Source organism: Saccharopolyspora sp. NFXS83 (assembly GCF_026241095.1).
GTDB lineage: Bacteria > Actinomycetota > Actinomycetes > Mycobacteriales > Pseudonocardiaceae > Saccharopolyspora_C.
Map to the genome: position 1 here is coordinate 57,141 of NZ_JAPFGB010000011.1, position 57,671 is coordinate 114,811.

49 protein-coding genes and 1 pseudogene (2 of these 50 cut by a window edge) are annotated in these 57,671 nt (G+C 70.6%); 27 read left to right on the forward strand and 23 right to left on the reverse strand.

Annotated elements, in window-relative coordinates; all coding sequences use genetic code 11:
• A protein-coding gene (locus tag OOZ19_RS14445) for a thymidylate synthase (RefSeq protein WP_266090612.1) crosses the window boundary here: on the reverse strand, positions 1 to 8 show its start. Its footprint begins 985 nt before the window's first position; the window shows 8 of its 993 coding nt (coding positions 1–8); the start codon lies at positions 6 to 8; its stop codon lies off the left edge, out of view.
• Between the two features lie 112 nt (positions 9 to 120).
• On the reverse strand, positions 121 to 543 hold the full coding sequence (locus OOZ19_RS14450) for a hypothetical protein (protein ID WP_266090613.1): 423 nt from the start codon (positions 541 to 543) through the stop codon (positions 121 to 123).
• 135 nt (positions 544 to 678) lie between these two features.
• Between OOZ19_RS14450 and OOZ19_RS14455 the strand changes: the two genes are divergently transcribed.
• The 6 genes from OOZ19_RS14455 (at position 679) to OOZ19_RS14480 (ending at position 6,375) form a co-directional block, all read left to right on the forward strand.
• A complete protein-coding gene (locus tag OOZ19_RS14455; protein WP_266090614.1) occupies positions 679 to 1,596 on the forward strand; it encodes a phytanoyl-CoA dioxygenase family protein in 918 nt (305 codons plus the stop codon).
• Positions 1,593 to 2,411, forward strand: coding sequence for a hypothetical protein (locus OOZ19_RS14460; RefSeq protein WP_266090615.1), 819 nt, complete (start codon positions 1,593 to 1,595; stop codon positions 2,409 to 2,411). The genes OOZ19_RS14455 and OOZ19_RS14460 overlap by 4 nt, the downstream gene beginning before the upstream one ends.
• Positions 2,408 to 3,187 carry an energy-coupling factor transporter transmembrane component T family protein gene (locus OOZ19_RS14465; RefSeq protein WP_266090616.1) on the forward strand — a complete coding sequence of 260 codons (780 nt, stop codon included), beginning with the start codon at positions 2,408 to 2,410 and terminating at the stop codon, positions 3,185 to 3,187. Before OOZ19_RS14460 ends, OOZ19_RS14465 begins: the two co-directional genes overlap by 4 nt.
• On the forward strand, positions 3,184 to 4,038 hold the full coding sequence (locus OOZ19_RS14470; protein WP_266090617.1) for an energy-coupling factor ABC transporter ATP-binding protein: 855 nt from the start codon (positions 3,184 to 3,186) through the stop codon (positions 4,036 to 4,038). Before OOZ19_RS14465 ends, OOZ19_RS14470 begins: the two co-directional genes overlap by 4 nt.
• Positions 4,039 to 4,252: 214 nt before the next feature.
• Positions 4,253 to 5,086: an energy-coupling factor ABC transporter ATP-binding protein gene (locus tag OOZ19_RS14475; protein ID WP_266090618.1), complete on the forward strand. Its 834-nt coding sequence runs from the start codon at positions 4,253 to 4,255 to the stop codon at positions 5,084 to 5,086.
• Positions 5,087 to 5,160: 74 nt separating this feature from the next.
• On the forward strand, positions 5,161 to 6,375 hold the full coding sequence (locus OOZ19_RS14480; protein ID WP_266090619.1) for an MFS transporter: 1,215 nt from the start codon (positions 5,161 to 5,163) through the stop codon (positions 6,373 to 6,375).
• A 114-nt stretch (positions 6,376 to 6,489) separates the two neighbouring features.
• Here the strand turns inward: OOZ19_RS14480 and OOZ19_RS14485 are convergent, their stop codons facing one another.
• A complete protein-coding gene (locus OOZ19_RS14485) occupies positions 6,490 to 7,155 on the reverse strand; it encodes a DUF3159 domain-containing protein (RefSeq protein ID WP_266090620.1) in 666 nt (221 codons plus the stop codon).
• A gap of 254 nt (positions 7,156 to 7,409) precedes the next feature.
• On the opposite strand from OOZ19_RS14485, the gene OOZ19_RS14490 reads away from it, so the two are divergent.
• From OOZ19_RS14490 to OOZ19_RS14500, 3 genes are all read left to right on the forward strand, one after another.
• Positions 7,410 to 8,159, forward strand: a complete 750-nt coding sequence (locus OOZ19_RS14490) for a helix-turn-helix domain-containing protein (protein ID WP_266090621.1) — start codon at positions 7,410 to 7,412, stop codon at positions 8,157 to 8,159.
• A 73-nt stretch (positions 8,160 to 8,232) separates the two neighbouring features.
• A complete protein-coding gene (locus tag OOZ19_RS14495) occupies positions 8,233 to 8,490 on the forward strand; it encodes a hypothetical protein (RefSeq protein ID WP_266090622.1) in 258 nt (85 codons plus the stop codon).
• A gap of 43 nt (positions 8,491 to 8,533) precedes the next feature.
• The gene (locus OOZ19_RS14500; RefSeq protein ID WP_266090623.1) at positions 8,534 to 8,875 is read left to right on the forward strand and encodes a DUF8129 domain-containing protein; all 342 of its coding nucleotides are present in this window, start codon (positions 8,534 to 8,536) and stop codon (positions 8,873 to 8,875) included.
• A 43-nt stretch (positions 8,876 to 8,918) separates the two neighbouring features.
• Here OOZ19_RS14500 and OOZ19_RS14505 read toward each other — a convergent pair whose 3' ends face one another.
• Positions 8,919 to 10,007 carry a winged helix DNA-binding domain-containing protein gene (locus OOZ19_RS14505; protein ID WP_266090696.1) on the reverse strand — a complete coding sequence of 363 codons (1,089 nt, stop codon included), beginning with the start codon at positions 10,005 to 10,007 and terminating at the stop codon, positions 8,919 to 8,921.
• Between the two features lie 31 nt (positions 10,008 to 10,038).
• A complete protein-coding gene (locus OOZ19_RS14510) occupies positions 10,039 to 10,614 on the reverse strand; it encodes a DinB family protein (RefSeq protein ID WP_266090624.1) in 576 nt (191 codons plus the stop codon).
• 91 nt (positions 10,615 to 10,705) lie between these two features.
• Between OOZ19_RS14510 and OOZ19_RS14515 the strand changes: the two genes are divergently transcribed.
• Both OOZ19_RS14515 and OOZ19_RS14520 read left to right on the forward strand, forming a co-directional pair.
• Positions 10,706 to 11,674 carry a helix-turn-helix transcriptional regulator gene (locus OOZ19_RS14515; RefSeq protein ID WP_266090625.1) on the forward strand — a complete coding sequence of 323 codons (969 nt, stop codon included), beginning with the start codon at positions 10,706 to 10,708 and terminating at the stop codon, positions 11,672 to 11,674.
• 146 nt (positions 11,675 to 11,820) lie between these two features.
• Positions 11,821 to 12,789, forward strand: coding sequence for a quinone oxidoreductase family protein (locus tag OOZ19_RS14520; protein WP_266090626.1), 969 nt, complete (start codon positions 11,821 to 11,823; stop codon positions 12,787 to 12,789).
• Positions 12,790 to 12,977: 188 nt separating this feature from the next.
• Here OOZ19_RS14520 and acnA read toward each other — a convergent pair whose 3' ends face one another.
• From acnA to OOZ19_RS14545, 5 genes are all read right to left on the reverse strand, one after another.
• A complete protein-coding gene (gene acnA / locus OOZ19_RS14525) occupies positions 12,978 to 15,602 on the reverse strand; it encodes an aconitate hydratase AcnA (RefSeq protein WP_266090627.1) in 2,625 nt (874 codons plus the stop codon).
• Positions 15,603 to 15,751: 149 nt separating this feature from the next.
• A complete protein-coding gene (locus OOZ19_RS14530) occupies positions 15,752 to 16,624 on the reverse strand; it encodes an FCD domain-containing protein (protein WP_266090628.1) in 873 nt (290 codons plus the stop codon).
• A 209-nt stretch (positions 16,625 to 16,833) separates the two neighbouring features.
• Entirely contained in the window at positions 16,834 to 18,339 is a 1,506-nt protein-coding gene (locus OOZ19_RS14535) for a tripartite tricarboxylate transporter permease (protein WP_266090629.1), read from the reverse strand.
• A complete protein-coding gene (locus OOZ19_RS14540; RefSeq protein WP_266090630.1) occupies positions 18,339 to 18,842 on the reverse strand; it encodes a tripartite tricarboxylate transporter TctB family protein in 504 nt (167 codons plus the stop codon). The genes OOZ19_RS14535 and OOZ19_RS14540 overlap by 1 nt, the downstream gene beginning before the upstream one ends.
• Positions 18,839 to 19,834, reverse strand: coding sequence for a Bug family tripartite tricarboxylate transporter substrate binding protein (locus OOZ19_RS14545; protein ID WP_266090631.1), 996 nt, complete (start codon positions 19,832 to 19,834; stop codon positions 18,839 to 18,841). The genes OOZ19_RS14540 and OOZ19_RS14545 overlap by 4 nt, the downstream gene beginning before the upstream one ends.
• A 413-nt stretch (positions 19,835 to 20,247) precedes the next feature.
• On the opposite strand from OOZ19_RS14545, the gene OOZ19_RS14550 reads away from it, so the two are divergent.
• From OOZ19_RS14550 to OOZ19_RS14575, 6 genes and pseudogenes are all read left to right on the forward strand, one after another.
• Positions 20,248 to 20,937, forward strand: coding sequence for a TetR/AcrR family transcriptional regulator (locus tag OOZ19_RS14550; protein WP_266090632.1), 690 nt, complete (start codon positions 20,248 to 20,250; stop codon positions 20,935 to 20,937).
• Between the two features lie 99 nt (positions 20,938 to 21,036).
• Positions 21,037 to 21,396, forward strand: a pseudogene (locus OOZ19_RS30025) (DUF6010 family protein); the annotation flags it as partial.
• A gap of 461 nt (positions 21,397 to 21,857) precedes the next feature.
• A complete protein-coding gene (locus OOZ19_RS14560; RefSeq protein ID WP_266090633.1) occupies positions 21,858 to 23,237 on the forward strand; it encodes an MFS transporter in 1,380 nt (459 codons plus the stop codon).
• A 66-nt stretch (positions 23,238 to 23,303) separates the two neighbouring features.
• Positions 23,304 to 24,437 carry an L-talarate/galactarate dehydratase gene (locus OOZ19_RS14565; protein ID WP_266090634.1) on the forward strand — a complete coding sequence of 378 codons (1,134 nt, stop codon included), beginning with the start codon at positions 23,304 to 23,306 and terminating at the stop codon, positions 24,435 to 24,437.
• Between the two features lie 343 nt (positions 24,438 to 24,780).
• Complete coding sequence (locus tag OOZ19_RS14570; RefSeq protein WP_266090635.1) at positions 24,781 to 25,050, forward strand: PLD nuclease N-terminal domain-containing protein; 270 nt, start codon at positions 24,781 to 24,783, stop codon at positions 25,048 to 25,050.
• Positions 25,051 to 25,198: 148 nt separating this feature from the next.
• Entirely contained in the window at positions 25,199 to 25,474 is a 276-nt protein-coding gene (locus tag OOZ19_RS14575) for a hypothetical protein (protein WP_266090636.1), read from the forward strand.
• Here OOZ19_RS14575 and OOZ19_RS14580 read toward each other — a convergent pair.
• The 4 genes from OOZ19_RS14580 to OOZ19_RS14595 are packed head-to-tail and all read right to left on the reverse strand — an operon-like array spanning position 25,464 to position 29,439.
• Entirely contained in the window at positions 25,464 to 26,135 is a 672-nt protein-coding gene (locus OOZ19_RS14580) for an N-acetylmannosamine-6-phosphate 2-epimerase (protein ID WP_266090637.1), read from the reverse strand. The two genes, OOZ19_RS14575 and OOZ19_RS14580, sit on opposite strands and share 11 nt — an antisense overlap.
• The gene (locus OOZ19_RS14585; protein ID WP_266090638.1) at positions 26,132 to 27,031 is read right to left on the reverse strand and encodes an ROK family protein; all 900 of its coding nucleotides are present in this window, start codon (positions 27,029 to 27,031) and stop codon (positions 26,132 to 26,134) included. Before OOZ19_RS14585 ends, OOZ19_RS14580 begins: the two co-directional genes overlap by 4 nt.
• Complete coding sequence (locus OOZ19_RS14590) at positions 27,028 to 27,951, reverse strand: dihydrodipicolinate synthase family protein (protein WP_266090639.1); 924 nt, start codon at positions 27,949 to 27,951, stop codon at positions 27,028 to 27,030. Before OOZ19_RS14590 ends, OOZ19_RS14585 begins: the two co-directional genes overlap by 4 nt.
• A 27-nt stretch (positions 27,952 to 27,978) precedes the next feature.
• Positions 27,979 to 29,439: an MFS transporter gene (locus OOZ19_RS14595; RefSeq protein ID WP_266090640.1), complete on the reverse strand. Its 1,461-nt coding sequence runs from the start codon at positions 29,437 to 29,439 to the stop codon at positions 27,979 to 27,981.
• Positions 29,440 to 29,582: 143 nt separating this feature from the next.
• Between OOZ19_RS14595 and OOZ19_RS14600 the strand changes: the two genes are divergently transcribed.
• Positions 29,583 to 30,293 (forward strand): FadR/GntR family transcriptional regulator, encoded by a 711-nt coding sequence (locus OOZ19_RS14600; RefSeq protein ID WP_266090641.1) that lies wholly within the window; start codon positions 29,583 to 29,585, stop codon positions 30,291 to 30,293.
• Between the two features lie 168 nt (positions 30,294 to 30,461).
• On the opposite strand, the gene OOZ19_RS14605 is transcribed toward OOZ19_RS14600, so the two are convergent.
• Entirely contained in the window at positions 30,462 to 31,040 is a 579-nt protein-coding gene (locus OOZ19_RS14605) for a DUF4232 domain-containing protein (RefSeq protein WP_266090642.1), read from the reverse strand.
• 412 nt (positions 31,041 to 31,452) lie between these two features.
• On the opposite strand from OOZ19_RS14605, the gene OOZ19_RS14610 reads away from it, so the two are divergent.
• Together OOZ19_RS14610 and OOZ19_RS14615 are read left to right on the forward strand one after the other, a co-directional pair.
• Complete coding sequence (locus OOZ19_RS14610) at positions 31,453 to 31,776, forward strand: hypothetical protein (RefSeq protein WP_266090643.1); 324 nt, start codon at positions 31,453 to 31,455, stop codon at positions 31,774 to 31,776.
• A gap of 225 nt (positions 31,777 to 32,001) precedes the next feature.
• The gene (locus OOZ19_RS14615; protein WP_266090644.1) at positions 32,002 to 32,208 is read left to right on the forward strand and encodes a hypothetical protein; all 207 of its coding nucleotides are present in this window, start codon (positions 32,002 to 32,004) and stop codon (positions 32,206 to 32,208) included.
• A gap of 461 nt (positions 32,209 to 32,669) precedes the next feature.
• Here the strand turns inward: OOZ19_RS14615 and OOZ19_RS14620 are convergent, their stop codons facing one another.
• Complete coding sequence (locus OOZ19_RS14620; protein WP_266090645.1) at positions 32,670 to 35,570, reverse strand: AfsR/SARP family transcriptional regulator; 2,901 nt, start codon at positions 35,568 to 35,570, stop codon at positions 32,670 to 32,672.
• Positions 35,571 to 36,019: 449 nt separating this feature from the next.
• On the opposite strand from OOZ19_RS14620, the gene OOZ19_RS14625 reads away from it, so the two are divergent.
• Positions 36,020 to 37,156: a hypothetical protein gene (locus tag OOZ19_RS14625; RefSeq protein ID WP_266090646.1), complete on the forward strand. Its 1,137-nt coding sequence runs from the start codon at positions 36,020 to 36,022 to the stop codon at positions 37,154 to 37,156.
• Between the two features lie 482 nt (positions 37,157 to 37,638).
• On the opposite strand, the gene OOZ19_RS14630 is transcribed toward OOZ19_RS14625, so the two are convergent.
• The 4 genes from OOZ19_RS14630 to OOZ19_RS14645 form a co-directional block, all read right to left on the reverse strand.
• Positions 37,639 to 39,819, reverse strand: coding sequence for a tetratricopeptide repeat protein (locus OOZ19_RS14630; protein ID WP_266090647.1), 2,181 nt, complete (start codon positions 39,817 to 39,819; stop codon positions 37,639 to 37,641).
• A gap of 319 nt (positions 39,820 to 40,138) precedes the next feature.
• A complete protein-coding gene (locus OOZ19_RS14635; protein WP_266090648.1) occupies positions 40,139 to 40,471 on the reverse strand; it encodes a DUF3040 domain-containing protein in 333 nt (110 codons plus the stop codon).
• 63 nt (positions 40,472 to 40,534) lie between these two features.
• Positions 40,535 to 41,605 carry a hypothetical protein gene (locus OOZ19_RS14640; RefSeq protein WP_266090649.1) on the reverse strand — a complete coding sequence of 357 codons (1,071 nt, stop codon included), beginning with the start codon at positions 41,603 to 41,605 and terminating at the stop codon, positions 40,535 to 40,537.
• 89 nt (positions 41,606 to 41,694) lie between these two features.
• Entirely contained in the window at positions 41,695 to 42,897 is a 1,203-nt protein-coding gene (locus tag OOZ19_RS14645; protein ID WP_266090650.1) for a cytochrome P450 family protein, read from the reverse strand.
• Positions 42,898 to 43,070: 173 nt separating this feature from the next.
• Between OOZ19_RS14645 and pabB the strand changes: the two genes are divergently transcribed.
• A complete protein-coding gene (gene pabB, locus OOZ19_RS14650) occupies positions 43,071 to 45,173 on the forward strand; it encodes an aminodeoxychorismate synthase component I (RefSeq protein WP_266090651.1) in 2,103 nt (700 codons plus the stop codon).
• A gap of 55 nt (positions 45,174 to 45,228) precedes the next feature.
• Here the strand turns inward: pabB and OOZ19_RS14655 are convergent, their stop codons facing one another.
• Both OOZ19_RS14655 and OOZ19_RS14660 read right to left on the reverse strand, forming a co-directional pair.
• On the reverse strand, positions 45,229 to 45,714 hold the full coding sequence (locus tag OOZ19_RS14655) for a nuclear transport factor 2 family protein (protein WP_266090652.1): 486 nt from the start codon (positions 45,712 to 45,714) through the stop codon (positions 45,229 to 45,231).
• Positions 45,715 to 45,768: 54 nt separating this feature from the next.
• Positions 45,769 to 46,515 carry a thioesterase II family protein gene (locus OOZ19_RS14660; RefSeq protein WP_266090653.1) on the reverse strand — a complete coding sequence of 249 codons (747 nt, stop codon included), beginning with the start codon at positions 46,513 to 46,515 and terminating at the stop codon, positions 45,769 to 45,771.
• 558 nt (positions 46,516 to 47,073) lie between these two features.
• Between OOZ19_RS14660 and OOZ19_RS14665 the strand changes: the two genes are divergently transcribed.
• From OOZ19_RS14665 to idi, 3 genes are all read left to right on the forward strand, one after another.
• Positions 47,074 to 49,077: an N-acetylmuramoyl-L-alanine amidase gene (locus OOZ19_RS14665; protein ID WP_266090654.1), complete on the forward strand. Its 2,004-nt coding sequence runs from the start codon at positions 47,074 to 47,076 to the stop codon at positions 49,075 to 49,077.
• A gap of 244 nt (positions 49,078 to 49,321) precedes the next feature.
• Positions 49,322 to 49,657, forward strand: coding sequence for a hypothetical protein (locus tag OOZ19_RS14670; protein WP_266090655.1), 336 nt, complete (start codon positions 49,322 to 49,324; stop codon positions 49,655 to 49,657).
• Positions 49,658 to 49,944: 287 nt separating this feature from the next.
• Positions 49,945 to 50,535, forward strand: a complete 591-nt coding sequence (idi, locus tag OOZ19_RS14675) for an isopentenyl-diphosphate Delta-isomerase (protein WP_266090656.1) — start codon at positions 49,945 to 49,947, stop codon at positions 50,533 to 50,535.
• Between the two features lie 361 nt (positions 50,536 to 50,896).
• On the opposite strand, the gene OOZ19_RS14680 is transcribed toward idi, so the two are convergent.
• The gene (locus OOZ19_RS14680) at positions 50,897 to 53,719 is read right to left on the reverse strand and encodes a helix-turn-helix transcriptional regulator (RefSeq protein WP_266090657.1); all 2,823 of its coding nucleotides are present in this window, start codon (positions 53,717 to 53,719) and stop codon (positions 50,897 to 50,899) included.
• A 225-nt stretch (positions 53,720 to 53,944) separates the two neighbouring features.
• Between OOZ19_RS14680 and OOZ19_RS14685 the strand changes: the two genes are divergently transcribed.
• Positions 53,945 to 56,731, forward strand: a complete 2,787-nt coding sequence (locus OOZ19_RS14685; RefSeq protein ID WP_266090658.1) for an AAA family ATPase — start codon at positions 53,945 to 53,947, stop codon at positions 56,729 to 56,731.
• A gap of 296 nt (positions 56,732 to 57,027) precedes the next feature.
• A protein-coding gene (locus tag OOZ19_RS14690; RefSeq protein WP_266090659.1) for a hypothetical protein crosses the window boundary here: on the forward strand, positions 57,028 to 57,671 show its 5' end (the start). Its footprint extends 2,539 nt past the window's final position; 644 of the gene's 3,183 nt are visible here — the first part of the coding sequence; it begins with the start codon at positions 57,028 to 57,030; its stop codon lies beyond the right edge, outside the window.

A 57,671-nucleotide genomic window follows, 5' to 3' on the forward strand; every position in this document is an offset into this window, starting at 1 on the left:
TCAGGCACGGTGCTCCGCTCGGTGCTGTGGTTGTGCCCTCCGCGACTATGTCCGCGCTCGTCGGACGGGTGGCGAATACCGCCGGTCGAGGGCGCGGGCATAGCGGCTGGAATAGTGCATTCACCATTTCGCCGCAATGAGGAGGGGATAGGTGCTGACGTGCACGATCTGATGTGGTCGAACTGTCGGTATGAACCCGTCTGGTCTCGATTTCAGCATCAGAACTTTGGTGATATTACTAGGGATATTCGGCCGTTCGTGTGCTTGCTTTTCGGGTTGAGAACCATGTCGACCAGGCAAAACGGGCGTTCCTGCGCATTCGGTCAGGGTGGAGGCGTAGTCGGAAGCAGCGCGAAAAGACCTCGTTCTGGTCCTGTCGGTCAATTCGTCCTGGTTCTCGCAGGATCGCGTGATGGTGTCGATATCAGTACTGCTGATCCATGCGGGTGAGATCGGGGAAATGTTGTTGCCTTGGCAATTGCAGGGTGTCTGGCGCTCTTGCGGCGCATATTTGTGCGTGCTAACTTCCTCGTTCGTGATCATCTTCGCAGATCAGGGGAATCTTCCCGGTGAGCAATTCCGTGCCGGGCGGCTCGCCGCCCGATGAGTCGGTCCGGGTTCGTCGGCGACGAGACCGCCCCGCCCGGCCCGCCCGCGCGACCCCCTGAGAGGAGAACCGTGCCCGACACCACCTCGCTCGACCCGGACCCGGCGCTGCTGCCCTCCGCCGACGACGTCCGGTTCTACGCCGAACACGGCTGGTACCTGTCCCCGAAGCTGCTCACCGACGACGAGGTCGACGCCCTCGTAGACGCGAGCGAGCGCTACTACTCCGGGGAACGCGACCGCGAACTGCCGCACCACCCGGCGAAGCTGTCCTACTGGACCGCCGCCGACGGGGACGTCCAGCGCAACAACGACTACGTCCACTACGAGAGCGACGCCATCGCCGCGATCCTGCGCAAACCCGCCATCGCGGCGACCGCGGCGCGGCTCGCGCAGGTCGACCTGATCCGGATGTTCCAGGCGACCCTGCTCTACAAGCCGCCGCAGCCCGGCGAGAAGTCGAACATCGTGCCCTGGCACTTCGACAAGTACTACTGGGCGTCCTGCAGCTCCGAGAACCTGATCACCGCGTTCATCCCGTTCCACCACTGCGACGAGTCGCTCGGCACCATCACCATGGTCGACGGCAGCCACCGGTGGTCGGAGTTCCGCGGTTGGGACAGCCGCAATGGCCACGCCGCCGTCGAAGGCGACCAGCAGCGCGAGCACCTGCTCGCCGAAGCGTCCCGGCGCAACGACGCCGACGTGGTCAAGGTGCCCATGACGATCCCCAAGGGCCACATGACCTTCCACCACTGCAGGCTCTACCACGGCAGCGGCGCCAACATCAGCGACCGGCCGCGCCGGGCCATCTCCATGCACATGCAGGACGGCTCGAACACCTACCGGGACCCCCGGCTGGCCACCGACAGCAGGCAGACCACCTACAAGCACGACGAGCTGGTGCGCCGCACCGCCGACGGCGTGCCCGACTACGCCGATCCCGAGTACTGCCCCGTGCTCTGGCAGGAAGGCCGCCCGAGCGCATGACCGCAACTCGCCTCGTGCCGCCGATCCGGTTGTCGTCGGGGGCGCGCATCGCCCTCGGCGCCGCCGTGGTCGTGCTCACCTACGCGTCCCTGATCGCGACCCGCCCGACGTCCCCGCACGGGGTCGGCGGCTCGGCGGCGCTGCTCGCCCTCGTCGGCTACCTGCTGGGGTCGGTGCTCATCGTCAGCGGTGCCATGGCCCGGCTCTCCACTTCCACCGTGACGCTGTTCCCGGTGGCCATCACGCTCAACATCGTGATCGGCCAGGTGGTGCGGATCAGCGGCCTGCCGGTGCACCTGGACTCCATCGGCACGGTGCTCGTCGGCGCGCTGGCCGGGCCTGCGGCGGGCGCGGCCTGCGGGGCGCTGTCCAGCATCACCGTCGGCATGACGATCAACCCCGGTTCGCTGCCCTACGCGGTCACCGCGGCCTCGGTCGGCATGCTGGTGGGCCTGTTCGCCCGGTTCGGCCTGTTCCGGCGGGTCCCGACGGTGGTCGCCGCCGGAGCGCTGATCGGCGTGGTCGCCGGGATGGTCTCCGCGCCGACCACCGCGTTCGTCTTCGGCAACGCGAGCGGCCAGCTGGGGCAGTCGGTGGTCATCGGGACGCTGCAGGCCTACGGCAACAGCATGTTGGAGGCCGCCTCCATCAACGGGCTCATCGCCGACCCGCTGGACAAGGTGGTGGTCTGCCTGCTGGCCTACGCGGTCCTGTCCGCGCTGCCCGGCCGGCTGCGCCAGCGGTTCCCGTTCGCGCGGGAGCACGGCGTCTTCGGCCGCGATCGGCGCACCGCCCCGGTGGAGGTGGGCGCATGAGCGCGGTGATGTTCTTCCAGGACGGCGGTTCCCCGGTGCACCGGCTCAACCCGGTGACCAAGCTGGCGCTCGCCCTGGCCGTGACCACCACGGCTTTCGCGATCCCGGTGTTCTGGGCGCCGCTGCTGCTGGTGCTGCTCGTGCTGGCGCCCGCCGTCGTGGTCGCCGGAGTGGGGCGCACCTACGCCCGGTTGCTGCCGCTGTTCGCGGCGCCGCTGGTGATCTCGGTGTTCCTGCTGCAAGGCCTGTTCTTCCCCGAAGGCACCACGGTGCTGGCCGCGTGGGGACCGGTGGCGGTCACCGCCGAGGGCCTCTCCTTCGCGGCGCTCACCTCGCTGCGGTTGGTGGCGATGCTCGGGGCGTTCCTGTTCCTGCTGCTCACCACGCATCCGGGAGCGCTGATGAGCGCGATGGTCGAACGCGGCCTCTCACCGAAGACCAGCTACGTGGTGTCGGCGACGCTGCAGATCGTGCCCGCGTTCCGGACCCGCGCCCGCAACGTGCTGCGCGCCCAACAGGCACGGGGCCTCGACACCACCGGCCTGCGCCGCCGGGTGCGGACGCTGCTGCCGCTGATCGGCCCGCTGCTGCTGGGTTCGCTGGCCGACCTGGAAGCCCGCGCGGTGGCGATGGAGGCGCGTGCGTTCGGCGCCCCGCACCGCCGCACCGCGCTGCTCGCCCTCGCCGACTCCCCCGCGCAGCGGGTGGCGCGGCTGCTCATGGCGGCGGTCGCGGTGGCCGCCGTCGTCGCCAACGTCGTCGGAGTCGCCCGGTGATCGAGTTCGAGAACGTCGGCTTCGCCTACCCGGAGACCGCCGAGCCCGCGCTGCGCGGCATCGCGCTGTCGGTGCCGCAGGGCCAGGTGTGCGGGGTCGTGGGCGCGGGCGGAGCGGGCAAGTCCACCTTCGCTGCGGCGATCGCGGGCATGGTCCCGCACGTCACCGGCGGGACGCTGACCGGAGCGGTGCGGGTGGCGGGCCGCTCGATGGCCACCACCCCGCTCGCCGAAGCGGTCACCGATGTGGGCCTGGTCGTGCAGGACCCGTTCAACCAGATGTCCGGCGCCAAGTTCACCGTCCGCGAGGAGCTCGCGTTCGGGCTGGAGAACCTCGGCGTGCCGCGGGCGGAGATGGTCGAGCGGATCGACGCCGTGCTCGCCGAACTGGGCATCGCGCACCTGGCCGACCGGTCGCCGTTCGGCCTCTCCGGCGGCCAGCAGCAGCTGGTGGCGATCGGTGCGGTGCTGGTCATGCGGCCGAGGGTGGTGGTGCTCGACGAACCGACCTCGCAGCTCGACCCGGCCAGCACCGCGCTCGTGTTCGGGGCCCTGGCGGCGCTGCGCGCGGGCGGGATCACCGTGGTGCTGGTCGAGCACAAGGTGGCGGGCCTCGTCGAGCTGGCCGACCGGGTCGTCGTGCTCGCCGACGGCGCGATCGTCCTGGACGGCACGCCGCACGAGGTGTTCACCGACGAGCGGCTGCCCGGTTTCGGCGTCTCGCCCACCCGGTACACCCGCGCGGCCCGGCAGGCCGCCGAGCACGGCCTGTGGCCCGCGGACCGGCCGCTCCCGGTCCTGTTCCCGGAAGCCGCCGCCGGCTTCGCCGCGCTCTCCGAACGATCCGCGTAGTGGGGCGGGTGGCGGGACCTAGGTTGCTTCCTCGCTGCGGGATCTTCTTCCCGAGCGGGTCCGCCACCAGGGAAGAAGCCGTCCTCGCGAGGGAACAACCGAGAACCCGCCGGTGGTCGGCTTGCCGGTGGCCGCCGCTCAGCGGCTCCGCCGCCGACAAGGCACGGATGAGAACCCCATCCAACCTGCAAGGACTCGTTAGGGAGGCCGCACAGTGCGGGCAGATATCCGGGTCGAGTCGCTGACCCACGACTACGACGCGCAGGTGACCGCGCTGCGCGGGATCACCACGACCGTGCGCCAAGGGGAGCGGGTCGCGGTCATCGGCCCCAACGGGGCGGGCAAGACGACGCTGGTGCAGCACTTCAACGGCCTCGCCCGGCCCACCTCCGGCCGGGTCCTGGTCGGTGGCATGGACACCGCCGAGCACTCGATCTCGGCGCTCGCGGCCGAGGTGGGCTTCGTGTTCCAGAACCCCGCCGATCAGCTGCACGCGCGCACGGTCGCCGCCGAGGTCCGCTTCGGCCCGCGCAACCTGGGCCACGCCGACGACGTGGTCGCCGCCCAGGTCGCGGCGGCGCTGGCGGCCACCGGCCTGACCGGCCTGGCGGACGCGCACCCGTACCACCTCGCGCCCGCCCAGCGGAAGCTGGTGGCCATCGCGTCGGTGCTGGCCATGGACACCCCGGTGGTGGTGCTGGACGAGCCCACCACCGGCCAGGACGCGTTCGCGCTCGACGTGCTGAGCGCGGTCGTCGAGGACCTCGCCGGCCGGGGCCGCACCGTCATCGCCACCACGCACGACATGGACTTCTGCGTCGAGAACTTCGACCGCGTGCTGCTGCTCACCGACGGCGAGCTGATCGCGGACGGCACTCCCGCCGAGGTCTTCACCGACACCGACCCGCAGCGCCTGCCGCAGCTGTTCCGGTTGAGCGGCGAGCTGGGCTGGGGAAGTCGTCCCACCACAGTGGACGAATTCGTGGCGGGCCTGGCCGCCGGACGCGCCGCGGCGCCGCCCGGGTGCCCGGTCTCGCTGGAGAGCTGACAGCATTCAGCTCCGCCCCGCGGGGCGGAGCCCGCCCCTCTGGGGCGGGGATCGCGGTGTTGAGAGGTCTTGTCGTGCAGTTCACGCATGTAGCCCGGGGAAGCCGCCGGGGTCTGGTCCTGGCGGGCGGCGGGCTGGTGGACGCGCTGGGCACCGGCCTGTTCCTGGTGCTCATCCCGGTGTACGTCGTGGTGCGCCTGGGGATCGACCCGGTCCAGGTGGGTGTCGTGGTGGGCGCCGCGAACCTGATCGCGCTCGCCTCACCGGGACCGGCCGGGTGGTTGTCGGACCGGATCGGCGCGGGCGGGGTGTGGACGTTCCTGCTGCTGGTCCGGACGATCGGGTACGCGGCCTTCCCGTTCGTGTCCTCGTTCTGGGCCTACGCGGTCCTGCTCTGCGTGCTGGGTCTGGCGGACCGGGCCAGCGCGCCCGTGCAGCAGCTGTTCCTGCTGCAGGCCGAGCGTCCCGAGAACCGCAGCCGCGCCATGGCCGTGCTGCGCACCGCCCGCAACATCGGCATGAGCGTCGGCCTGCTGCTCGGCGGCGTCGTGGTCTCCATCGGCACCGACGCCGCGTACTTCACGGGGTTCGCGATCAACGCGCTGTCCTTCCTGGTGCTGCTGGCCGTCGTGCGGGTGCTCATCCGGCGCGGACGCGGACGGGTGCCCGAACCGGTCGAGGTCGCGGTGGAGTCCGCGGAGCGGCGCAAGGCGGTGCTCAAGGACCCCCGCTACCTCACGCTGGTGGCGGGCAACGCGATCCTGCTCCTGCACGACTCGGTGCTGTTCACGCTGCTGCCGCTGTGGATCATCACCCGGACGCCGCTGGCCGACGGCTGGGTGGGGCCGCTGCTGGCGATCAACACGGTGCTGACCGTGGGCTTGCAGGTGCCGCTGACCAGGTGGACCCGCACCATCCCCGCCGCGCGCCGCACCGCGATCCGCGCGCTGGTCCCGCTGCTGGCCGCGGCGGCGCTGTTCCTGACCGCGGAGAACGCGTCCGCGGACGTCGTGCTGCTGGTGGTGGTGCTGGCCGTCGTGCTGATCACGGTGGGCGAGAACATGCACTCGGTGTCGGCGTTCGAGCTGTCCTACCGGCTCGCGCCGGAGCGTTCGATGGGCGCCTACCTCGGCGCCTTCGACTTCGGGCAGGCCGTGCAGTTCGCGGTGGGCCCGCCCTTCATGACCGTCGTCGTCCTGCGCGGCGCGCTGACGGGCTGGGGCGCACTGGGCGCGGCCTTCGCCGTCGGCACCGTGATGATGGCGGCGGCGGCCCGAGCCCGGCGCTGACCGGCGCCGCCCGTTTCCGGGCTACGGCGTCCGGAAGGCGTTGGCGACAGCTCATTTCCGGCTCGATGGTTTCCGCGCACCGCCGGGCAGTGCTGCCCGCGTCGTCCGCGAGCCTCAGGCGTGGGACGGGAGGAGGCGCTTGGTGGTGCGGCGGAAGGCCCAGACGACGACCACGGCGGCGAGCGCGGTCAGCGGTGTGCCCATGGCGACCTTCGCGAACGCGAGCCAACCGGTGGAATCGGCGAGGTAGAGCCATTCCTTGACGATGAACCTGGCGGTGAACACGGTGGTCGCGGCGAGCGTGGCGATGTAGTGCGCGCGCAGCGACGGCCGGTCCTCGCGCCAGCGGTGCGTGCCGCCGTGCAGGGCGTTCCAGGCAGCCCCGGTGATCGGCCTGCGGGCGAGCAGCGAGGCGAGGGTGACGACGGCGCCCGCGAGGCTGGCCCAGATCCCGATCAGGAAGAAGTCGTTGGCCGATCCGGTCCACGCGGCGACGCCGCCCGCCGCCGCGACGCCGAACACGCCGCCGAACGCCGCCGTGAACTTCTCCCCGCGCAGGAGCCGCACTGCGGCGAGCACCAGGGCGACGGCGACCGCGATCCCGATGGTGATCGGCAATGGTGCGAAGGGGACGGTCGCGGCGAAGACGACGACCGGCAGCGTCGTGTACACCATCCCCGAAGGGCCGCCCAGGTGGTCGAGCATCGTCTGCTTCTGCTCGAAGGCCGGTTCGGCCGTCGTCCGATCGGTGCGGTCGTCGATGCGGTCCATCGTGGTCATCGCTGTTCTCCCGGAATGCCGTGACGTTGGTGAGCTGCGAACCAGGAGACGCTGTGCCGCAACGGCATGCTCAAGACCTGGGTGAAGTGGCGTGGGGCACACTTCGGGCGCGGTGTCGCTCGGCTCCGAGTGATGCGCGGTACTTCCCGAGGCTCCGGCGCCCGCGCGCTTGACCGTGCCGCGACGGCACGGTTTTCACTGGAACCCGTCGGCGCGACCGCGCCGGCGCAACGCTCTACGAACGAGGTGATGGCGTGGGATGGAGCACGCGTGAGATCGCTGAACTGGCCGGGACGAGCCTGCGCGCGGTGCGGCACTACCACGAGGTCGGCCTGCTGGCGGAGCCCGAGCGGCGAGCCAACGGGTACAAGCAGTACGGCGTGGCCCACCTGGTGCGGGTGCTGCGGATCAAGCGGCTGACCGACCTCGGATTCTCGCTGTCCCAGATCGCCGCCATGGGCGACGACGACGACCACCCGGAGCAGGCTTTGCGCACCCTCGACGCCGAACTCGCGGCCACCATCGAACGCCTCCAGCGCGCCCGCATCGAGCTCGGCCTCATCCTGAGCAAGTCCGCGCCCACCGACCTGCCCGCGGACTTCGCCCCGGTCGCCGCGGAGGCGGAGCTCTCGGACGCGGACCGCTCGCTGGTCGTGGTCATGACCCGAGTCCTCGGCCCGCAGGGCTTGCAGACCTACGGCGACCTGCTGCGCAACGCCCCCGGCGATGTCGCGGACAAGGACTTCGAGAAGCTGGCCGCCGACGCCGACGACGACACCCGCCAGCAGCTGGCCGAACGCCTCGCCCCCTACGTTCGCGACGTCGGAGCGGCGAACCCCGGATTGCGCGACATCCACGCCGACGCCCCCGGCGGGATGCGCCACGCCCAGCGGACCTTCGGCAAGGCACTGCGCGACCTCTACAACCCCGCCCAGATCGACGTCCTCATCCGAGTCGAAGCCCTCCTCGCCGAAGGCGGGAAGTCCCAGAACGACCACGACTGACCCGTCGCGCGATCCGCTTCTGACGGAGGCTGATGTTGGGAATAAGCGCCCGGCCGGGTGGGTAGGCGGGGAGGTGGAAGTACTCGCCGAGCACGGAAGGGACGCGGACAGCATGGCGAACAACGCGCACTTCATCACCGCGAACGCGGGCGGTGCTCCGGTGATCATCGTGCGGGACGATCGCGGAACGCCCGTCACGAAGCTGGAGCTGCCGGCGGAGAAGTCGAAGCCCGAGCACGCCGACGAAGAGCTCTCCGCCGCGGGCTGGAGTCGCCAAGCCGACTGGAGCGCGGCCGACGACGGCTGGGTCGTGCCGGTCGTGCCCTCCTGACCGCTCCCGCCCCGAGCTCCACCGCCGATGTGAGGAGATTCTGTTGGCCGAGCAAGAACTACCGCTACCGGACTACGACGAACTGCCGATCGGGACGCTGCGCCACCGGATGCGCGCGCTGGACGCGGACGAGATCCGGACGCTGCTGGAGCACGAACGCGGCCACGCCGATCGCGTGCCGGTGACCACGCTGCTCACCAGCCGCTTGGACGAGCTGGAGCGGGGTGCCACGCCCTCGTCCGGCTCGCAGGAGCAGATGCCGGAGGTGTCCGAGCACAAGCGCACCGGTTCGCCGGTGAGCCCGAGTGCCCCGGCGCAGCCCGGCCGTTCGACGGCGCACGGCACCATCGGCCAGACCGGGAAGGGCGCTGAGCACAGCGAATGAGGCGGGGGCGCGACCGAGCGGGCCGCGCCCCCCGGGGGGCTCGCTACTCCAGGACCTGGACGTGGTCGCTCGCGCCGTCGGAGAGGAACGACGCGAGCTCCCGGCCCTGCTCGGTGACCTCGGCGCGGTCCAGTCGGGAGAAGCCGCGCAGCGGGCCGACGAGCACGGTCCCGCCCTCGACGGACCACGTGGCCGCGACGCGGCCGTCGACGAGCACGGCGCGCTGCCCGGCCACCGACAGGCCGCGGTGCTCGTCGTCGATGATCCGGCCGCGGTCGGCGTAGCCGAGGATCGCGTTGTCGAACGCGGGCAGGAAGCGCACCGGTGCGGGCACGTCCGGGTCGGGCCGGGGCGCGTCGGGGAGGTCGAGCAGTTCGCGCCCGCGCTCGTCGCGGAAGGCGACCAGCTCGGCCCGGATCGACGCCACCGCGGCGGGGAGCCCGGCCACTCCGCACCAGGCGCGCAGATCCGCCGTGGCGGCCGGGCCGAACGCGGCGAGGTAGCGCCGCACCAGCGCCACCCCGGCCGGATCCGGCCCGTCCCCGGGCGGCGGGTCCACCTCGCGCCCCAGCCACGACGAGAGCAGCACGTTGCGCGCGCCCCCGCTCGCCCGCCAGAGCCCGCGCGGCGGCACCTGCACGGCGGGCACGAGGACGATCACCGCCTCGCCCAGCGCCCGCGCCCCGGCGGCGGGCCAGCGTTCGGCGAGCGCGCGCCCGAGCTCCGGCATCGAGCGCGGCTCGTCGTCGGCCAGCAGTTCCCGGCCCGCAGCGGCGAGTTCGTCGAGGTCGACGCCGTCGAGTTCCCGGCGGTACACCCCGAGCAGCCGCTGGCGGAGCATCGCGTCGTGCCGGGTCCGCCACGCCACGGCGTCCTCGGCGCTCACCAGGTGGATCGTGCGGCGCATGAGGTGGGTCCGCACCACCCGCCGCTCGGTGAGCAGGTCCGAGAGCACCGCAGGGTCGAACCCGCGCAGCCGGGACCAGAGGCCGATGAACGGTTCCTGCGGTTCCTGGGCCTGCAGGCCGCCGAGGTGCGCCACGGCGTCGAGGACTCCGAGGCCGGCCCGGTCCAGCAGCAGTTGGCGGGCCAGCGCGGCCCGGTTGAGCGCCCGCGCGGACAGCCGGGTCAGCACGCCGCGACCACCTCGTGCTCCCCGGCGGTCACGCCGAACGCCCGTCGAGCGTTTCGCGCAGGATGTCCGCGTGCCCGGCGTGCTGGGTCGTCTCCGCGATGATGTGGATCAGGACGCGGCGGGCGCTGTGGCGGCCACCCGGTTCGTGCCAGGGCGCCTCGGGCAGCGGCTGCGTCGCGGACAGGCCGGGCAGCGCGGTGACGATGCGCTCGGTCTCGGCGGCGGCCTGCCCGTAGCTCTCGACGATGCCGGCCAGCGTCTCGCCGGGCAGCACCTGGAACTCCTGCTGGCGGTCGATGGCCCACTGCGGGTACTCGCGCGCCGTTCCGGCCATGAAGTCGTCCCAGGTCACGCCGTCGGGAAGCTCGAGGGTCATCGCCGACGGCCCTTCGAGGACGAAGCGCATCCAGCTCCGCTCGACGTTCGTGACGTGCTTGAGCAGGCCTCCCAGGCACAGCGCGCTGATCGTCGGGCGGGCGGCGGCCTGCTCGTCGCTGAGCCCGCGCGTGGTGGTGATCAGGGCTGCTCGGGCCGCGGCGAGTTCGGCGAGCAGGTCGGCCCGCTCGTCGTCGACGGCGGGGGAGGTGGCGGTCGTGGCTGTCATGGCGTCCTTCGGGTCGTCGTCGTGGTTCGTGACGACTTTCGCAGGGGAAGCGGCCAGGTACCGTCCGCTTCTGGCGGGCATCATCGGATTCATGCACGGAACCTCGGCGCGGTTGCTCGCTCTGCTGTCGCTGCTGCAGGCGCGCCGGGACTGGCCGGGGCCGCTGCTGGCGGAGCGGTTGGACACCAGCGAGCGCACCGTGCGCCGCGATGTCCAACGCCTGCGCGAACTCGGGTACCCGATCCTGGCCGTCAAAGGACCTGATGGTGGCTATCGGCTGGAGGCGGGCGCGGAGCTGCCGCCGCTGCTGTTCGACGACGAGCAGGCCGTCGCCCTCGCCGTCGCGCTGCAGAGCGCCGCCGGTACCGGAGCGGGCATCGGGGAGGCCGCGGCGCGGGCGCTGAGCACGGTCCGCCAGGTCATGCCCGCCCGGTTGCGGCACCGCATCGACGCTTTGCGGGTCACCGCCGTCGAGCGGGCCGGGTCCGGGGCGAACCCGCAGGTCGACACCGAGGTCCTGGTGGCGGTGGGCGCCGCGGTGCACGCCCGCGAAGTGCTGCGGTTCGACTACGTCCCGGCGCATTCGGCGCGGGACGGGGAGCCGCGCCGGGTGCAGCCGCACCACCTGGTGACCTGGGGCGGGCGCTGGTACCTCGTCGCGTGGGACCTCGACCGCGACGATTGGCGCACCTTCCGCGTCGACCGGATCGCTCCGCGCACGCCCACCGGCCCCCGCTTCACCCCGCGCGCGCTGCCCGGCGGGGACGTGGCGGACTTCGTGACCGAGAAGTTCATGGGCTCCGCCGGGTGGCCCTGCCGAGGTGAGGTGATCCTCGACCTGCCCGCAGCCGCGGTATCGCGCTTCGCCCACGACGGGGTCGTCGAGGAGCTCGGCCCGGAGCGGTGCCGCCTGGTGCTGGGGTCGTGGTCCTGGGTCGGCCTGGCCGCCACGATCGGCAGGTACGACGCGGACGTCGAGGTCGTCGGCCCGCCCGAGCTCGCGGAGGCCTTCGCACGCCTGGCACGCCGGTTCGAGGTGGCCGGGCGCGCTGCCGAATGAGTCCATTTAGGACTGTCTGGGGAATGTCCCGCGCGCGGCACCGGTTGACCGGGGGGTGGGCGCTGCTCGGCGGCTCCGCGCTGACGGCGCGAGGCCGCGCGCCGACACTGAATCCCTGGGAACACACGATCACGAGGAGGCCTGGCATGAAGGCGGCGGTGTACTACGAGAACGGCGGTCCCGAGGTCCTGCGCTACGAGGACGTCCCGGACCCGGAGGCAGGAGCCGGTGAGGTGCTGCTGCGCGTCGCGGCGGTCAGCGTGCAGGGCGGCGACCTGCTGCACCGGCAGATGTCGCCGTTCGAGACCGCACCGCACGTCGTGGGCTACCAGGCGGCGGGCACCGTCGAGGCCGTCGGCGCGGGTGTGACCTCGGTGCGCGCGGGTCAGCGCGTGGTGGCGTTCATGCCCGCGGGTTCGCACGCCGAGCTCGCCGTGGCGCGGGAAGGCCACGTCTACCCGGTGCCGGACGCGCTGGACCTGCGGCTCGCCGCGGGCATCCCCGTCGAATTCGGCACCGCCGACGACTGCCTGTTCGAGTTCGGCCGGTTGCAGGCGGGCGAGACGGTGCTCGTGCAGGCCGCCGCGGGCGGCGTGGGCCTGGCCGCCGTGCAGCTCGCGAAGGCCGCCGGAGCGACGGTGATCGGCACGGCCTCCAGCGCCGAGAAGCTGACCCGGCTCACCGAACTCGGCCTCGACCACGCCATCAACTACAAGGACACCGACGTCGCCGACCGCGTCCAGGAGCTCACCGACGGGCGCGGAGTCGATCTCGTCGTCGACTCGGTCGGCGGGAGCACCTTGGAGGGCAGCGTGGGCGCGCTCGCCTACCGGGGGCGGATCAGCTGGGTCGGCCAGGCCGGTCGGGAAACGCGACCGCCGCAGCTCGGGCCGCTGATGTTCAAGAACGCCTCGCTCAACGGCGTCTACTTCGGCGGCGAGATGGAGCACGACCCGCCCCGCACCAGGGCGGTCGTCGAGCGGCTCATCGACCGGGTCGCGTCCGGTGAGCTCACCGTCGTGCTGGACCAGGAGTTCCCGCTCGCCGAGGCCGCCGCCGCGCACCGCCACATCGAGAGCCGCGCCGCCTTCGGCCGCGTTCTGCTCATCCCCTGACGCGGGGCACCGCGGCGAGCAGCGCCGGCCACCGCCCTCCCGCGGCTCCACCCACCGCCCGAACCGCCACCACTCGAACAGGACTCACCCGCCCCCTTCCCCGCGATGTCGCGAGACGTTGCGGGTGGGAGGTGGGGCGGTGCCACGGGGGAGTGCCATTCGTGCGGGTGGGTGGTTCGGGGGCCTCGTCAGGTGAGGGACTTTCGGACGACGTAGGGCAGCGTGCCGCCGTGGCGGAGGTAGTCGATCTCGCTGGCGGAGTCGATGCGGAGCCGCAAGGCGAGGACCTGCTCAGTCCCGTCTGCACGGGTGATCGTCATGGTGGCGCGGTTCAGCCCGGTGACGAGCGGGTCGGGCACGGACAGGTCGAGTTCGTCGCCGGAGTCGAATCCGTGGTCCGCCGCGGATTCCCCCGGCTCGAACACCAGCGGCAGCACGCCCATGCCGATCAGGTTGCTGCGGTGGATCCGCTCGAACGTCTCGGCCACCACCGCTCGCACGCCCAGCAGTGCCTGGGCTTTCGCGGCCCAGTCCCGGCTCGACCCGGCGCCGTAGTTCTTGCCGGCGATCACCACCAGCGGGGTCCCCTCGGCGCGCCACGACATCGCGGCGTCGTGCACGGACATGACGTGCTGCCCGGACGCGTCGTGCGCCCGGCCGCCGGAGCCCGCTTCCGACTCCGGCAGCAGCCGGTTGACCACGGCGCGGTTGGTGAACGCGCCGCGCAGCATCACCTCGTGGTTGCTGCGCCGCGTCGAGTACTGGTTGAGGTCGTGCGGCCGGGTCCCGCGTGCGCGCAGGTGGTGTCCGGCGGCGCTGTCGAGGGGGATCGCTCCGGCGGGTGAGATGTGATCGGTGGTGACGTCGTCGCCCAGCCACAGCAGCGCACGGCCGCGCCGGAAGCCGAGCTCGCTCTTCGGAGTGCGGGAGAGCCCGGTCAGGTACGGGGGTTTGCGGATGTAAGTGGAGTCCTCGTCCCACGGGAACAGCGTGTCGTCCGGCGCGGACAGCGCGTGCCAGTGCTCGGTGCCGTCGCGCAGCGTCCCGGTGTTGGCGCGGAACATCTCGGGCCGGACGGCGTCGGCGACGACCTGCCGCACCTCCTCGTCGGAGGGCCACAGATCGGCGAGCAGCACCGGTGCTCCGTCGCGGTCGTGGCCGATCGGCTCGGTGTCGAAGTCGTGCAGCACGGAACCGGCGAGGGCGTAGGCGACCACCAGCGGCGGTGAGGCGAGGTAGCCGAGTGAGACCTTCGGGTTGACGCGCCCGGCGAAGTTCCGGTTGCCGGAGAGCACCGCGGTGGGCACGAAGCCCCGGCCGACCAGCTCGTCCACCGCGGGGTGCAGCGGCCCGGAGTTGCCGATGCAGGTCATGCACCCGAATCCGGCGACGTGGAACCCGGTTTCGGCCAGCGCCGCGAGCAGTCCCGCCGCGTCGAGGTAGTCGCTGACGACCCGCGATCCCGGGGACAGCGAGGTCTTCACCCACGGCTTCGCCCGCAGGCCGCGTTCCGCCGCGCGCCGCGCCAGCAGCCCCGCCTGCACCATCAGCGCCGGGTTCGCGGTGTTGGTGCAGCTGGTGATCGAGGCGATGGCCACCCCTCCGGCGGGGACGGGTTGGTCGAACGCGCCGGGCACGGGTTCCTGCTCCCCGGCCGCCGCGCGGAACGTGCCCGGGACGGCCGACAGCGGCGTGCGCTCGTGCGGGAGGCGGGGTCCGGCGACGCTGGGTTCCACGGTGCCGAGGTCGAGGGTGAGCACCTCGTCGTAGGTCGGGTCCGGTTCCGACCCGGTCCGGAACAGGCCCTGCGCGCGGAGGTACTCGGTGACCACGGCGCGGTGCTCGTCGTCGCGGCCGGTCAGTTCGAGGTAGTTAGCGGCGTTCGCGTCGAAGGGGAAGTAGGAGCAGGTCGCGCCGTATTCGGGCGCCATGTTCGAGACCGCCGCCCGCTCGGCCCAGCCGAGTCCGGTCGCGCCGGGGCCGAAGAACTCGACGAACTTGTCGATCACGCCGTGCGCGCGCAGCGCCTCGGTCAGGGTCAGCGCCAGGTCGGTGGCGGTCACGCCGCTGCGCAGCCCGCCGAGCAGCCGCACGCCGACGACGGTGGGGAACGGGATCACGACCGGCTCGCCGAGCATCGCCGCCTGCGCCTGGAGCCCGCCGACGCCCCAGCCCACCACCCCGATCGAGTTGATCATCGGCGTGTGGCTGTCGGTCGCCACCAGCACGTCCGGGTGCAGCACCGGGGCGTCGCCGCCGGTGTCGGTCCACACCACGCGCGCCAGCGATTCCATGTTGACCTGGTGGATGATCCCGGTCCCGGGCGGCACCACCCGGAAGTTGCGCACGCTGCCCTCGGCCCACTTGATGAACTCGTAGCGCTCCCGGTTGCGCCGGTAGTCGATCAGCAGGTTGTTCTCCAGCGCGGCCGGGGTGCCGTACTCCTCGACGATGACCGAGTGGTCGACGGTCAGGTCCACCGGGATGGCGGGCTGCAGCCGTTCCGGGTCGCCGCCGAGTTCGGCCACGCCGTCGCGCATGCCGGCGAAGTCCGCGAGCGCGGGCAGGCAGGTGGTGTCGTGCAGCATGATCCGGTTGGGGTGCACCGGAACCTCGCAGGTGCTGCCGCGTTCCCGCGCCCGTCGCAGCACCGCTTCCAGCGAGCCGGGCGCGCGGCGGGCCACGTTCTCCAGCAGGACGCGGATCGCGTACGGCATGGCCGCCAGCTCGCGCTCGGAGGCCAGCCCGCGAAGGGGAACGTACCGGTAGGCGCGCTCACCGATGGCGAGCTCAGCGGTCTCGACGGTCTTCATGGCTAGATTGTATGGAATCACCGGAAAAAACAAAATGTGACTCTGGCTGTTTTCACGCGGCGAAATGCGGTCGCGGAGTGTTCTTGTTGGCGCGAACGGAACAATCTTCGGGATGGTCTCGACTCGCGGCCGACCGACGCGCGGCGGACTCAGCCCGAGCCGGGCAGCCGGGTCTTGAGCTCGCGGACCTCGTCGAGGTGGTCGCGCAGGAACCGGGACGCCGCCGCCTGATCGCCGCCTTCCAGCAGGTCGAGCAGTTCCAGGTGCTCCCGCGCCTGGCGGACCAGGCGATGCCGGTCGGTCTGGTGCCGGTACTCGATGAGCCTGCGGACGCGGTTGACGCGGGAGACCGCGTCGAGCAGGTAGGCGTTCGCCGCGCAGCCCACGATCATCTCGTGGAACTCCGCGTTCACCCGGAACAGCTCGCCGCGCGGCAGCAGCAGCGCGTCCCCGCTCAGCAGGGACTCCTGCTGTTCGCGGTGCAGCGCGAACTTCTCCGCGTCCACCGCGAATCCCGGTTCCAGTACCGCGGCCGGTTCGACGATCATGCGGAAGCGGTAGCTCTGGTCGTGCGCCTCCCGCGTGGACAGCAGGTGCTGGAACTCCCAGCCGCGGCCCGGCCTGCGCCGGATCAGGTCCTCCCGCTCCATGCGCAGCAGCACCCGGTCGGCCTCCCGCGTCGTGAGTCCGTGCCGACGGCAGATCTCGGCGGTGGTGAACTCGTCGGTGAACCGGCCGGTGAGGTACTCGTCGCCGATGCGGAAGTACGCGTCCTCCTCGGCGTTCGAACCGGCCGACAGGTCGACGTGGGCGAGCTCGCTCGACGAGCGGTTGAGGAAGTACCCGCGGTTGGGTTCCTGGCTGACCAGCCCGAGCTCGGCGAGGTACGCCAGCGCCTTGCGGACGGGGGACCGGGAGATGCCCAGCGAATCCGCCGCCCACTGCTCCCGCACGTGCGTGCCCCGATCCAGGCCGGAACGTCGAATGAGGTCGATGACCTGCATCGCGATGGTGGGGGCCATGGTTTCCTCGTCGCTCCCTCGCGCTGTGGCTGCCGTGCGCCGGGGCCGGGATCGGCGGCCTCCGCCGCGTGAGCCGCCGAGGCCAGCGCCCCCTCAGGCTAACGAGTGCACATGGCGCCCTTCTCGCTCGTGCCTCGTCGGCGGCGGGTCGCTGAGCAGCGACGACCCAGAGGGGGTGAGCCGGGGCCGCCCGGGGCGGCCCCGGCCGCTCAGCCGCGCGCCGGCGTTCGCGCCGCGCGCCACCGCATCCCGAGCACCACGACCAGCGCCGCGATCAGGACCGCGTACAGGCTCAGGGCGATGGGGCTGTCGAACAGCACCAGCACGTCGCCCTGGCCCAGGGCCATCGCCCGGCGCAGTTCCTGTTCCGCCAGCGGGCCGAGTATGACGCCGATCAGCACCGGTGCCAGCGGAACCCCGGTGCGGCGCAGCAGGAAGCTCAGCAGACCGACGAGGTAGACCAGCACCACGTCGGAGATCGCCAGCTTCGAGGAGTAGGCGCCGAGCGTGGCGAACACGGCGATCGCCGCGTACAGGTAGTGCTGCGGGATGCTCAGCAACTTCGCCCACAGCGGGGCGAACGGCAGGTTCAGCACCAGCAGCAGCACGTTGCCGATGAACAGGCTCGCCAGCAGCGCCCAGACCAGATCGCCCTCGTTCTGGAACAGCAGCGGCCCCGGTTGCATCCCGTACTGCTGGAACGCGCCGAGCATGATCGCGGCCGTCGCCGAGGTGGGCAGGCCCAGCCCGAGCAGCGGAACCAGGGAGACCGCCGTGGTGGAGTTGTTCGAGGCTTCGGGCGCGGCGACGCCTTCGATCGCTCCGCTGCCGAACTCGGATCCGCCCCGCCGCCGGGCGAGCCGCCGTTCCAGCCCGAGGGACAGGAACGTCGGGATCTCCGAACCTCCGGCGGGAATCGCGCCGAACGGCAGGCCGATGGCGGTGCCGCGCATCCAAGGCAGGAACGAGCGGCGGACGTCCCGGCGGCTCAACCAGGGCCGCCCGGTGTCGATGTCCTGCAACCGCTGCGCTCCGCGGTTGCGGGCGGCGACGTGCAGCACTTCGCCGATGGCCAGCATGCCGACGGTCACGACGACCACGCTGATCCCGTCGAGCAGGGAGCTCGACCCGAGCGTGTAGCGGGCCACCCCGGTCTGCGCGTCGATGCCGACGACGCCGATCGCCAGGCCCAGCCCCAGCGCGGTCAACCCGCGCACCGCGGAGTCGGCGACGACCGCGGCGGTCGCGGCGAACGCGAACAGCGCCAGCGCGAAGTACTCGGCGGGCCCGAACCGCAGCGCGAAGTCCACCATGAACGGCGCGCAGAACACGACCGCGACGCAGGCGATGGTGCCGCCGACGAAGGAGCCGATCACCGAGGTGGCCAGCGCCTGCGGGGCTCGGCCGCGGCGGGCCATCAGGAATCCCTCGAAGGCGGTGGCCATCGAGGACGACTGCCCCGGCGTGTTGAGCAGGATCGCCGTGGTGGCACCGCCGAACTGCCCGCCGAAGTACACCCCGGCGAGCATGATGAACGCCCCGGTCGGCTCCAGCCGGAAGGTCAGCGGGATCAGCATGGCCACGGCCATCGAGCTGCCCAGGCCGGGCAGCACGCCGACGGCGGTGCCCAGCACCACGCCGACCAGGCACAGCAGCAGGTTCATCGGCGACAGCGCGTCGGCGAATCCGCCCATCAGGAGGTTCCAGGCGTCCATCACAGCACCTCCGCCAGCAGGCCGATCGGCAGCGCGATGCCGAGTCCGGCGGTGAACGCGAACTGGACGGTGCAGGAGAAGACCACCGCCACCCCCAGGTCGAACAGGGCGCGCGAGCTGCCGAGCGCGCGGGCCACGCCCCAGAACAGCACGGCGCCCGCCGGGATCCAGCCGAGCAGGACGAGCACGGCGAGGTGCGCGGCCAGGGTCGCGACGACGATCCCGAACGCGCGCCAGTCGCCGCCGGGCGTCTCCGCGTCCTCCGCCGGAGGCGCGGCGGGCTTCCGCGCGGCTTGCACGACGAGCGCGCCCGCCAGCACGATCAGCAGCACGCCCACCGCGATCGGGAACCACTGCGGTCCCAGGTAGCCGACGTTGAGCGGTAACGGCAGTCGCAGCCCCTGCAGGACCAGGAATGCGCCGATGACGAGCACCAGGCCCGCGAGCAGCCGGTCGGCTCCGCTCGCGCCGCCCTTGTCGGTGGGAGCGTCCGTCGTCGTCATGCGAGCCCCAACCTCTCGGTGATGTCCCGGATCCGCTCGGTCTCGGCGCCGAGCGTGCGGTCGAAGGCCGGGCCGTCCTCGAAACCGTTGAGCCAGTTGTTGCGCAGCAACGCTTCCCGCCACTGCGGGGTGGCGACGAGACGGCGGACGAACCCCCGCATGTCGTCGGCCTGCTCCGGCGTGATGCCCGGCGCGGCGGCCAGTCCCCGCCAGTTCGACATCACGATGTCGTAGCCGGATTCCCGCAGCGTCGGGGCGTCGGGCAGGTCGACCGTGCGCTGCGGGGAGGAGACGCCGAGCACGCGCAGTTCCCCGGCGGTGACTTGATCGCTGATCTCGTTGGTGTTGGCCACTCCCACGTCGAGGTGGCCGCCCAGCAGTGCGGCCACCATTTCGCCACCGCCGGAGTAGGCGATGTAGTTCAGCCCGGCGGGCCCCACGCCGGCCGCGCTCGCGGCGGATCCCGCGAGCAGGTGGTCCAGGCTGCCGATGGAGCCGCCGCCGACGACCACGCCGCCGGGGTCGGTCGCCCAGCGCTGCATCAGGTCGCCGGTGGTGCGCAACGGCGAGGTGGCGGGCACGACGATCGCGTCGTAGTCCTGGGTGATCTTGGCGATGGGGGTGGTGTCGGTGACCTGGTTCGGCGAGCCGTTGATCTCGACGGCGCCGAGCATCGTGGTCCCGGTGAGCAGCAGCGTGTTCGGATCGCCGGGCTGGTTGACGGTCCGCGCGAGGCCGATGGTGCCACCGGCGCCTTCGACGTTGAGCACTTCGCTGGAGCCGGTGAGCCCGTTCTCCTGCGCGGCGTGCTGGAGCTCGCGGGCCGTGGTGTCCCAGCCGCCGCCCGGCGCGGCCGGGGCGACGATCTTGAGCTTGTCCCGCAGTCCCGTTCCGGACCGGGCGGATTCGTAGGCCGAGGCCACCCCGGTGCCGACCAGCACCAGGCTCAGCACGGCCGCGCCCAGGCGACCGGTGAACCTCCCGGCCGTCACCGCGTGCCTCCGCGTGGGTCGCCGGACGCGGTGGGCCCGCCGTCCGGACAACGATCGACGGTGATCGTCATGCGCTCTCCCGCTTGCGTTTCCGCTCCGCGGACCTGGCCGGAGCTGGTTGTACTAAATCGAGCATCGGTACAATATTCAGCGGGTCTGTCGCAGTCAACAGCGCACTGACCGGTTCCGCCCTAGGTGCCGGTCGCGGTGATGCCCGTTGTCATGACGGGATGTCAGCCTCGAAGCCGGGCGGAGCCGGGGTCCGGAAGCGGTCGAGTCGAAGCGCTCGAACCCGTGAGATTGCATCGATCCGCCTGGACATGCGCATCGCCGGCGCTCCCGGTCTGGGCGGGGGAGATCGGGGGAAAATCGGCCTTACCGTCGCTGACGCGGAGGAACTAGCATCGGTACCCGTGTCGGACGGGGTTCGTGAGCGGATCATCGATGCGGCGTCCGCGCTGCTCGCCGGTGGCGGCCCCGATGCCATGACCACCCGCGCGGTCTGCGCGGCGGCGGGCGTGCAGGCTCCGACGATCTACCGGTTCTTCGGCGACAAGGGCGGTTTGCTCGACGCGGTCACCGAGCGCGTCTTCGCGTCCTTCGTGCAGCGCGAATCGTGGTCGGCCCGCCGCGATCCCGTCGAGGACCTGCGCCGCGGCTGGGACTTGCACGTGCGCTTCGGGATCGAGAACCCCGCCGCCTACGCGGCCGTGCACGGCCAGCCCCGCTCTGCAGGGGGGCCGAGCGCGCGGCGGCAGGCGGCGGAGCTGTTCGCGGGCCCGATCCGCCGCATCGCGCGAACCGGCCGGCTGCTCGTCCCGGAGTCACGCGCGACCCGGCTGGTGCACGCAGCGGCGACGGGCGCGACCTTGGAGCTCATCGGGACCGCGGCACCGGACCGGGATCCCGGCCTCGGCGACCTCGTGCGGGAAGCGGCGATCGCCTCGATCGTCGGCGCCGGCCCCGATCCCGAGCGCGACGCCCCGCCGGAGGTCGGCGCGGCGCTGACGCTGCGAGCCGGACTGGACGGGCTCACCGAGCTCACCGCCCCCGAACGCGCACTGCTGGCCCAATGGCTCGACCGGATCACCGCCCCCGGCTGATCGGGAACCCGCGAACGTTCGAGACCTGGCCGGAATTCGGCGGTCCCTGCCGTCGTCGCCACTGCTCGGGGGGAGGTGGTCGTGGCATGGCGTCGGGCGATGTCCATCATCGCACCACTGATCATCGACCTCCTGCACGTGCTGCTGAACTCGCTGATCCCGCCGCGGCACCGCCGCCCGTTCAACGCGATCGTGGTCGCCGGAGCCGGTGCCGCGTACCTCAGCGGCGGCGGCCTGGGGCTCTGGGAGTTCGCCTTCACCGCCGTGACGACCTACGTGGCCTACCGCGGCCTGAGCTCGTGGACGTTCATCGGGATCGCGTGGCTCCTGCACACGGCGTGGGACGTGCTGCACCACCTCAACGGCACCCCGATCATCCCGTTCGCCGAGCACTCGTCGTTCGGCTGCGCGCTCTGCGACCCGGTGATCGCCGCCTGGTGCTTCGCAGGCGGCCCCTCGGCCCCGGCCTCCTCCGACGCTTCCGCACCCCGTCGACCCCCGAGACCGACCCGCACCCGGTCGGGGACCAGCCCCGCGGCGGCCCGTGTTCCCGTGAGTTCGCGGTGGGAACGGGCGGTTCTGATCGTCCCGCCTGGGCGGCCGGATCGTTCGCGCGGCCGGTGCGGAAGTCCCTGCACTGGTGGGTTTTCGCGGTCGGGGGAGATCACCTGATCGGCCCAGTTCGGGCTCGGGGCGGCTCGGTGGGGGACTTCCGCTGCTCCGGATGCGGGGTGAGGGCGGTGGTGATTGCGCCGGTCGGCGGGTCCGGGAACGCTCCGCAGCCGTGATGCGGATCAGGTATCGGATGATGCCGAATCGGTGTTAGAAGAGCATCGCCGTCCGCGCCTAGTCTGCTGGCACCCCGCGATCGGGAGTTCCCCAGGGGACGACCGGCTCGCCTTCCACAGTGGAGGACGACGATGTCTGACAGCGAGGCGGAAGCGGCCGGGCGAACGGCGGAGCGCGCAGCCGGCCGTCCGCGCATTCCCACGCGATTCCTCGTGCTGGCGCTGATCTTCGTGATCACCGTGGTGAACTACGCCGACCGCAGCAGCCTGTCCATCACCGGCAGCAGCCTGCAGGCGGACCTCGGGTTCAGCACCGTCCAGCTCGGCTACATCTTCTCGGCGTTCAGCTGGGCCTACGTGGTGGCGCAGCTGCCCGGCGGAATGCTGCTGGACCGGTTCGGGGCTCGCCGGGTCTACGCGTTCAGCCTCGTGCTGTGGACGCTGGTGACGCTGGCCGTGAGCTTCGTCGGGTTGATCACGACCCCGGTGCTGGTCGCGGTGACCATCATCTTCCTGCTGCGGTTGCTGCTGGGAGCGTTCGAATCGCCCGCGTTCCCGGCGAACGCGCGGGTCGCGACGGCCTGGTTCCCCACCGCGGAACGCGGCCGGGCGACGGCGATCTTCAACTCCGCCCAGTACTTCGCGACCGCGCTGTTCGCGCCGATCATGGGCTGGATCACCCACCAGTTCGGCTGGCGCTGGGTGTTCGTGATGCTGGGCGTGCTCGGGTTCGCGCTCGCGGCGATGTGGCTGCGGTGGATGGATTCGCCGCGCCACCACCCCCGGGTCTCGCCGGAGGAATTCGAGAAGATCAGCTCGGGCGGTGGGCTGGTGGACCTGGACGCCCCGAAGAGCGGGGACGCGGCGCCGGTCCAGGAACGCGCACCGTTGAACGCGGCCACGTTCCGGCAGATCTTCGCGGCGCGGGCGTTGTGGGGCGTGTACCTCTCGCAGTACGCGGTGAACGCGCTGACCTACTTCTTCATCACCTGGTTCCCGGTGTACCTGGTGCAGGGGCGAGGCCTGTCGCTGCTCGAAGTGGGGTTCGTGGCGGCGCTGCCCGCGGTGTGCGGGTTCGGCGGCGGACTGCTCGGCGGGTTCCTCTCCGACGGGATGCTGCGGCGCGGGTATTCGCTGACGGCGGCCCGGAAGGTGCCGTCGGTGGTGGGCATGCTGCTGGCCACCAGCATCGGGCTGTGCAACCTGACCGACAGCAGCGTGCTGATCGTCGCCCTGATGACGCTGGCGTTCTTCGGCAAGGGCATCGGGGCGCTCGGCTGGGCGATCACCACGGACATCGCGCCGCCGCAGGCGTCGAGCTTCGTGGCCTCCACGATGAACGCGTTCGGCAACGCCGCGGGCATCGTGACCCCCATCGTCATCGGCTACACCGTGCAGGCCACCGGTTCCTTCACCGTCGCCCTGTGGTTCGTCGCCGCCCACGGGCTGCTCGCGCTGGTCGGTTTCGCGGTGATGGGCCCGATCAAGCGGATCACCTTCGACGCGGCCTGACGGGTCCTCCCGGAGTCCGAAGAGTTCTTGAAGGCCGTCCGCATCCCAGTTGAACGGAGCGTTCCGATGACCCCGTCCGCCACCCTCGACCGGATCACCCGGGTGAAGATCTCCTCGGTGACGTTGCCGCTGTCGACGCCGATCAGCGATGCGAAGGTCCTCACCGGCAGGCAACGGCCGATGACCGAGGTGGCCATGCTGTTCGCGGAGATCAGCACGGCCTCCGGCCAGGAAGGCGTGGGCTTCAGCTACTCCAAGCGGGCCGGTGGACCGGGCCAGTTCGCCCACGCCCGCGAGATCGCGCCGGTGCTGATCGGCGAGGACCCCAGCGACATCGGCAAGATCTGGGACAAACTGGTGTGGGCGGGCGCGTCGGTCGGTCGCAGCGGGCTGTCGATCCAGGCCATCGCCGCGTTCGACGTGGCGCTGTGGGACTTGAAGGCCAAGCGCGCCGGCCTGCCGCTGGCGAAGCTGCTCGGCGCCCACCGCGACTCGGTGCGCTGCTACAACACCTCGGGCGGCTTCCTGCACTCGCCGATCGAGGAGGTCGTGGGCCGGGCAGCGGAGTCCGTCGCGAACGGCATCGGCGGCATCAAGCTCAAGGTGGGGCACCCGGACCACGCCACCGACCTCGCCCGCGTGAGCGCCGTTCGGGAGGAGGTCGGCGACGGGGTGGCGCTGATGGTCGACGCGAACCAGCAGTGGGACCGGCCCGCCGCGCGCCGCATGTGCCGCGCGCTGGAACCGCTGGACCTGGTGTGGATCGAGGAACCCCTCGACGCCTACGACGCGGAGGGCCACGCGCTGCTCGCGTCCACCTTCGACACGTCCATCGCCACCGGTGAGATGCTCGCCAGCGTCGCCGAGCACGCCGAGCTCATCCGCGTCGGCGGCGCCGACGTCGTGCAGCCCGACGCGCCCCGGATCGGCGGCATCACCCAGTTCCTCAAGGTGATGGCCTTGGCGGAGCAGCGGAAGCTGCAACTCGCGCCGCACTTCGCGATGGAGATCCACGTCCACCTCGCCGCCGCGTACCCGCACGAACCGTGGGTGGAGCACTTCGAATGGCTCGACCCGCTGTTCAACGAGCACCTGGAGATCGCCGACGGCCGGATGCACCTCTCGCCGCGCCCCGGCCTCGGCGTCACCATCAGCGACCAGGCCCGAGCCTGGACCGTCGCCGAACACGAGGAGAGCTGACGCGGGGTCGCGGAACTCCGCGGGATTCTCGCTGCGGGATCGATCTCCCGTTGCGAACCCGTGGCGGTGCCGATTTCGAGGTGTCCTGTTCTCCGCCGCTGGCAGGACACCGGTCGAAGATCCGCCGCTGCGCCGGGTGGGGCTGTTCACCCGCCCCCAGCTGCGGCAGCTCGCTCCTGGCGAATTCCCTCGCTGTGGTCGCGAAATCCGGCGAGGTGGGGGTAATCCTTTCGGCCAAGGGGCCTCGGGCCGATCAGCCGAAGTGGTGGGAGGGCATCGGCTGTGAGAGTGGTTCATGTCGGTGGCGGACGCCCCGGCAGCCCCACCCGGAACGGAGCCCCCGATGATGTACTTGATCGCTCAGCAGCAGGCCGACGACCTCATCCCCGCTGACAGCGTCCTCGCGTCGCTGCTGATCAACTTCCCGATGGTCCTGCTCATCGCGTACGCGCTGCTGTTCATCTCCGCGCTGATCAGCATCCTCGGTTCCGCGCTGAGCGGCGGCATGAAGCTGGTGTGGGTCGTGGTGGCCTTCATGGCGCCGTTCCTGGGGAGCCTGCTGTGGTTCGTGATCGGCCGCGGCGACGCCCGCAGGCGAGTCGTCGTCCGATGATCGCCACCCGGCTCGGCCGTCCGGCCGGGGGATCGAGACTTTCGGCCGGACGATCAGGTCGATCGGCGGACGTGACCGGTGCGCTGCGCTTGCGAGAGTGGGTCCTGCCGGTGACCGACCGGTAGAACCACTGCGAACGGAGCCTCCGATGTCCCAGCTCTCCCACGTCCTCGAAGCCGCGGGTCTCGGCTACTTCGGGCAGCTCGCGTCCGGCATGGCGGTGCTGCTGACCCTCAGCGCGGTGGCCGGGATCGTCGTCGAACCCGGGCTCGGCGGTCGCCGCAAGCTGCTGTGGGGCCTGCTGGCGCTGGTGCCGTTCTTGGGCGGTGCGCTGTGGTTCTTCGTCGGACGGTCGCGCGCCGAACGGGAGTCCGCCGAAGCCGGGTCCGCGGAGCTCGACGTGCCGTCCACCGTCAGCCGTTGACGGCGTCGGCGAACCAGCACGTGATCGTCGTCGGGTGCGTGATCGCCGTGCCCACGACCACCGAGTGCGCGCCCCGGCCCATCGCGTCCGCCGCCTGCCGCGGCGTGTGGATGCGGCCTTCGGCGATCACCGGCACCGGGACGGCCGCGACGAGCGCCTCGACCAGGTCCAAGTCCGGGCCGATCGGCTTCGGCCCGAGCACGGTGTAGCCGGACAGCGTGGTGCCCACGACGTCGGCTCCCAGCTCCACCGCCCGCACGCCTTCCTCCAGCGCGGACACATCGGCCATCGCGAGCCTGCCCACCGCGTGGATCGCCGCGACGGTGTCCTCGATCGGCCTCCCGTCGGGGCGTTTCCGGCCGGTGGCGTCGAACGCCACGACGTCCGCGCCGGTCCCGGCGACGGCGACGGCGTGGTCCGCGGTCGGCGTGATGTAGACGCCCTCCGCGCCGTCCTTCCACAAGCCGATGATCGGCACGTCGACCGACTCGCGGATCAGCCGCAGGTCGTCGAGGCCCTGGGCGCGGATGCCCGCCGCCCCGCCGTGCAGCGCGGCCAGCGCCATCCGCCGCATCGAGTCCGGATCGCGCAGCGGCTCTCCGGGGTACGCCTGGCACGAGACGACGAGTCGTCCGCGCAACCTGTCGAGCACCTCGTTCATCCGAGTTCATCCCAAGCCATCCGGGCGGCGCCGAGCACCGCGGCATCACTTCCGAGCCCGCCGGTCACGACCGGAACGTCGCGCACCGCGGGCAGCGCTTCGGCGGCGACGGCGGCGCGCACCGCGCTCCACCAGACCGGCCCGCAGGAGCTGACCCCGCCGCCGACCAGCACCAGCTCCGGGTCCACGGCGTTGACCAGCCCGCCGAGCAGCTGCCCGGTGGCCGTGGCGCCCCGGGTGAGCACGTCCGAGGCCAGCGCATCTCCGGACTCGGCGAGCGCGGCGACTTCCGGCAGCGTCGTCGCGGAACCGCCCCGCTCCAGGTACTCCGCGAGCAGCGCCGGACCGCTGCCGACGCCCTCCGCGTGCCCGGAACCGCCGCACGGACACGGTTTTCCGGCCGCAGCCGGGACCGGCAGGTGCCCGACGTGCCCGGCCACGGCGTGCGCGCCGTGGTGCGGGCGGCCGTCGATGATGAGGGAACCGCCGATGCCGGTGCCGACGGCGACGAACAGGACGTGCCGCTTCCCGGCCGCCGCACCCGTCCACAGCTCGCCGAGGGCGTGGGCGTGCACGTCGTTGTCGACGGTGACCGGGACGCCGAGCCGCGCGGCGAGCTCACCGCGCAGGTCGGTGCCCGCCCACCCCGCGAGGGAATCGGTGGCCGAGCGCACCCGGCCCGACGCGCGGTCGATCACCCCGGCGCTGCCCACCCCGGCCGCGGCGAACGGCGCGCCGAGCTCGCCGACGGCGGCGCTCACCGCGTCGAGCACCGCGCCCGCGCCCTCGGCGGCCGGGGTCGGCAGCGACGAGCGCGCCGTGATCCGCCCGTCGGCGGTCACCAGGGCCGCGGCGATGCCGGTGCCGCCGATGTCGACGCCCACGACCTCGGTCACAGCAACCCCGCCGCGACCAGCCGCTCCTCGACGCCGGCCACTTCGTCCGCGGTCAGCGGCAGCTGCGGCGGCGCCGTCACCGGGCAGTCGATGACGCCGCGCAGGTGCAGGGCGGCCTTGAACGCGCCCAGCGCCGAGGAGCTCGCGCCGATCCGGTTCGGGTCGCCGACAGCGGTGAGGCCGAACAGGTCGATCAGCCGCTCCTGCTCCACCTTCGCCTGGTCCCACTCGCCGTCCGCGCACAGCCGGTTCAGCCGCACGTAGGCGTCGGGGTCGACGTTGCCGAGGCCCGGCACGGAACCGTCGGCGCCCATCCGCATGTTCGTGTCCACGGTCAGCTCGGAACCGGTGAGCACGCTGAACGACTCCAGCCCGCGCGCCGTGCGGCCGACGAGCAGCCCGCGCAGCCCGGCGTCGTCGCCGCTGGAGTCCTTCACCCCGGCGAGCACGCCTTCGGCGGCGAGCCGCAGCAGCATCGCGGAGCTCAGCTTGGAGTGCACCGAGACCGGGATGTCGTAGGCGTACAGCGGGAGTTCGGCGCTCTCGGCGATCAGCCGGAAGTGGTGCTCGATCTCCGCGGGGTGGGTGCGCGTGTAGAACGGCGCGGTCGCCACCACGCCGGAGCACCCGGTCCGCTCCGCGGCGCGCACGTGCTCGCGCACCCGGAGCGTCGTGGTGTCGATGGCGCCCGCGAGCACCGGGACCTGGCCGGACACCGCGTCGACGACGGTGCGGAGCACCTGCTCGCGCTGCGCGTCGGTCAGGAACGCCATCTCACCGGTCGAGCCGAGCGCGAACACCCCGTCGACGCCCGCCGCCAGCAGGTGCTCGACGAGCAGCGCCAGCGAACGGGTGTCCACGTCGAGTTCCGGGGTCAGCGGTGTGCAGATCGGGGGGATGACTCCGTTGCGGAGTTCCATGTCTCTCCTTGCGTGTCGGGAGTGGGGTCAGGAGGCGGCGCGGAGCTCGGTGCCGTCGACGGCGTCCGTCGTCCACACCGCGTCGGGCCGCAGCCACCGCTGCATCCGGGACGGCGCGTCCACGGCGATGAGGACGAGCACCACGAACGTCAGGCCGAACGACAGCGTGGCCAGCGCCGTGCCGAGGCTCAGGCTGCTGCCCAGCGCGGCACCGAGCGCCGGGGCGACGGCGCCGCCGAGCGAACCGACGTTGTAGCTGAACCCGAGCGCCGCGGCGCGGTGGCGCACGTCGAAGTAGCCGCCGATCCACTTCGGCAGCAGGCCCGAGATGCCCTGGCCGAAGATCTGCTGCACGAACAGCAGCGCGCCCAGCGCGAGCAGGCTGCTCCCGCCGATCGCGAAGACCGGGAAGATGACGAGCTGCGAGATGAGCAGGCTGATCCAGTAGGCGCGGCGGGTGCCCAGCCGGTCGCCGGTGAACCCGGCGACGCAGCAGCCCACTGCCGCACCGAGTCCGGCGAAGAACAGCACGTCGCCGGTTTCGGTGGCGGTGTAGCCGAGGTCGGTCTTGAGGTACGTCGGCAGCAGCGATTGGATCGGCCACGAGTACAGGAACGCCGTGAACACGATGACCAGCACCGTGATGCCGGTGGGCCACCGCGCTCCGGTGAACTGCACCATGTACGACACGAACACGGCGGCGGTGAGCACGCCCAGCCCGGCGATCAGCCAGACCGATCCCACTGCCTGCGTGAAGATCGCGATCAGCGCGCCCAGCGCGACCAGGCCGGACACCGCGTTGAGCGGAGCGCGGCGGCCGGTGAACAGGATCCCGATCACCGACGGGGACGCGGTACCGGTCTCCTGCTGCTCGGACCAGTCCCGCGATTCGGGCAGGCTCCGGCGCAACCAGACGGCGAGCAGGATCGGCAGCAGTCCGATGTAGAACAGCGCGCGCCAGCCGAAGGCGGGCACGATCAGGCTGTAGGCCTGAGCCGCGACGACGGTGCCGATGGAGTAGCCGGAGATGAGGAACCCGCTGGCCTTGTTGCGCATCGTCGTCGGCCAGGACTCGATGACGTAGGTGGAGCTGGCGCCGTACTCGCCGGCCATGCCGAGCCCGACGATGAGCCGCGCCGCGAACAGCACCCCGAAGGTCGGCGCGAGACCGCAGATCAGCGTGCCGACGGAGAACAGCACGATGCTGGCGATCATCGCGGACTTCCGCCCGTAGCGGTCCGCCAGCGCCCCGAGGGTGAGGCCGCCGATCCACCGGGAGATGAACGCCGCCGAGACCAGCGTGGCGGCCTGCACCGTGGTGAGCCCGAAGTCCGCCTTGATCTCGGTGAGCACCAGCGTGATCAGCACGAAGTCGAAGCCGTCGAGCAGGTATCCGATCCAGGCGGCGGCGAACGCCTTCCACTGCGTTCGATCCAGCTGCCGGTACCAGGGCACGTTCCCGGTGCGGGTCGGGGCGGCACGTCGCATGGGTCACCTCAGTTCCTGAGCATGTCGCACCTCGATGTGCGGACATTGGACATCGGACGTTGGACGTCTGTGTCGCCGGAACTGTAGAGTGCACCTCGCGGCCTGTAAACCCCCGAGATCGACCAGTGCGAGGCGGAATTCCGATGACAGACGTGGCGATCGGCACGACTCGCCGCCCGGTGCTGGACCCGCTGTCCGAGCGGATCCTGGAGCTGATCCACGACCGCGGACTGCGGCCCGGCGATCCGATGCCGACGGAGCTGGAGCTGATCGAACTGCTCGGCGTGTCCCGCAACAGCGTGCGCGAAGCCGTCCGCTCGCTGCGCGCCCTCGGCATCGTCGACGTCCGCCACGGCCACGGCACCGTCGTCGGCGAGGCGTCGCTGCGGGTGCTGTCGCCGTCGCTGACCTTCCGCGCGGTGGCGGGCGGCGCGGACGACCTCGCCGGGCTGCGCAACCTCATCGAGGTCCGGGAGCTCATCGAGGTCGGCGTCGTCGGCCGGCTCGCCGGTGAGCTCGACGAGTCCACATTGGACTCACTGGACGCGTTGTGCGCCGCGATGGGGAAGACCGAGCTGGACCCGGAGACGGACCGGGAGTTCCACCGCGTGCTGTACGCGCGGGTGGACAACCCGCTGATCGGCCAGCTCGTCGACGTCTTCTGGGACGCCTACCGCACCGCGCACGCCGTGCTCAGCGCGCCCGGCGACACCGAGAAGGCCGAGACGGTGCGCCTGCACACCGCGATCGTCGACGCCCTGCGCGCGGGAGACTCCGCCGCCGCTCGGGACGCGATGACCGCGCACTTCGCCGAGATCAACCACCGCCTCGGCTCCGCCGAAGCCGCGCGCTGAGCCGGCACGTCCGAAGCCCCCGCCACGACGCCCGGTGACGGGCGAAGCGAACGGGGGCTTCGCGGGACTGATTCCGGCGCGACCGTTTTCGGGCAGCACGGGTCCCGCCGCGAATTGCGGTGATGCTGTGGGAATCGTCGAAGAATGCCGGTGGAATACCGGGATGAATCAGAAGGTGACGCCCTGCGCGGACGGCTGGAGGGTGCCGATCTGCATCGACTCGATCGGGAATTCGAGGTATGCTTGGTCGCCGCTGTCGATGTTCACGTTGACCTCGCCGGAGGTGTCCTGGAAACCGGCCTTGAACCCGGTGGCGGTGGGGACCTCGTTCTTGTCGCCGAGCTCCATGTGCACGCCGGCGAACGCGGTGCGGCCCGGCTCCAGCGAGATCTCGGTGGGGCCGCCGGGGACCTCGACGTTCTCGGTGAACACCTCGAAGGGCTCACCGGCCATGTTCTCCGGCGTCAGCGAGGCCCAGCCGGAGACCGGGCAGGTCTCGTCCGAGTTGTTGGTGACCGCCATCAGGAACACGCCGGCGCGGTCCGGCTGCGGGATCAGGTCGACCTCGTAATCCTCTGCGGCGCACGGGGAAGCGGAGATGTCCTCGGCGGACCCGCCCTGCTGGACCGCGGCGTTCGACAGGCCCTCCGGGGCCGAACCGGTGGCCTGTCCGCAACCGACCAGCAGCAGCGCACCGCTGAACAGGGCGGCGGCGGCACCGAACTTGCGGGTCTTGGTGAGCGACATGGTGGTGTTCCCCCTTCTCGGTTCTGCACGGGCATCCCGTGCTCTTTTCACCCCGTAAGACGCCCACCCCGCAACGGGGTTGTTCGCGGATTCGAAAAAATTCGCTCGGGCGCTTCTTCGCCCTTTCGCTCCCGATTCGTGCCCGCTCGTGGGTCCCGGCTCGGTAGGCTGATCGCATTCGCGAGCGAACCGCGCGCGGGCTCACCGCAACGCCTCGGTGCCGGGTCGCCACGTCGCGGGCGCGAGCCCCCGGAGCGCTGGTAGGTCCCCACCTGAGACGAACGAACGACGCCGGGTCCGCGCGTTCGCGCACCCGGCGCCTGTCCCGCGCGGCGACCGTGCTGGCCGTGGTGGCTGTGCTGCCCGCGCACGCTGCGACGACCGCGCTCGCCGCCACGCCGGCCACGACGAGGTGACCGCCGAAACGGCGGCGAAGGCAGGCAGCGAGCACTACGACCCCGGCCCCTTCTGGGACTGGACGCACTACATGGACCTGATCGGCGCCGCCTCGGCGGCGAGCGGCGAGGACGAGGACGCGGTCACCATCGACCCCGACTTCGACGCGAACCGCCCCGAGGTCACCAGCTGCCCGCCCGACGAGGAATGCCAGGTGCTGCCCGCGCAGCCCGCGAACTTCCTGTACCTGCGCACCGAACCCCGCGACGACGCTCCGCTGCTGAGCTCCGCGGTGCTGCACCCCGACGGCGGCCCCGGCACCACCAGGATCGACGACTGAGGCGACAAGGCCACGACCGGACGGCAGTACGCCATCGCGGAGCGTTCCGGTGACTGGCTCGCCCTCTGGTTCGACGGCCGGAAGGCGTGGCTGCACGACCCCGACGGCGCGAACACGACGCCCGCTTCGGACGTCGAACTCCGCACCCCCGTCCGCGACGGCATCCCGACCTACGGCCGGCCGCTGCCCGACGCCGAGGACTACCCCGACGGCATCGAACCGCAAGTGCTCGAACCGCTGCCGTACACGATCCCGGCGGGCCAGGTGTACGTCACGGGAACGCCGACGGACGCGATCGACTACTACGCGACCTACGACGAACTCGACGACGAGAACAACCACACCGTGATCAGCGGCTCCGAGACCTTCGTCCCCGTCTCCTACCACCACCGCTGGGTCTACGCGAAGCAGTCGGATCTCGAACGGGCCTGAGGGGCAGTTGTGCCGGGCGAAGCGACCCGGATACGGGGCGCTTCGCCTATTCGTGTGTCACCTCTTTAGGCTGCGGCGGAAGTCAGATTTACTTTTCCGCCGGACTGCTGCCACCAGCCGCGGAAGCCCCCTAACCCCGCGATCGGCGAGGTCATCGCGGCGGAGCGCCACGAACGCAGATCGGCCGGTTTGGCGGAGTCATTGCGGATGATCAGCAATGTTCACCCTTTCGGATGCAGGCAATGGTTTCACTCGCCAGTGTATGCATGCATTCGATTGGGCGATTTGTGTCGGGTGCTTCAACAATCGATGAAGGCGCGTGCTATGGGGCGCGCGCCTGCAAGTCAAGAAGACACTTCTGAGTGGAAATTTCCATAAAAGGTTGACGGCAGAGTCATGCGGGAGTGGGTCGCGTCATCTTCCTCCTGATTCGGAAACCAGGGGGCAGATTGCTGCCCTACTCAGTTCCGATTCGATGACGTGGGCGCGATGCCGGTGCCGCGCAGCAACGAGGCCCGTTCGCGACCTTCGGCGGCGCCCGCAGCGTTCTTCAGGGCGTCCAAGGAGGCCGGTAGGACGTCGAGGATCGCCGCTTCCTCTTTGATCGCTCCTACTTCCCAGCATTTTCGAATTCCTTCACGAGCGAATTCGCTTGCCTGCTCGTGTAGGCCGAGGTTCTGATGCGCCGCGGCAAGAATGCGACAGGAATCCGCGACGCTCTTGAAGTCGTGAACCGCAGTGTTCTTGGTCGCCGCGCGGTCGGCGTAGTCGATCGCAGTGCGGAGTTCGCCTCTGTGCAGGGCGAGCTCCCCGAGCTCGTTCAGCGCCTGCCCGGCCCCCTGGATGTTGCCGAGTTGTTCATGGCGGTCGAGTGCGCGGTGGAAGAGCTCAGCCGCTTCGGCGTCGCGATCTTGTTCACGGCGCATGCGTCCGATGCCGAGCAAGGTGCCTGGAATGCAGCGCTCCAGGTCATTTCTACGTGCCGTTGCCAGGCTGCGGTCGAACAGCTCCTCGGCCGCAGCGAGGTTCCCGACCTTCGACCGAGCGCAGGCTAGATTGTGCAGCGCTATCGCGGTGTTCTCGTGGTTTCCGAGTCGTTCGCTGGTCGAAACGGTGGCACTTAGATAGGCCTCGGCTTTCTCTGGTAGCCCCATTTCGATGCAGAGGACCCCGATGCTATGCATGGTGTCCGTGGTCCAGCCCTCGGAATCCGCTTTCTGGGCTGATGCCAGTCCCCAGCTCAAGCACCTTAAAGCATCCCGGTGGCGCCCTAGTCGCTGCAGCGGTTCGTTGGCTATATTGGCGAGGAAATAGCTGTGCTGGTGATACCCATGTTGAAGAGCGTGATTTACGGCTGATGTCAGGTACGAGTGGTACTGCATGTACCACCCGAATGCCTGCTGCTCGTCTGAAAATTCAACAGGGGAGCAAGAGGTCAAAGAGATTGAATGTGGCATTCGATCACGATAAGGGAAAAGGACTTTCTCTGCATTTGACGCGGAACCGACGTAGTGGCCGAGCATCCGCGCTCTTGCGAGTTCTCGATCGACCTCGTCGTATTCTTCTTCGTGCGCGCGTTCTGCGGCGAAGAGATGGGTCAGGTTGAGCATCTGGAAGTAGCCGTTGTGCTGCGAGATCAAGTGCAGGTCTTGAAGTTCCTCCAGCTGGTCCAAGGCGGCGGCCCGCGGTAGGCCGAGCAACGCCTCCGCCAGTTCCACGGTGAATCGCGGGTGCGGGTGCAGTCCGAGCAAGCGAAACATCCTGCGACCATCCTCGGACAATGCTTGGTAGGACATCGTGAAGACCGCTTTGATGCTTATCCCGTCAGAGGCCTTCGCTGTCCCGAAATTCAGGAGCCGTTGCTCCTCGTGCAGGAATGCTGCGATCTCAGACAGAGCCACCCGGGGGCGCGAGACCGCATAGTGCCCGATCAGGTTGAAGAACAGTGGAATGCCGACGCACAGCCGCACGAGCTCGTCGAAAGAGTCGGGCTCGCGGGCGCATCGCGTGCCGATGGTCTGGTAGAGCCAGCGCGCGGTTTCCGCTTCGGCGACCGCCCCGACTTCGATCTCGATCGCGCCATGGCGCAGCGTCAGCCTCGTCAGCTGGCTGCGACTGGTGATCAGAATCAGAGCGTCCGGTGCGATCTCCAGCACCCGTCGGACCTGCTCGGCTTCTCGCACGTTGTCCAGCAGCAGCAGCGTCCGCTTGCCCTGAAGCACGCTGCCAAGTCTGGTGACGCGATCCTCGGAGTTAGGGATGAGATCCGCTCGATGCCCGAATGCGCTGAGTAGCAACCGGATCAGCTCGTCGCTGTCCAGTGGAACGTCGTTCGAGAACCCTTGCAGATCGAAGAAGACGGCGCCGCCAGAGAATTCGTGCTGGTGACGATTGGCCCAGTGCTGGGCAAGCGCCGTCTTCCCGACCCCCGCGGCTCCCGTCAACACGACGACACTGGCGGCATTGCCGTGCTCGGTTCGCACGTCGATCTCGTTGAGTAGTCGCTCTCGGTCGGTCAGTTGCTTGCGGTGGTGTGGCAGGCGCCGCGGCGGCGGCGGAGCCACTGCCTGGTCGACTACGTCGTGTGCCGGTGTGCGTTGTGCTGGGATGAACTTTGCGCGGGCTCGGTCGACGCTGCACCTCAGCTGGTCGGCCTCCTCCTGCAGCCCCATTCCTCTGAGGGTCTGGTGCAGCTTCAGGTGTAGGTCGGCGGCGCCTTCTTCGTCACCGAGCGCGAGGGTGGCTTCGAACCGCCGTTCGGCCAACCTCAGATCGAGCGGGTGATCGTGGGCAACCGAGTCAAGAAGGTTCAGCGCGGCCCAGGGCTCCCCGAGCCGGATCTGACTCTCAGTTAGCGCGAAGATCGCGGGCAGTACGACGCGGTCGCGCACCGAGCGGCGGAACCCGATGGCCGGTGCGGTCTGTAGGTCGGCCAGGGGGTCCTCGCGGAGCAGTTCGAAGGCTTCGCCAAGTATTTGGCACGCTTGTTCGAATCGGTGTTTCCGTGCCTGCTCTCGGCCGCGGTCCACCAGTGTTTTGGCATAATGCAGATCGATTCGATCTTTATCGACATCAATTCGATACCCGGCGGCAACCCGCTGTATGCGGGGGGCTGGGTCGAGGTTCGCGATCGCGGAGCGAGCCTTCGAAATCGGCCCCTGGATGATCTTCGTGTTGTCAGTGCGTGTCGCTTCGTCTCCCCAGACCCAGTCGACGATGTCGTTGATCGGGAAAGTCATTCGGGGCCGGGTAAGCAGGACGCCGAGGACATGGCGGGTTTTCTTGTGCGCCCATTGTTCGGGCCAGTCGTCGCCGCTGCGCACCGAGACGTTTCCGCAGATCATGAAGTCCACCAGCGTCACCCCTCGCTGGTCCAGTCACGCTACTGGTGTACCAGTGAGCCTCGATGGTAGCCGTCCGCTCGGCGGCGACCGCCGTATTCTTGCGGTGTTCGAGTAAGACTGTCAGTCGGCTGTCAGTTCACGGAAAGCGTTCTGCATGTGACCTTTCATTGTGCTCGTCACGGGGGCGGCAGCGACGCTGAGTGGCCGTTGAAATCGATTGGATCGACGTGCCGTTGATCGATTTCGAGCTGTTGACCTGCGAATGGTCACGGACCGCCTCGTCCGCTGCAAGCGATCCGCATATCGCAGCTCCGACAGTGGACACCGCATAGCGAAAGCCGCCCCACCGGGGAGTCGTTCCCCTCGGACTTTCGCTGTTCAGGAGGTGTCAGATGACCACGACCTGGGTTCGCGGCCCGATCGGGCGCGGTGCCGACAGGCGGGTGACCCGTGTCCACGAGCGCACCGTGCTGGTGCTGGTGCCGCACGTGGTCGCCGGAACGAGACTGCTGGATCTCCTGCCACTGGTCGAACGCGATGATCGCGTGCAAGTGGTGTTCACGATCCCGGGCACCCTGGAGAGGTGGCACGGGACGGAGGAGTTCGTCCGGGCTCAAGAAGGACTGGTGCTGCCGTGGCATCAGGTGATGCAGCACCGGTTCGACCTGGCCTTGGCTGCCAGCCGTAGCGACGTGGATCAGGTCGAGGCTCCGGTGTTGTGGTCGCCGCACGGTGCGGGATGCGTCCGTCCGCGCCTGAAGTCGCCAGCGGCGGAATCCCACGCCGATCCCGTGCACGCGCTGGACCGACAGTCCTTGATGCGTGACGGGCGCGTTGTCGCAAGCGCGTTGGCACTGTGCCACGACGAGGAGTACGCGCTGCTGCGGGAGTCGTGCCCGGAGGCGCTGGACCGCGCGAAGGTTGTCGGTGACCTGTGCCTGGACCGGATGGTGGCGAGCAAGCCGAACAGGCCGGCTTATCGCCAGGCGCTGGGGGTGGCCGACCACCAGGATCTCGTCGTCGTCAGCTCCACTTGGTGGACCGATTCGGTGTTCGGTGGCTTGCCGCAGCTCTATCGCAGGCTGCTCGGCGAACTCCCCGCCGACCGCTACAGGGTCGCGGCCGTCCTGCACCCGAACATCTGGGCCGTGCACGGTCGAAGACAGGTCCGGGCATGGATGGCCGACAGTATCGAGCGGGGGCTGCTGCTGGTGCCGCCGGAGGAAGGTTGGCGGGCCACGATGCTGGCTGCCGACGTCCTGATCGGAGATCACGGTTCGACGACGCGGTACGGCGCCGCTGTGGGCGTGCCCACCTTGCTCGGCACCTTTCCGGCGCAAGGTATTCGGCCGGATGGCGATGCGGATCTGCTCTCGAACCGCTGCGGCCGATTGGACCTGGCCGGCGACCTGCGTGATCAGCTCGTCGGAGCCACGACGGTCCGGGACACGACCTTGCCGGACAGGCTCTCGGCGATGCTCACCGCGCGGCCGGGCAAGTCGGCTGATCTGCTGCGGGCGCTCATGTACGAGCTGCTCGGCCTGGCGGTTCCCGAATCCGGCGCGCGGCTCGACCCGCTGCCCATCCCGGTTCCGATCGTCTGAGGGAGTGAGTCTCTTGCGACAAGCGCAAGGCGAAGCGGTACGGCTGCGCATTCGCTGCGGGCACGCGGTCCATCGGATTTCCCTGCGAGCTCGTCCCCTCGAACGCGGTTGCTTGGAGGTGAAGCTGAACTGGATGAAAACCGGGGTGAGCGGGTCGGCCCGTTCGCTGCTCAGCCTGGTCGATCGCGCCCGGCCGCAGATGGTCGAACTCGCGGACGTGATCGGCTGCGCGTCGTGGTCGGCACCGCGGCCCGGCTTCGTTGCGGAGCTGTTCACCAGACACCCTGGATGTGTGCTGGTGCTAGCGGAGACGAGCGACGGCACTCTCATCGGGTGCGCGCGCGATGGATCCCGCGCGGTGTTCGAGAGATCCACGGGGCCGGATCTCCGGCTGCCGCGAGCAGTGCTGAGCTACTTCTGGGCGCTGATAGGACGAAGCTTCGCGGAGCTCGGAGCTGCGGAGATCGACTGCGCAGGTGACCTCAGCGCTCTTCCGGAGCTGCCTCGGCTAGCGCTTGCATCGCCACAACCCGGTTCCGCACCTCCTCCAACCGGGGGTGTTGGGCGGCCAGGTACAGACTCGCGGCGTCTTGAAGGAGCGCCAGGGCGCGCACCGGCGCACCGAGTTGATGTGCGCACTCGGCCAGCTCGACCAGGACTTCGGCCTGATAGCTCGGAGACGTGGAATCCCGCATGAGTGACAGCGCCCGTTGCAGTTCTGCTTCGGCGGAGCTCAAATCACCTCGCGTCCGTCTGATTCGGCCGATCTCGGTGAGCGCCCGCGCACAGCCGCGTCCGTCACCGATTTCCTGGAGCAGCGCGACGGAGTGTTCGAGGTGGGCGACGGCCTCGTCGTAGCGGTGCAGATCCGCCAAGGCGCCACCGAGGAAGCGGGATTGGATCGCGATGGCCCGGACGCGTCCGGTCCGGTTCGCGAGTGCGAGGGCACGTCGGAAGTGAGCGACGGCGAGGTTCACCTCGCCGCGTTCGCGAGCGGCCTTGCCGAGCTGTTCCAGTGATGCGGCCATGCCCTCCGCGTCATCTTCGGCCTCGGCTGTAGCCAGTGCTGCCGAACAGATCTCGGTGACCTCGTCGAACCGTCGTTGATCGAGGAAGGCGAACCCGAGCTGGCATCGCAGGCGGGTTTCGGCTCTGGGGTGCCCGAGTCGGGACGCCGCTGCGATCCCGGAGCGGTGGGTGCTGATCCAATCGGAATAGTGCTTGCGGTACAGGAAGAAGTTCCAGAGCGCTTCGCACAGCTGCCAGAGGTGTTCGTCCCAGCCGTTGTGCTCCGCGGCAGCGAACAGGGACATGATGTGCGGACGTTCACGCTCGCACCACAACAGCGCCGATTCGGCTGAGCCGAAGGTCGTTTCTCGGATTCGGTCGGCGAAGCCGGGGCCCAGACGCCTGCGGAACGGGTTCACGGCGAGGTCCGCGTCGATGAGCTCGCCGAGGTACCAATCGGTCGCGCGGAGCAGCGCTGACCGCGATCGTTTTGGATCGTCTTCCGATTCGCTGACCCCTTGGGCATGAGCCCGGAGCAGGTCGTGGTAGCCGTACCGGCCCGGCGCGGGCTCGTACATGAGGTGTGCGTCGGCGAGTTCCTCCAACGCGAACTCGATCTCCTCGGCTGCCATCTCCAGTGAATGCGCCAGCAGCGGTACCGAAAGCTCGGTGACCGGCAGTCGGGAGCCGGAGCGGTACAAGTTCGCGGCTGTCGGGGAGAGATCGCCGTATGAATCGTCGAAGATCGTGCGCATGGAAATCTGATCATCAAGAGCGAGCACGGTGAATCGGCGGGCCTCATCTTGAAGCTGCTTGACGACGCGTCGCAAAGGCCATTGCGGCCGGGCGCTGAGTCTGGCACCGATGACTACCAGGGCGAGTGGGAAACCACTGCACAATCGGGCCAAATCGACGGCTTCGGAACGTTCGCGCTGGATGCGTTCGGGGCCGAGCGTTTCGGTCAGCAGCGCTACCGACTCGGACTCGCGCAGCGGAGCCAGATCGAGGAAGTGCGCCCCATCCAGCGCGAGCGAGGTGAGCCGGGTGCGGCTGGTGACCAGTACGGTGCTCGAGCCGGAACTCGGCAGGAGCGGCCGGACCTGCGCTGCGGAGAACGCGTTGTCCAACATGACTCCGAGCGATCGTCCAGCGGTGATCGACCGGTACAGCGAGGTTCGTTCGTCGAGTTCCACGGGAATCCGGTCCGGTGGAACGCCGAGGGCTCGTAGGAAACGGCCCAGTGCTTCGCTCGTGGACAGAGCCGTGTCATGGGTTGGCCCGCCCAGGTCGACGTAGAGGTGGCCGCCGGGAAATCTGGCCCCGTCGTGTTGCAGCCACCAGGTGCCGAATGCGGTCTTCCCGATCCCGCCCGCACCGGTCAACGCCGCGATGAGTCCGCGGTCGCCCCGCCCGAGCCACCACTCGTCGAGCACCGCGAACTCGGTCACCCGGTTGACGAAGTGCGCTGATGAGCGAGGCAGTTGCCGGGGAACCCAGTGCTCGGGTGGGACGGGCGTACCCAGGTACACGTCGCCGACGCTGCCTGCTTGCAGGTTGATGCCGTCGACGGAGCCGGACATCGCATTGCTGAGGGGCCCGCCGGCCGGCGGGTCGGAGCGATGTCGCGGGCCACTGAATTCGCCGCCCTCAGCCACGTAGCACCCCCATGCGCACAGCCAGCCTCGGTCCCGCTGAACTTACCGATAATTGCCGGGATGGCGCTAGTGAACCAAAAATTCACGTTTGTTCTAACTTGAATTCGCGCATTCAGCGGTTTCAAGTCATTGCTTCAACAGTGGAGACGAAGGCATTCGTGGTTGTCTGGCAGCCGCCTGGGCATGATGACCTCGGGGTGCAGGCGATGTCATCGATGGTGACCAGGGGTGGCATGGGGGCGGGAAGGGTGCACGGCGTGTGATCGCACGAGCGGGGATCGTTCCCGCTCCGGTACTCCGCCCGTTGTTCGGCGGCGGCTCATGAGGACCAGACGTGCCAGGTCCTGGTGGTGATGAGGACGGCGGACAGGGTGGTGCACAGGGCGAAGCCGGCGGCGTCGTTGATCAGCAGGCAGATCGCGGCGAGCAGGCCGGTGAGCACGCCCAGCACCAACCGTCCCCGGCCGGGGGTGGCGGTCGTCAGGTCGTCGCCGGAGAACGCGCGGGCGAAATCCGGGTCATCGGTGGTGAGCCGGTTCTCGATCTCCGCGAGCAGGCGTTGTTCGTAGCGGTGCACGGCGTCCCCTCCCGGCTCGTGCGCGACGTGTCCGCTGAGCTTGGCGGGCGCGGGGCCCGCCGGGTGAGAGGACAAGGGCCTGCTTGCCCGGGCCGAAGCCCCCGCCGGGCGGCGGGGGCTTCGGCCGCCCGGCGTCGGTCAGTCCTGGCGCACCGCGGCGAACGGTCGCACATCGGGGTGGCCGCCGGTGCCGCCGACGGTCAGCAACCGCCCGTCCGCCAGTTCGGCGCCACCGGTGGGCGCGCCTGCGGGCGGTCCGTCCTGCTGCCGCCAGCCGGTGCCGTCGAAGTGCAGCAACCGCTCGCCCAGCGACCACAGCTCGTCCCCGGCGCGGACCAGGTCGCCGCGGGCGCCCGCGTCCCGCGCAGCGCCCGCGAAGGACCATTCGTGGCCGTCCCAGTGCAGCAGCAGCGGTTCGTAGCTGGTGGTGCCGCCGGAGGAGTCGTGGATGTCGCCGGTCGCCCACACGTCGTCGGTGGCGAGGGACTGCACCCCGGTGAGCCGCACCGAGCGGAGCTCGCCGAGCTCGACGTCCGGAACCGGAACCTCCGTCCACGCCTGGCCGTTCCAGTGCATCGCCAGGCCTTGGGCCTGGTGGCCGCCGTCGTTGCCCACGGCCCACACGTCGTCCGGTGCTGCGGCGGTGACGTCGGAGAACGTCCAGTTCGCCGTGCGCCGCGGAACCGGGACGTCCCGCCACGCGGCGCCGTCCCAGTGCTGCGCCAGCCCGCGTCCGGTGCCCGCCCCGTCGTCGTAGGACGAGCCGACGGCCCACACGTCGTCGGTGGCGGACGCGTCGATGCCGCGAGCCCCGTCGCGGTTGCCCGACGCGGTGAACGGGGCCTCCGCCCACCGCTCGCCGTCCCAGTGCAGGGCGGAGCCGATGCCGTACTTGGCGTCCGCGCCGATCGCCCACACGTCATCGGCCGCCACCACGACCGCGTCGTCGAGGCGGCCGATGTCCGGGGTCGGCACCTCCGTCCAGCCGTGCGGACCCCGCAGGTAGGCGAGGCTGTGCTGCTGCGGCGTCGACGTGCTCCACGAGCCGAACGCCCAGGTCGTGCCGTCCCCGCTCGCGGCGGAGGTGAGCGTCGCGGAGGTGTCGCGCTCCGGCAGCGGTTCGTCCGTCCACGTCGCCGCAGCCGCCTGCGGCGCGGTGCCCACCAGCAGCGCCACCGCCGCGACCCCGATCCATCCCGTGCGTGCCATACCGGCTCCCCAGTGATCGTCCTACCGGGTGGAACGCTCGGGAGGCCCGCCAGGTTGCCCCGCGACGGCCTCCCGCGAAGTCGGCAGGGTCAGGTGAGGACCACCGGGAGGGCGCGGTAGCCGTTCATGATGAGGCTGGTGCCGCGGTGCAGGTCTTCGTCGGGGACGGCGAGCCGGGCCGCGGGGAAGCGGCGGGCGAGTTCCGCGAACGCCACCTCGCCCTCCAGGCGGGCCAGCGGGGCGCCGAGGCAGTGGTGCAGGCCGTGCCCGAAGGCGAGGTGCCCGGAGTGCGCGCGGTCCAGGTCCAGCTCGTCGGCGTGCTCGAACTGCGCGGAGTCCCGGTTCGCCGAAGTCAGGTTGATCATCACGAGCTCGCCCGCGGGAATGGTGACCTCGCCGATGGTGACGTCCTCGGTGGTGAAGCGGTGCGTGGCCATCCGCAGCGGGCCGTCGAACCGCAGCACCTCCTCGACCGCGCGGGGCGGCAGCTCCGGGCGTTCGCGCAGCGCCGCCCACTTCGCCGGATCCTCCAGCAGCCAGCGGACACCGTTGCCGACCAGGTTCACCGTCGTCTCGTGCCCGGCGACGATCAGCAGGAACGCGGTGGCCAGCAGCTCCTCCTCGGAGAGCCGGTCGCCGTCGTCGGAGGCGACCGTCAGCGCCGAGATCAGGTCCTCGCCGGGGGTCGCGCGCTTCGCCGCGAACAGTTCGCGGAAGAACGCCGCCATCTCGCGGGACGCGGTCAGGCCTTCGCCGTCGTGCGCGGGCTCCAGGAGCGCGCCGGTCCAGTCCCGGAACCGGGAGCGGTCGTCCTCCGGCACGCCCATCAGCTCGCAGATCACCGTGATCGGCAGCGGGAAGGCGAACCTTTCGATCAGGTCCAGCGGTTCGCCCGTCGGAAGCCCGTCCAGCAGGTCGGTGACCAGCGATTCCACCCGAGGCCGCAGGTTCGCGATGCGGCGGGCGGTGAAGTCCCGCGCCAGCAGCTTGCGCAGCCGGGTGTGGTCCGGCGGGTCCGAGTTGAGCATGTGCTTGGAGAACAGGCCGGACAGCTCGTCCGCCGGTTCGGGCAGCTTGCTCAGGATGACCGCGTTCAGGCGGTCGGAATCCTTGGACAGCCGGGGATCGTTGAGCGCGGCGCGGGCATCGGCGTAGCGGCTGATCACCCACAGCGGGGTGCCGGATCGCGGGGAGGTGAGGTGGACCGGGGCCTGCTCGCGCAGTGCGCGTTCGACCTCGGCGGCTTGATCCCAGTAGTCCTCGTCGAACAGGGCGATTTCGGTTTCGGTCACAACTGAAGTGTGCCGTTGATCTTCGGCGGGCACCAGGATCCGGTTGTGCCTTCCCGGATCGTGCGCGTCGGCCGGGGCGGGAGGACGCCCGCGGATCCGCACGCGGTGTGGTGGGGCGCGCACCGGGGGTGCGCCGAAGATGTGGGGTTGGCCGCCGTCGGCAGCCTGCGGGGGTGGCGAGCGGGGAGTATGGCGAGGTGCGGACCCTGCTGATCGACAACCACGACTCGTACACGTACAACCTGTTCCACCAGCTCACCGAGGTGAGCGGAACGGCACCGACGGTCGTGGTCAACGACGTCGAACCGGCGGACCTCGAACTGGACCGCTACGACGCCGTGGTGCTCTCGCCGGGAGCCGGGGACCCGCGCCGGCCGCGGGACTTCGGCGTCTGCCGGGACGTGCTGCGGAAGGCGAGCGTGCCGGTGCTCGGCGTGTGCCTGGGGCATCAGGGGATCGCGGTCGCCGAGGGCGCCGAGGTGGTGCGCGCCCCGGACGCCCGGCACGGGCACCGCAGCCGGGTGCGGCACGGCGGCGACCCGCTGTTCGACGGCGTGCCCGCCGAGTTCGGCGCGGTGCGGTACCACTCGTTGTGCGTGGCGGAACCGCTGCCGCCGGAGCTGGAACCCCTCGCGTGGGCCGAGGACGACGTGCTGATGGCGCTGCGGCACCGCACGCTGCCGCGCTGGGGCGTGCAGTTCCACCCGGAGTCGATCGAAACGGAACTCGGCACCCGGCTGCTGCGGAATTTCCGCCGCCTCACCTGCGAAGACCGAGCGGTCCAGGGCGCGGCCCCGCACGGGAGCGCGGAACGAGCCGCGCCGAACGTGTCCCGCCCGGTGGAGCTCCCGCCGGAGGCCGCATCGACGCGGATCGGCGCGGATGTCGCGCGGACCGGCGAACCGCCGATCCACTACACGGCGCACGTCGTGACGCTGCCCGCGGAGATCGACGCGGAAGCGGCGTTCGCGGAGCTGTTCGCGTCGTCGGCGGACGCGTTCTGGCTGGACAGCTCGCGGGTGCAGCCCGGCCTCGCCCGGTTCTCCTACCTCGGTGACGCGGCAGGTCCGCTCGCCGAGGTCGTGCGCCACCGCGTCGGACCCCGGCAGGAATCGATCTTCGAGCGGCTGCGGCGGGAACTCGCCCGGCGGCACGTGCACGCCCCGGAGCTGCCGTTCGACTTCGTCGGCGGCTACATCGGCTACTTCGGCTACGAGCTCAAAGCGGAATGCGGCTCCCCGAACCGGCACGTCGCCGACACGCCGGACGCGATCTGGCTGTTCGCCGACCGGTTCCTCGTGGTCGACCACGAACTCCGAACCACGTACCTGGTGGCGCTAAGCGGGCCCGGGGTCGATGAGGCCGACGCGCGGCGCTGGCTCACCGGCACCGGACGGGCGCTGGCCCGGATCCGTCCGCTGCCCGCCCCGGACACCGGCGGCGGAGTCGCCCTCGCGCCGCTGCTGGACCGCGACGATTACCGCAGGGACGTGGCGCGCTGCCAGGAACACCTGCTGGCGGGGGAGAGCTACGAGATCTGCCTGACCACCTCGGCCACGATTCCCCTGCACGGCAGCGGATTCGACGCCTACCGGCGGCTGCGGACGCTGAATCCGGCGCCGTACTCGGCTTTCCTGTCGTTCGGCGCGGTCGAGGTCGCGTGCTCCTCGCCGGAACGCTTCCTGAAGATCAGCGACGGGATCGCCGAGGCGAAACCGATCAAAGGCACCGCGCCGCGCGGTCGCACGCCCGACGAGGACGAGCGGCTGCGCGCCGGGCTGGCGGCCGACCCGAAGAGCCGCGCGGAGAACCTGATGATCGTCGACCTGCTGCGCAACGACCTCGGCCGGGTGTGCAGGCCCGGATCCGTCCAGGTGCCCGTGCTGCGCGACGTCGAGAGCTACCGGACCGTGCACCAGCTGGTGTCGACCGTGCGCGGCGAGCTCGCCGACGGGCGGGACGCGCTGGACTGCGTGCGCGCGTGCTTCCCCGGCGGCTCCATGACCGGGGCGCCGAAGCTGCGCACCATGGAACTCATCGACGAGCTCGAAGGCGCGGCCCGCGGCGTCTACTCCGGCGCGCTGGGTTTCCTGAGTTGCAACGGGAACGCGGACCTCAACATCGTGATCCGCACCCTCGTGCGTACCGGCGACCGGTGGCGGGTCGGAGCGGGAGGAGCCGTCGTGCTCGCCTCCGACCCCACCGCCGAGTACGAGGAGATGCTCCTCAAAGCCACCACTTCCGCGAGCGCCGCCCCGGCTTCCGGCCTGTTCTAGGGAGCGCTGGCTTCGTCTTGTCAGCGGCGAAGCCGCTGAGGTTCCGCCACGCAGGTCATCGACCTCGATCCGTGGTCCAGATGAGGCGGAGGAAGAGGTGGGTGAGCCGCCAGCCGTCGGAGGTGCGGGCGGCCTCTGCGCGGTACCGGCCGCCGACGCTGAGGTAGCGGTCCTGGTCGCCCGCCGGGCATGCGCCGGTCTCGATGGAGTTCCAGCACAGCGAGGCGGCATCGCCGTGGACGGTGACGAGGTGGTCGGCGCCGACGCGCTGGGTGCGGTCGTAGCGTTCGGCGTCGCGGCGCAGGAATTCGGCGATCGTGCTCCTGCCGCCGCACAAGCGGCCGGGGAACTCCAGGAAGGCGTCCTCGGTGAACACCGAATCCGCCCAGCCCGCCGGGAATTCCTGTTCGTCGAGCAGGCAGAAGTAGCGGTCCGCCAGGGCCACGAGTTCGACGCGGTCGGCCACCGCCCGGAGGCGCTCGTCCAGCGCCGCCAGGTGCTCGCGGGTCGCCCGCCGGTTCTCCGCCCGCAGCTCGTCCATCACCGGAGGATGCGCCTTGCAGCGCACTCGAACTCCAGGGAGTAGTGACTCAGGTCACATGCGTTGGCGGATGAGTCGTTGCACGTTCGCCGCCTCGGCGTTCAGGTAGAAGTGCGCTCCGGGGAAGGTGTGCAGCTCGAACGGTCCGCTGGTGTGCTTGCGCCAGGCGTCCGCCTCGTCCGCGGTGACCTTCGGGTCGTCGGTGCCGATCATCGCCACCACCGGGCAGCTCACGTCGGAACCCGGCCGATAGGTGTAGGTCTCCGCCGCCCGGTAGTCCGCCCGCAGCGACGGCATCGCCATCCGCAGCAGCTCCTCGTTCGCCAGCACCGCCGCCGTCGACTCGTCCAACTCGGCCAGTGCGGCGAGGAAATCCGCGTCGCCGAGAGCGTGCACGCCCTCGTTACGGGTCCGGGACGGGGCCGTGCGGCCGGACACGAACAACGTCCGCACGGGGGCGCCCTCGGATTCCAGCCGCCTGGCCACCTCGAACGCGACGGAGGCGCCCATGCTGTGCCCGAACAACGCGAGCGGCGCCTCGGCGGCCCACGGCCGGAGCCCCGCCACGGCCCGCTCCGCCATCTCCTCGACGCTGCTCAGGCAGGGTTCAGCGTGCCGGTCCTGCCTGCCCGGGTACTGCACGGCGAGCACTTCGATGTCCGGCCCCAGAGCCTTCGACACCGGGAAGTAATAGGAGGCCGCACCGCCCGCGTGCGGGAAGCACGCCAGGCGCGGGGCGGGTGCCGGAGCCGGGTGGAACCGCCTGATCCAGGTGCTGGTGCCGTCCGCGATCCCCGTCATGATCCTCACTTCCCGGCTGGTGGCCCGCGCCGAAGCCGTCCGGATCCGGTGCGGTGGTGGCCTCCGGAATGATAGGCGTTGCGAGCAGCGGCTCGGCGGGGTGGCGGCGCTCGGGGCTGTGATCGGCAGGCCCGCGCGGGGGCAGAGGTGCCGTTCGTCGTGGCGAAGGAATGCTGCCAGGATTCTGGACCCGCGATCCGCTTCGACGGGTGCGAATGCGCTGGTCTCCGGAGGCGGCGGCTCGGTGTTTTCCGGCGAGGGTTTTCCCTGGGAATCTCCCTGCATTGCCATCGGTGTCGCCGAGATGTGATCCCGTGGTGATCGGGTTGCGCGTGTCCGAAGGTGGCAATCCGGTGCGCGCTGGGTGCTCTTTCGTACCTGAAATCGCGGGAATTGCGAGAAATCTCTGCAGGCTTCGGCCATTCTTTCTGTGCGGCCTCTGCTTCGCCGCGGTGCACGACGGGGACATCGCACACCTCCCCGGGGCGCTCTCGAACCGGCGTTGCCCAGTGCGCGTGGTGTGCCGCGCACTCGCAACCGAGAATCGCGAGGTACACCTTGATCACTGGAAGACGCCGCTACCCGCGGTCGGTGGCGGTGACGGCGCTCGCCGCCGGGCTGCTGGCCGCTACGACCCAACCCGCGTTCGGGGAGACGCAGACGCCGGAGTTACCGGAAACGGTGCAGCAGCGCGCCTTCGAATCCGCCGCCGAGGAATTCGGCGTGCCTGCTCCGCTGCTCATGGCGGTCTCCTTCCAGCTCACGAGGTGGGAGGGCCACCGCGGTGAGCAGAGCAAGGCCGGCGGCTACGGTCCCATGCATCTGACCGATGTGGATCCCGAGCAGCTGCGCGCCGCGAATCCCAAGCTGATCCGGCTTGCCGACAGCCCGAGCCTGCACACCTTGGATGAGGCCGCGGAACTCGCAGGTCTTGATCCGGAACAGGTCAAGGGGGATCTGACGCGGAACATCCGGGCCGGTGCCGCGCTGCTGGCCGAACGCGCCGAGCGATTCGGCGGCGGTGAGCCGCCGACCGAGATCGGCGCTTGGTACCCGGCGGTCGCCGAGCTCAGCGGCAGCCCGAAGGCCAGCGGTGCTCGATCGTTCGCCGACGACGTCTACGACGTGCTCGGACAGGGCCGGAAGCGGACCACCTCCACCGGGCAGCGGCTCGCGTTCGCCAAGGTCACCGACGTGGTACCGGACCGATCGCTCGCCGGTGCCCACGTCGGGGACGCGGACGAGCAGCAGGCCGCCCCGGACGGCCAGGCGTCCGCTGCGGAGCCGAGCTCCGGTCAGGAACAGGCCACGAGCGAGGCGCCCACCGAGTCGCAGGACGAGCCCCGGGCGGAATGCCCGGACGGTTCGGATTGCCGTTACATCCCGGCCGCCTACGCCCCCACCGACCCGCAGGACCCCAGCGGCGGCTACGGCAACTACGACACCGCGAACCGCCCGGAGGACGTTCGCATCGACTCGATCGTCCTGCACAACACGGAGTTGTCGTACCAGGCGACGATCTCGGCCTTCCAGAACCCGGCCACCGGGAGCGCGGCGCACTACGTGGTGCGTTCCTCGGACGGGCAGATCACGCAGATGGTCCCCACCAAGGACATACCGTGGCAGGCGGGGAGCTGGGACCGCAACGTCCGCTCCATCGGCATCGAGCACGAGGGCTGGGCCGCCGAAGGGGGCACCTGGTACACGGAGCAGATGTACAGCTCATCGGCGGAGCTGGTGCGGTACCTCGCGGAGAAGTACGACATTCCGCTGGACCGCGAGCACATCCTCGGCCACGACGAGGTCACTGCCGAGAGCCCGGCGAAAGCAGGTCTTGAGCACTACGATCCCGGCCCGTTCTGGGACTGGGCGCACTACATGAATTTGCTGGAAGCCCCGCTGGACGACGACACCGGCGGCGACCGGGTGGTCACGATCTTCCCGAACTTCGAGACCAACCGGCCCGAGGTGCGCAGCTGCCCGCCGGACGAGGAGTGCGAGGTGCTGCCCGAGCAGGGCGCGAACTTCCTGCACCTGCGCACCGAGCCGCGCGACGACGCGCCGCTGCTGACCTCGCCGGTGGTCCACCCGGATGGCGCGCCCGGCAGCACCCGGATCGAGGACTGGGGCAACAAGGCGGCCACCGGCAGGCAGTACGCGGTGGCGGAGCGATCCGGTGATTGGCTGGCGATCTGGTTCGACGGGAAGAAGGCGTGGCTGCGCGACCCGGACGGCAAGAACACGGCACCGGCCGAGGACGCGGAGCTGGTGCGGCCGGTGCGGGATCAGATCCCGACCTACGGCCGTGCGGTGCCGGACGCCGCGGAGTACCCGGAGGGGACCGAGGCCCCCGAGCTGGAAGCGTTGCCGTACAAGGTTCCGGCAGGGCAGGTCTACGTAGCCGGGCCGGACGCCAAGGCGCAGGACTACTACGTGGTCTACGACGAGCTCGAGAACCCGAAGAACCACACGGTCGTCAAGGGAACCGACGTGTACGTCTCGATCTCGTACAACCACCGATGGGTTTATGTGAGGAAATCGGATTTGCAGTCCGTCTCCTGAGCCCTCGTGGTGCTGAGCCGGCCGGTCGCCTTCCGAAGCGATTTCGGGATGCCCTCGTCCGGCGAGGGTTATCCCTCCGGATGGAAGTTCCTCCTTAATCGTCCGGGATTTTTGGTTTAATGGTGGAACAGCGCCGAAATGGTGTGCATCTTATTTCTACGGAGGGGTTTTCTTGAGGATTGCGAATTCGATGCGGCGGGCCGCGGTGGCTCTCGGGGCGACCGGTCTGATCAGTGGTGCCCTGATGGCGGGCACGGTGGCCACGGCTTCGGCGTCGACGGTCCCGGACGGGCAGGTTCAGATTTGCGCGCAGGGTGACTACGCGGCCTACGTGGACATCCATCCCGTCGAGCTCGGTGGCGGAATGACGAGCCCTGGCTTCATGAGCACCGTCCAGAAACCCGGCAGCTGCTGGCAGAGCAAGGTCAACACCTCCGGTGCGACCGCGCCGGTCGACGTGTGGGGCATCCGTGCCGACGGTTCGAAATTCCACGTCGGTGCGAGCTCGTTCAACAGCAAGACGGGCCTGGGGCTCGGCGCGCAGGGCACGGCGGCTGCTCCTTCGATGGCGCAGTGGTGATCCGTTCGGCAGGTCGGTCGGTCTGACCGGCATCGCGGTCGCGGGCAGGGCTTCGGCTCCGCCCGCGGCCGTTCTGCGTTGGTGCGCAGACCTGACGTCGGGGAAGGTGAGTCGTTCGCGGCAGCTGCTTCCGCGTCGCGCGCCGCGGCGGCTCGGCGGCCCGGCCTCGATCGGCAAACTCGGCTCCGCGCTGGGCCACTCGGGCGAGTGGCTGAGATGAGTGGTCGGCTCCGCCGGTGTCGAGGTGGCATGATCGAGTTTAGCGTCGGCGAGAAGGAGGAAGAGCGATGGAGCAAGTGGTTCTGCTCGACGAGGAAGGACGGTCCCTGGGTGTCACTGACAAGGCGACCGTCCACCACGAGAACACGCCGCTGCATTTGGCCTTCTCCTGCTACGTGTTCAACCCTCGCGGCGAACTGCTGCTCACGCAGCGAGCGCTGAGCAAGCCGACTTGGCCGGGCGTGTGGACGAACACCTGCTGCGGGCACCCCGCGCCGGGCGAGACCCCGCGCGACGCGGTGCTGCGCAGGCTCGCCGATGAGCTCGGCGCCGAGGTGGGGCACGTCGATCTGGTGCTGCCGAAGTTCCGCTATCGCGCGGTGATGGGCAACGGCGTGGTGGAGAACGAGATGTGCCCGGTGTTCCGGGCGATCGCCGAGGTCACCACCGATCCGAATCCGGCGGAGGTGGAGGCGGTGCACTGGACGCCGTGGACGTCGTTGATCGCGGACGTGGCGGCCGGGTCGGCCGAAATCTCGCCGTGGTCGAAGTTGCAGATCGCCGAGCTCACCAAGCTCGGGCCGGATCCGGCGGCGTGGCCGGTCGGTAACGCGGCGGACCTGCCGCCTGCCGCGCGGGAGCCGATCGACGCGGCGTGAGCCCCGTTCGATCAGGGGGCCTGCGCGGCTCGGCGGGTTGACAACGTCGGCCGCGCCAACGACACCCCGGCAGGCAGGACCGAATCGGCGAGCGATGCCTGGCCAGCGTCGAGGAGATGGCCGATCAGGGTGTCGCCGAAGCTGCGCCCGTCGGCGGGTGAGCCGCTGGCGCTGTTCGGGCAACGGCATGGGTGCCTCGGTCGCGTTCGAGGTGGCGCGGCGGCTGGAAGCCGAGGGGACCCCGCCGCGCGCTGTTCATCTCCGGCATCGCACTGGCCCGCCGAGTTCAAGCGCGCCATCGCAGGCGCCCGCCGGAGGGAGCCAGGCGCGCGGCGCCGCCCACCGGCGAGCAGGAGCCGGCCTACTCCCCGAGCCTGCCTTCGAGGGACGCCGTCGCGAGCTCGACCCGGGAGCGGCAGCCCGTCCTGGCGAACAAGCGGGTGAGCCGGCTCTCCACCGTCTTCTCGCTGACCTGGATCGCCATCGCGATCTGCCGGTTGGTGTAGCCGTCGCTGACCAGGCGCACGATGCGGCTCTCGGTGCTGGAGATGAGCTGCTGCTTGCTGCGGGTGCGCGGCGGTGCGATCCCGCGCTCGCGCATCAGCTCCTGCGCGCCGAAGCGCAGCTCGGTCCAGTTGAGCCGACGCGCCATCGCATGCGCTTCGTACAGCGACGCCTTCGGCTCCTCCGAGAGCTCGGCCAGCAGCAGGTGCAGCGCCGCGAGCTGCGGGACGTCCTGGCGCCGCCGCGCGATCTCCATGGCGCGCTCGGCGGGTTCGGCGGCGCCGCGCAGTTCGGCCTGGGCCATCAGGACGGCGGCGGAGCTGGTCTCCGACCGCAGTCGCCGGTCCAGCTCGACCAGTTCGTCGAGCAGGTCCGCGGCCTCCTGGGTGCGACCTTCCCGGAGGGTCAGCGAGAACAACCGGTGCAGCAGGTGCTCCATCCCGGCGGGCGAGATCCGGTCCCGGTGCTGCTCGTATTCCTGGCGCGCGGCGCTCAGCGCTTCTTCGCGCGCCCCCGCACGGTAGCCGACCCCGAGCCGCACCCACGAGATGAGGTGCCCGCCCGCGATGTTCTGCGAGGTGTCCTGCAGCCATTCCTCCGCGCGCCGGTGCTCCCCGCGGCACGAGCAGATCTCGGCGGCGATGGCGCGGGCGAGGAAGCGGGCCGGGGTGCGCTGCGGGGAGAGCTCCGCCTCCATCCGGCGCGCGGCCGACAGCGCGACGTCCCACTCGCCCTCCCGGTAGGCGCGCAGGATCTCCTGGTAGTACAGGACGCTTCCCCGGGAGGGGAGGCGGTACTCATCGCCGAGCACGATCTCCAGCGCGGTGGCGTGGTCGGTCATGGCACCGGCTTCGCGCAGCCGGTCGGGCGCTTGGTCGACGGGCTGCTGCGCGCGGTCCAGCCACAACGACCAGGCCCGCTGGAAGGTGTCCGAGTCGCTGCCCGCCGCGTGCAGCAGCATCAGCACCTCGGGCAGCTCAGGCAGGTCCTGCGGCTCCGCTTCGCGGGCCGGGTCACCGTGGCCGAACAGCGAGTTGAACCTCTCCGCGGCTTCGTCGAACCGGCCGTCGCGGACCGCCGCGGCGAACTCCTGGAGCTCGGTGTCGAAGGCCGTGCTGCCGCTGAGCGCCTTGAACAGCCGGGCGGGTTCCTGCGCCGGGTTCGACTGCTCGTCCTGCAGCAGCGTCGTCAACCAGCAGAGCCCGACCGCCACCAGCAGGGTGCGGCGCAGCCGCTTGGCCTGGTCGTTCTGGTTGGTGCCGACGATCAGGGCGGGGACGAGCAGCCCGATGTCCTTGGTGAGCTCGTCGTACTGGCCCAGGGTGGCACGCAGGCGCAGCAGTTCTTCCAGCAGCGGCGGCCACCGGTCGTCGTCCTCGGAGAGCTGCTCGAGCGCCGCTTTGTACCAGGCGGCGGCGCATTCCGGGTCCGCGTCCGCCATCCGGTCGGCTTCCTCGATGAGCACCCCGATGGCGGACGAGCTCCCGTCCAGGCTTTGTCCGATGTGGACGAGGTGGGAGGCGAGGCGGGGGCGGTCGACCTTCCCGTTGCGCTCCAGCTTGGCCAGCATCTGCCGGGCGAGCGCGGTGTGCAGCGCACGGGCCCGTTCCTCGCCGGAGCGGCGGCGCAGCGTCGCGGCCAACGCGGGGACGGCGAACCGCAGCTTGCCGAATTCGCCGATCTCCAGGATGCCTTCGTCCACCAGCGAGTCCAGGCCGCGCCCGGCGCCGTCCAGGTTGATCGCGGCGGCGGCCGTCAGCATCGGCAGCTCGTCCACGGACACTTCGTCCTGCAGCGCGAGCAACACCGCGAGCCGTTCGGTGTCGTCGCCGTCGGCGATGATGTCGCGGACCAGGTGGTGCGACTCCGGCAGCGGGATGGCTTCGTCCAGCGGCGACAGGCAGAAGTGCTGGTCGATGAGCACCAGCCGGCCCCGGGCCAGCAGGTCGTCCAATGTGGACACGATGGTGGACGGATTTCCGCGCAGCGGCCCGAGAGCGGTGCGCAGCGCCTCCGGCACGGTGTGGTCCAGCTTGGCCCGGCCGTGCGTCGAGCACCAGCGCTTGAGCAGCGCGTCGATCTCCTGCTCGTCGAGCGGCTGGAGGTCGACGACCTTGTCCGCGAACGGGGCGACCTGCGCGTGCCCGGAGTCCGGGTGCGACTCGGCGCGGGTGGCGACCACCACGGCGCAGCCGACGGCGCGGAGCCGCTGCGCCAGCAAGGAGAGGACGGATCCGGTTTCGGCGCCGGCGCGGTCGGCGTCGTCGAGCACGATCACGGAGCGTCCACTGGAGGCGGCGCCGCCGAAGACGCGCGCGAGCTCGTGCACCAGCGGCAGGGCGGCCCGGATCGGTGCCTTCTCCAGATCGGTCCGCAGCCGCGACGCGGTCGCCAGCGCGTCCAGCAGCACGCCGTGCCGCCCGGCCTCGAGTTGGAGGCGCGCGGCGTCGAGCAGCGCGTCGATCACCTGCGGGGTGCCGCCGCCGGGATCGACGGCGATGAAGCACACGTGCAGGTCGCAGCTGCGCCAGCTCTCCGCGAGCGACTCGAGCAGCGTCGTCTTGCCTTCACCTGCGCCGCCGCGCACCAGCACCAGCGTTCCGTCGGCGCTGCGGCACGCGTCGTCGACTTCGGCCAGCTGATCTCTTCGGCTGGACAGCGTTGAACGTTCCCGCGCCATGGGATCCTCTCCGGTTCGCCTACTGGCGGTGCTACATCGTCGAGGTGTTTTGATACTTTTGTGCTAGCAGAGGATCAAATGCTCAAGCGTGAACACGCTAAGTGACCTTAGTCATCGATTCTTCGCTGTCGCGCTAGTAAGAGTGTCGCCCGTTAAGGTGAATGTATAGCACACCGTTACTACGTGGCTTAGGCGCCAGTGATCGAGCCGAGCGGAGGAGTCACTGTGGCGGCATATACCTCGGCCGGATCAGCGTCGACCGGCGAACCAGGTGGAGAACTGCTCTTCCGCGACGACCTGCTGGCCGAGTCCTCCTCGGTCGGCGGCGCCGGAGCGGCGCCCGTGACGTTGCTCGTGGGCGAATCCGGAGCGGGTAGCAGTGCGGTCCTGACAGCGGTGGGTGAGCGGTTGCGAAGCTCCGGCTGCCGGCTCGTGCGCCTCACCGCGGCGAAGCAGGACCGCCGCACCGCCTACGGCGCGCTCTACCGCCTGCTCTCGGAAATCGACCGGACCGCGCCGCCCGACCAGGAGCGCGCGGCGCTGCTCGGGCTGGTCGCGAAGCTGGGCCGGGGCGCCAGCCCCGAATCGCTGCGCGCCGCGGTCGAGCAGGTGGCGGTGTTGATCCGCAACGTCGTCCGGCACCTGCTGCCGGTGGCGGTGCTGGTGGACGAGGCGCAATGGCTCGACCACGGGACCGCCTCGGTGCTGGAACCGCTGGTCCGGCGACTCGCGGGGGCCCGGTTTTCGCTGGTGCTCACCGCCCGCGCCGATCCGGATTCGGCGGTGCTGGAACCGGTGTGGAATCGATTGTCGACCCAAGGGTTGCTGAGAACTCTGCCAGTTCGGACATTCACGAAATGGCAGAGCGGACAATTCCTCGCAAAGGCAATCGTCGCGAAACCCGATGTTCACCTGGTGGATGAGTTGCACCGGCTCAGCGGCGGACGTCCCGCGATGCTGCTCGCCGCCGTCGACGCCCATCGGCGGGCCGGAGCGCTGGTGATCGCCGACCACAACGCCTACCTCCGGCGCAGCCTCGGCGCCGAGCTGCCCGTCGACGGGTCCCGGCTGCTGGCTCCGCTGCGCAAGGCCGGGGACGTGCCGTGGGCGGTCGCCAAGGCGATGAGCCTGCTCGCCCCGCTCGGCCCCCAGGCCGTGGACCTGATCGCCGAGGCCGGTGGGCTCAGCGCGGACGCGGTGCACGACGCGCTGGCCACGCTGGTGAAGCACCGCTTCCTGACCCGCCGCGGTTCCGGCTGGCGGTTCCGGGTGCCGCTGATCGCCACCGCGCTCGAGCGCGCGCTCGGCCCCTACGAGCACCGCAAGCTCGCCGCCGCGGCCGTGACCGCGATCTGGAGCGGCACCGCCCACAGCGAGGACCCCACCTACCTGCCGAACCGGATGACCGCCGCGGGGTCCCTCGTGGACACCCGGCGCTCCGGCGAAGAGCTCATGAAGCACGCCGGGACGTGGTTGCTGGACCCGGACGTGGACGCCGCGCGCTGGCTGCGGGCGGTCGCCGAGCGGGTGGACGACCCGGCGCTGCGGACCGAGGCGCTGCGCATGCACATCACCGCCAGCATCGTGCGCGACGACCTGCCGGAGCTGCTGCGGACCTCGCGGACACTGGTCCGCCACCACGCGCACGAGCTCTCCCCGCAGATCCTCCCCGGCATCGTGCTCGCCTACCTGATGGTGCTGGCCGCGATGGACGAGCGCGTCGAGCTCGGCCGGATCGCCGAAGGCGAGCAGCCGGTCCCTGGCGGCACCGGGCAGCAGCTCGTCGCCCGGGCGTTCGCGTCGGGGTGGATGGGGAACTGGGTCGAGGGTCGGCGGCTGCTCGACGGCAACGCCGCCGAGTTCGCCGACGAGGAGCCGGTGCTCGTGCAGCAGGCCGAGATCTACCGCACCGGTGCCGCGGTGATGCAGGGCGACAACGCGGACCTGTTCCGCTTCGTCGCGGAGTTCGCCGCGTCCCCGCACGAGTCCGAGAACTTGACGCAGTGGGCGGAAGCGGCCCGGCACCAGGTGAACCTGCTGCTGGCGATCGGCGAGGTGCGCGAAGCCCGGCAGCTGATGCACCGGTGCGGTCTGCCGGAGCACCTGCTCACGCTGCCCGACCGCTTCCTGCTGGACCACAGCCGCGGCGAGTGGCGCAGCGCGATGGACATCGCCCGCCGCTGCATGTCCTCGCCCATCCACACCGTCCGCCCGTTCGGCTGGGCGACGATGCACGCCATCGCCGCCCAGGTGCACATCGACTCGGGGATGCTCGGCCGAGCCCGGCAGCTCATCGAGATCGGCAAGGACGGGCCGTTCGGCTACATGTTCCACTTCACCGAGTCGCTGGTGCGCCACGCGCTCGGCGAGCTGCGCGCCTCCCACGAGCACCTGCGGGCGGCGGTGCGCGGAGCCGACGCCGCGGAGTTCCTCTTCGGCACCGAGGTGGTGCTGGCCGAACTCGCCCACCGGGCGAAGGTCCTCGGTGAAACCGACGAGGCCGCGACCGCGCTGAACCGGTTGGAGAAGCTGGCCACGCGGCTCGGCACGGGCCGCGCCGAGCTCGCCATGCTGCTGACCCGCGCTCGGCTGGGCTCAGACGAGTCGGCCGCCTGCGCGGCCGTCGCGCTCGCCCGCGAACGGGAGGAGCCGTACGAGATGGCGGTGACCTTCAGCAAGCTCGCCAGCGGCGGGTACCGTCCGGTGGAGCTGCTGCCAGAGGCGTACCGGCTGACGGGCGGGCTCGACGCGCTGCTGCTGCGCGCCCGGCTGCGCCACGTCATGCGCCAGAACGGCGTGCCGGTGCCGGACCGCAGCGCGACCACGTCGGAGAACGAGCGCCTGCTGGCGGTGCTGGTGGCGGAGGGGTTGACCAACCGCCAGCTCGCGACGGTCTTCGCGACGACGGAGAAGAGCGTCGAGGGGCGGCTCACCCGCATGTTCGCCCGGATCGGCTACCGGTCCAGGGTGGAGCTCGCCGCGGCGATGCTGACCGGAGATTTCGGTGGCTGACCCGGAGCGGATGTCCGTTTCATTCCGATCGGTTCCGCTGATCTGCCCTTCGCGGCCCGAGCGCCGCTTCCGGGGTGCGCCGCGAGGCGGCCCCGGAGCGGGTGCGCCGCTCGATCTGAGCAGCGGAAACGGATCGAAGCCGGATGTGTCCTGGGGGGTGGGATCGCAGGTGAGGGAATCCCCCGAGAACCCACAACTTCGGACCGCCCTGCAAAGTGGGGCCGGTGGCCCCCGCGATACTCGATCGCTGAGGTGTCGCATCGAGTCGCGTACCAATGTGCTCGACGGGAGTGGAGATGCAGCAAGGTTCGGCAAGTCGGTCGCTCGGCTCGCTGGTCGCGGAATGGTGCGGGGCGCACGTCCTCGTGCGATGCGAGGGCGAAGAGCCTGCTGAGCGCGCCTTCTTGGCGCACCTGCCGTCCGCGGCGAACGAGCTGTTCCTGTCCGCTTCGCGGGGCGCGTGCGCCGACCCGGAGCTGCTCGGGGCGATCCCGGGGCTGCTGCGGCCGCTGCTGCGCGCCGCCGCGGCCGTGCCGCACGCGCTGTGGCTCGGTGTCAGCGGTGTGGCCGGTCGCGCCGAGGAGCTGAACAGGCTCGCGGTCGACCTGGAACTCGACGTGGTGGCACCGGACGGTGCGGTCTCGGGCGAATCCGGGACGAGCGTGCACGCGGGCCGGGTCAGCGGCGGCACCGGCTGGTACCTGTTCCGGCCGGGCAGCCGTCCTTGGCTGTTCAGCACGCGGTACCCGATCCCGGCATGGGAGCGGTGGGTGCCGATCCAGCCGGTCGCGAACCCCCGCCTGCTGGTCGATCCGGTGCCTGCGGGCCTGCTCGTCCGGGCCCCGCGGAGCTCGTGGGCCGAGGTGCGCCGCGCCGCCTTGAAGGTGCCGGTGAGCGGCAAGGTCCCCAAGATCGTGATCGCGGGCGGCCCGCTGCCCGC

Coding starts and splice junctions, on each gene's coding strand:
- OOZ19_RS14640 (WP_266090649.1), bottom strand. CDS start 41,605: ATGGCACGCACGGGATGGATCGGGGTCGCGGCGGTGGCGCTGCTGGTG.
- OOZ19_RS14655 (WP_266090652.1), bottom strand. CDS start 45,714: ATGGACGAGCTGCGGGCGGAGAACCGGCGGGCGACCCGCGAGCACCTG.
- OOZ19_RS14520 (WP_266090626.1), top strand. CDS start 11,821: ATGAAGGCGGCGGTGTACTACGAGAACGGCGGTCCCGAGGTCCTGCGC.
- idi (WP_266090656.1), top strand. CDS start 49,945: ATGGAGCAAGTGGTTCTGCTCGACGAGGAAGGACGGTCCCTGGGTGTC.
- OOZ19_RS14465 (WP_266090616.1), top strand. CDS start 2,408: ATGAGCGCGGTGATGTTCTTCCAGGACGGCGGTTCCCCGGTGCACCGG.
- OOZ19_RS14600 (WP_266090641.1), top strand. CDS start 29,583: ATGACAGACGTGGCGATCGGCACGACTCGCCGCCCGGTGCTGGACCCG.
- OOZ19_RS14450 (WP_266090613.1), bottom strand. CDS start 543: ATGATCACGAACGAGGAAGTTAGCACGCACAAATATGCGCCGCAAGAG.
- OOZ19_RS14460 (WP_266090615.1), top strand. CDS start 1,593: ATGACCGCAACTCGCCTCGTGCCGCCGATCCGGTTGTCGTCGGGGGCG.
- OOZ19_RS14515 (WP_266090625.1), top strand. CDS start 10,706: ATGCACGGAACCTCGGCGCGGTTGCTCGCTCTGCTGTCGCTGCTGCAG.
- acnA (WP_266090627.1), bottom strand. CDS start 15,602: ATGAAGACCGTCGAGACCGCTGAGCTCGCCATCGGTGAGCGCGCCTAC.
- OOZ19_RS14540 (WP_266090630.1), bottom strand. CDS start 18,842: ATGACGACGACGGACGCTCCCACCGACAAGGGCGGCGCGAGCGGAGCC.
- OOZ19_RS14510 (WP_266090624.1), bottom strand. CDS start 10,614: ATGACAGCCACGACCGCCACCTCCCCCGCCGTCGACGACGAGCGGGCC.
- OOZ19_RS14590 (WP_266090639.1), bottom strand. CDS start 27,951: ATGGAACTCCGCAACGGAGTCATCCCCCCGATCTGCACACCGCTGACC.
- OOZ19_RS14595 (WP_266090640.1), bottom strand. CDS start 29,439: ATGCGACGTGCCGCCCCGACCCGCACCGGGAACGTGCCCTGGTACCGG.
- OOZ19_RS14660 (WP_266090653.1), bottom strand. CDS start 46,515: ATGACGGGGATCGCGGACGGCACCAGCACCTGGATCAGGCGGTTCCAC.
- OOZ19_RS14580 (WP_266090637.1), bottom strand. CDS start 26,135: ATGAACGAGGTGCTCGACAGGTTGCGCGGACGACTCGTCGTCTCGTGC.
- OOZ19_RS14565 (WP_266090634.1), top strand. CDS start 23,304: ATGACCCCGTCCGCCACCCTCGACCGGATCACCCGGGTGAAGATCTCC.
- OOZ19_RS14560 (WP_266090633.1), top strand. CDS start 21,858: ATGTCTGACAGCGAGGCGGAAGCGGCCGGGCGAACGGCGGAGCGCGCA.
- OOZ19_RS14670 (WP_266090655.1), top strand. CDS start 49,322: ATGGCGGGCACGGTGGCCACGGCTTCGGCGTCGACGGTCCCGGACGGG.
- OOZ19_RS14570 (WP_266090635.1), top strand. CDS start 24,781: ATGATGTACTTGATCGCTCAGCAGCAGGCCGACGACCTCATCCCCGCT.
- OOZ19_RS14605 (WP_266090642.1), bottom strand. CDS start 31,040: ATGTCGCTCACCAAGACCCGCAAGTTCGGTGCCGCCGCCGCCCTGTTC.
- OOZ19_RS14575 (WP_266090636.1), top strand. CDS start 25,199: ATGTCCCAGCTCTCCCACGTCCTCGAAGCCGCGGGTCTCGGCTACTTC.
- OOZ19_RS14680 (WP_266090657.1), bottom strand. CDS start 53,719: ATGGCGCGGGAACGTTCAACGCTGTCCAGCCGAAGAGATCAGCTGGCC.
- OOZ19_RS14485 (WP_266090620.1), bottom strand. CDS start 7,155: ATGACCACGATGGACCGCATCGACGACCGCACCGATCGGACGACGGCC.
- OOZ19_RS14530 (WP_266090628.1), bottom strand. CDS start 16,624: ATGGCCCCCACCATCGCGATGCAGGTCATCGACCTCATTCGACGTTCC.
- OOZ19_RS14535 (WP_266090629.1), bottom strand. CDS start 18,339: ATGGACGCCTGGAACCTCCTGATGGGCGGATTCGCCGACGCGCTGTCG.